Here is a 57,467-nt window from a genome sequence, read left to right as displayed (position 1 = left end):
ATGCGGGGCGTAAGTGGCGGACCGGTCATGCATGAAATGCGCTCGGCACGCATTCATTCTCGAAATCTTCACGGGGCCGGTTGCACGCTTTCTTCTGCGCTGGCTTCTTACATGGCCTTGGGCTTACCGTTGCTGCAGGCCGTAGAGCACGCCAGAGACTATGTTCAGCAGGCTTTGGTGGCAGGTGCAGACGTACGTACAGGGAACGGCGTTGGTCCGTTGAATCACGGTTTTGCGCCATCCCCTTTGAAGAAACTGGAGACCTGAAACTTGTTAAAGCTGCAGGTCTCTCAGGGTTGCTGCAGTTTTATTTCTGACCAAATTTGAGTTTGGCGTCTGCAACGCACTTGTCTTTAGCAGCCCCAGACATAGCATCACAACGTTCGGCTGCAGCCTTGTAGTTGGCTTCATTCTTCTCCAGGGCGGCGTCCTTGCGGGTCTCAGCCACATTGGCCGCTTGTGTAGTTGGGTTATTGGCAGGCGTTGCTACAGCCTTGGCAACTTTGGCGTTTTCTTTGGCTGTCACGTGTGCTGCGTTAGCGTCTTTCTTGCACACATCTTTGGCATTGCCGCTCAGATCGTCACACTTTTCTTTGGCAACTTCATAGTCAGCATCGGCCTTGGCTACGCGTGCCTTGTTCTGGTTACGTTCAGTTGGATTCTGACGCGCTTCCAGCTCAGCTTTGGAAACCTTTTCAGCGCCTTCAGCTTGCTTTTTGCAGACGTCTTTAGCGTTGCCGCTCATGGTGTCACACTGAGCTTTTGCAGACTTATAAGTCGCAGCAATCTGATCTTTCTCAGCTTTGTATTCTTCTTTGGTCAGAGCGAAGCTGCTACCTGCGAAAAGGCTTGAAGCGACCAGAGCGATGAGGGCAGGTGAAAATTTCATGTGAACTCCTATTTCTACGTATATCGGCCAAAAACGTGCCGTGAGAAGAACTGTATTTGTGGAATAGTTCCGAGGCGGTAAGCGCTGGCGACAAGGTCACGTCGGTCAAGGACTACGGTCGGTTGTAGGTCAATTGCCTGCTCGGCGCCCGAAACTTGAGTACTATGGAATTCTCGAGAGGTGATTGCATGGATCAAATAGATTCAGTGGTTGTTGGCGCTGGTGTGGTCGGGCTTGCAGCCGCGCGTGCACTTGCACTTCAGGGGCAAGAGGTTCTTGTGCTGGAGTCTGCAGGCGCCATCGGTACAGGAACGAGTTCGCGTAATAGCGAGGTCATTCACGCCGGCATCTATTACGCTTCTGGGTCACTTAAGGCAGCACTGTGTGTGCAAGGCAAGGCACTCTTGTATGCGTACTGCGACCAGCGTGGCCTTCCTTATCGCCGTTGCGGAAAGCTGATCGTCGCCACCAGCTCTGCCGAGCTCTCGGCCTTACAAACCATCCGCGATCGAGCCGTCGCCAACGGCGTGCAAGACTTGGTGCTGCTCACGCGTGATGAGGCGTGCGCTTTAGAGCCCGCGCTCGAATGTGTGGCAGCGCTGCATTCTCCATCTACGGGCATTGTGGACAGTCACGCGCTGATGTTGTCATTGCTCGGCGACATAGAGCAAGCCGCTGGCTTGCTTGCTCTCAATTCGGAGCTATTGGAAGTGAGGCTAAACGCAGAACCTGGACCTTACCCCCACGTGCTTACCATGGCGGATGGCACCCAGTTGGCAGTACGCCAGCTTATCAATGCGGCAGGATTGAGCGCTCCAGCATTGGCAAGCCGCTTTGGTGGTCTTGATGGCCGCTACGTGCCTGCCTCATGGTTCGCGAAGGGCAACTACTTCATTTTGGGAGGCAGGGCGCCGTTTTCGCATTTGATCTATCCGGTGCCAGAGGCAGGAGGGTTGGGCGTGCATCTGACGCTGGACCTTGGCGGGCAAGCCAAGTTTGGCCCGGATGTGCAGTGGGTGGAGTCTGCTGGAGACCTGCAGGTAAATTCAGAACGCGGCCAGGGCTTTTATGCTGAAGTCCGCAAGTATTGGCCGGGCCTGCCTGACGGCGCGCTGCAAGCAGGATACGCCGGCATTCGTCCCAAGATCAGCGGCCCGCATGAGCCGGCGGCAGATTTTTGCATTCAGGGGCCGCGCGAACACGGAGTGCCTGGTCTGGTCAATCTTTTCGGTATTGAGTCGCCGGGCCTCACGAGCTGTCTGGCGATTGGTGAGTACGTTGCACGCCTGTTGACGGCAAACGTTCCTAATCGTTGATTTCTGGCTCCACGAGCTTGGCCAGCTTGCGCAAGGATTCCTGCCAACCCAGGTAACAGGCCTCTGCAGGAATCACATCAGGCACGCCACTCTGAGCTATGGTCACTTCAGTCCCGACCAGCACGGCCTTCAAATCTACCGTAACTGACATTTCGCCGGGGAGATTCGGATCGTCGAACTTGTCCGTGTACACCAGGCGTTTTCCGGGCACTAGCTCCACATAGGTTCCGCCAAAAGAATGGCTATGACCTGTGGTGAAGTTCTTGAACGACATCCGGTGTTTTCCACCAACCCTCGCGTCAAGTTCGTGCACCGTGCAGGTAAACCCAAACGGCGGTAGCCAACTGGCGATGGCGTCAGCCTCCACGAAGGCTCTGTAAAGCTTCTCAGGTTTGGCTGCGAAGACGCGGTGCAAGCGGATGGTGCTAGGCATGGAATTGCTCCTGGAGTTTCGTATTCACCGTTTCCGAGATCGTAGGCCGGCAGAGGATCATCGTCAAATGATCCTCTGCGAGGGTGATCGGCACTGCAGCGCACTCGCTGGAAGTGAGTTTGATCCGTTTGCAGGTTCCTACACAGCACCAGAAGTCAGCTAAGCCAGCGGATACGTACCTGGACGGAAGATGGTCTTGTCCACCGTTTCAAGGCGCGTATGGCCGCTGAAGGCCATTGTCACATCCAGTTCCTTGTGAATGATCTGCAGCGCTCTGGTCACGCCTGCTTCGCCGGCGGCCCCCAGGCCGTAGAGGAAGGCTCGGCCAATATAGGTTCCCCTTGCACCTAGTGCCCAGGCTTTGAGCACATCTTGCCCACTGCGAATACCTGAATCCAAATGGACTTCGATTTGCGAGCCCACGGCATCCACGATAGCGGGCAGGGCAGTGATGGTGGAGGGCGCTCCGTCCAATTGGCGGCCACCATGGTTGCTCACAACGAGTGCATCGGCTCCACTGTCCACTGCAAGTCGCGCGTCCTCCGGCTCCATGATGCCCTTGATGATGATCTTGCCTCCCCAACGTTTCTTGATCCATTCCACGTCGGACCAGCTCAGCCGAGGGTCAAACTGATCCGCCGTCCACGCACCGAGGTTACTCATGTCGGTAACGCCTTTGACATGGCCATGGATGTTGCCGAACTTGCGACGCGACGTACCCAGCATGCCCAGGCACCATCTCGGCTTCGTCGCCAGATTGATCAGGTTGGACAGCGTTGGCTTAGGGGGCGTCGAGAGTCCATTTTTAATGTCCTTGTGTCGCTGGCCCATGATTTGCAAGTCCAGCGTGATCACCAGCGCGCCGCAGCCAGCGGCCTTGGCTCGTTCGATCAGGCGTTCGATGAAATCTCGGTCTCGCATCACATAGAGCTGAAACCAGAAGCCCGGGCCCGCGTGCTGGGCTACGTCTTCGATCGAGCAGATGCTCATGGTCGAAAGTGTGAAAGGCACGCCGAACTTCCTGGCTGCCCGTGCGGCTGCGATTTCGCCATCCGCATGCTGCATGCCAGTGAGCCCTGTAGGAGCGAGGGCGACCGGCATGGTGACCGCTTGCCCAATCATGGTGGTCGCAGTGGAGCGACCCTCCATGTTGACCGCTACACGCTGTCGCAACAGCATTTTCTGAAAATCCGATTCATTAGCTCGGTAGGTACTTTCCGTCCAACTGCCAGAATCGGCATAGTCGTAGAACATGCGCGGCACTCTGCGCCGCGCCATCTGGCGCAAATCCTCAATACAGGTGATTTTGCTTAAATCGGTCATGGTTTGGATCTTCCTCTGGAGGCGAATCGTAAGCCTATTTCATGGTGTTCAGAACTTCGCGGCTAAACGCTGATTCGCCCCTAATATCCAGGGACTGTGTTCAAAACCCTGCCGCCGCGCGATTTCGTTCACAGAGCGCATCGCTATCATCAACCCGCGCTTCTCGCCAGAGTCTTGAACCCAGTTCCTATCCATGAATTTACTTGAACTCATTGCGAGCTATGGTTATGCGGCTGTTGCCGTAGGGTGTTTGCTGGAAGGCGAGGCGGTCTTGCTGTTGGCAGGGTTTGCAGCGCACCGCGGTTATCTGGATTTTGCTGCGGTGATTGCGGTGGCCAGCGTGGCCGGTTTTGCAGGCGATCTGTTCTTTTTCTGGCTTGGAAGGCGGCACGGCCCGAGCCTGATTGCCAGGTGGCCTGCGCTGCTCCGCCACCGGGAAAAGGTAGACGGCTGGATTGCGCGCTATCGGGCAGCGGTGATCATCGCCGTGCGCTTCACCTATGGCTTTCGTATTGCAGGGCCTGTGATGATCGGCATGTCAAGTACGCCGCTGTCTGCTTTTGTCTTATTCAACGCGATCGGGGCACTTCTGTGGGCCACACTTTTTACTGGTTTGGGTTGGTTTTTTGGGGAAGCGGCGCAGCGAGTACTTGGCCACATGCACCATCTTGAAAAGTGGCTGGCCTTGGGCATATTCAGCGCTGGCTTGATCTTTGCAGCTTTTCGCTGGTGGCGGGCGCGCCGATAATAGGCCTCTGAGCAAATCTACAAGGCGTTTGCGATCGGCATATAGATCGCGAAGCCTCTTGCTCGCTCGTCCCACGTATCGCTCTATCAGGCTAAGGCCATGTCCACTACATTTGCTCCAGCCCCGGATGCCCTCGCGCAGGGCCCGGCGCTGCACGCGTTTTGCCACGCCTTGCCCAAGGTTGAACTGCATTGCCATCTACTGGGTGCTATCCGTCAAGACACATTTCATGAGCTTGCCAGACGTTCCGGTGGCATCAGCGCGGAACAAATCGACGGCCTGTTCGCACACGGCGAGAAACGCCAAGGTGCTATTCCAGGCTTGAGAGCGCTCGAAAATCACGTGCTGCGCGAGCCGGGCGACCTGTATCGCCTCACGCGTGAATACCTGGAAGACGCCCGTGCGCACAACGTGCTCTACACGGAGTTTTTCTGGAACCCCACGGGGGTGGTTCAGCACTCGGGATTGTCATATGCGGTGCTTCAGGACGCTATTGTCCAAGCCATCCTTGATGCCGAGCGGGATCTGGGTATTGTCGGGCGGCTAGTGCCTGCCATAGATAGAGAAGCTCCACCTCAAGCCGCGGTGGAAATGGTGGAATGGATGGCCGCCGCACGCCGCGAAGAAGTGCCAGGCATTGGCATTGACTACCGCGAAGCACTGGGCCCTCCTGAATTATTCGTTCAGGCCTATGCTGATGCACGCCAGGCTGGGCTGAAGACCACTGCGCACGCGGGCGAATTCGGATTGCCCTGGACTCATGTGGAGACGGCGTTCGACAAACTGAAAGTAGACCGCATCGATCATGGTTATACGGTGGTTGACAACCCCGAACTCACCGCGCGCATGCAAGAGCGTGGGATCGTGTTCACGGTCGTTCCTGCCAATTCCTACTATTTGCGGACATTGCCCCCCGACCGATGGGCACTCGAGCATCCGATTCGCCGCATGCTTGCCCTGGGCTTCAAAATCCACCCCAACAGTGACGACCCAACGCTGCACAACATTACACCCACGCAAGCCTGGGCCATGATGGTGGAGCAGTTCGGTTGCGCGCCTGCGGAGCTGCGTGCGCTCATGCATAACGGCTTGGACGGTGCCTGGATAGGCGCCGAGCGCAGACAAACGTGGCGGGACGAATGGGATGCCCGGTTCGACCAACTGCTGCAAAAGCATGTCCCTGCGCCGCCGGCTCTCTGATCATTTTCAATCTCGCTTTTTCCCGGAGTTCCTCATGACCGACATTTTTCGCCGCACACTTCTGGCCGCAGCGCTTGTGGCAAGCGCTACCGGCGTTCATGCACAAGCTGCATGGCCGACAGCGAAACCCATCACCTTGATCGTGCCGTTTACCGCGGGTGGCGCCACGGACGGGATTGCACGGCTTTTTGCACAGAAACTGGGTGAGCAGATTGGCCAATCGGTCGTGGTGGATAACGTGGGGGGCGGGGGTGGGGCCATCGGCACGCAAAAAGCCGCTAAAGCCACGCCTGACGGCTACACCATCCTCATGGCGGTCGACAGCCCAGCAGCCATTGCGCAGTTTGTGAACCCAGATGCGGTGAAGTACGACACCCAACGCGACTTTGCGCCCGTAGGCATGCTGGCCATTCAGCCTCTGGTCATCATGGGCCGGCCTGGTTTGGTGGCCAATTCATTCAAAGATGTGATCACGCAGGCCAAGGCAGAGCCTGGTAAGTTGACGTACGCCACTTCCGGAATTGGCACCATTCTTCATCTGGCCATGGAGCGTTACCAGCAGCAGGCAGGCATCAAGCTGCTGCATGTGCCCTACCGCGGAGGGGCACAGGCGATCACCGATTTGATCGGAAACCAGGTAGACATGGCCATCCTGCCGTCTGGCTCTGCTATTCCACAGATCACAAGCAAGAAAGCCAAGGGCCTGGTGGTGACCGACGGTCGTCGACTTGCATCCCTGCCGGATGTGCCTTCGATCACCGAACTGCCTGGGTTCAAGGATCTTTCAATCAATTCCTGGATTGGTGTGTTTGCTCCGGCCAAGACTGCACCCGCCGTAGTTGAAAAGCTCAATCAGGAGATGAACAAAGTCATGCAGCTGCCTGAGGTGCGCGCCAAGTTCGCTGAACTTGCCATCGTGCCGGGCAGCGGAACAGCCGCCCAATTCGGCACTTTTGTTAAAAACGAGCAAGCTCGATACGAACGTATCGTGCGTGACGCGAACATCCGCGAGTAGATTGAGACTGAAGAGGCAGAGTGGGTGGTGGGGTTGCCTCGTCACCACCACGGCAGAGGTTTAGAGGCAATGCTGTTCAGTTAAACCCAGTCCGTTCGCGCTGAGCCTGTCGAAGCGTCGCACCCGGCTTCGACAAGCTCAGCCCGAACGGGTATTTGTGTGCTTAAGTGAACAGCATTGGGTTTAGAGGGCAAACACGTTTCCAGAACGTGTTTGCAGCTTAAGTCCGCGAGACTTCGCGCATCGTCACGAACTCTTCAGCGCTCGTGGGGTGAATGCCAATGGTGGCGTCGAACTGCGCCTTGGTCGCGCCGCATTTAAGCGCCACTGCGAAACCCTGTACGATTTCGCCCGCGTCGGCTCCCACCATGTGCAGACCCACCACGCGGTCGCTGGCTGCATCAACCACCAGCTTCACCAACGTGCGCTCGCTTCTGCCTGAGAGGGTGTGTTTGAGTGACTTGAAATCGCTACGGAACACCCGGATGGACTCGAACTCCTCGCGAGCTTTCTCTTCAGACAGGCCTACGGTGCCAATAGGCGGGTGCGTGAACACTGCTGTTGGAATCAAATCGTAATCCACAGTGCGGGCAGGTTTGCCAGGAGCTGGGCCGAACAGATGGTCGACCAGTGCCATGGCCTCGGCCAATGCGACTGGCGTCAACTCCAGACGGCCGACTACGTCACCCAGCGCATAAATACTTGGCACGTTGGTGGCAAAGTGCTTGTCCACCCGAATGCTGCCACTTTTTTCCTGTTTAACGTCCAGCTCCGTCAAACCCAGACCCTCAACCCTTGGCTTGCGTCCAGTCGCATAGAGAACCACATCCGCGTCGAGCACCTGACCATCTTCAAGATGGACCTTGCGTGCATTAGCCGAACCTTCTATGCGGGAGACTTCGCTGTGAAGACGCACATCAACACCGGCCTTGCGCATTTCGCTCTGGGTGAAGGCGCGTACTTCGTCGTCGAAACCACGGAGGATCTGGTCGCCCCGATAGAGGAGGGTGACTTCAGCGCCCAGGCCGTGAAAGATGCTGGCCATTTCGCACGCGATGTAGCCTCCGCCCACCACTACAAGGCGCTTGGGAAACTCGGGCAGGTCAAACATGTCGTCGGAAGTGACGGCCAGATCACGCCCGGGAATTTCAGGCACGAAGGGCTCACCGCCGGTGGCAATCAAGATGTTCTTGCTGGTGTGCCGGGTGATCTGGCTGTCAGGATGCGAGACTTCCACGGTGTGGGCGTCGACCAAGCGTGCCCAGCCTTGAAGGCGCTCCACACCACCATTGACCATCAGGCCATCGTAGATGCCGTTCAAACGGGTGATTTCCCTGGCGCGGTTGGTTTTGAGAATTTCCCAGTCCAGTACGGGTGCGCTGGAGATTTTCCAGCCATAGCCTCGAGACTCCTCGAAAGCCTCATGGTAGTGCGCGCCATAGCTGTAGAGCTTCTTCGGAATACAGCCCACATTGACGCAAGTACCGCCCATGGGCCCGCTTTCAGCCATGCCTATTCGCGCACCTCGCTGAGCCGCCATGCGCGCTGCGCGCACGCCCCCGGATCCGCCACCGATGACAAAGAGATCGAAGTCAAACTCCGCCATAGCGGCACCCTCCTGGAAATGAATACCAGGCAAGTGTAGGCAATAGGCCAAATACAAGTGCAGGCATGGTCTTTCTCCTAATGCCTTGCAACGACCTTGCACCGATCTCGCCCATGCCGGGTTTGCTCGCGGAGCAAGGAATGTGAGGAGTTTGGCGTTGTGACGCGGCTCACCCATGCAGAGCAAGTCGATGGGGGCTGTCGCGCAAATTCAGTACATTCCCAGGAATGCACCGGACTGCAACAATCGAAAAATGAAAATATCCAAACCAATTCTTCTAGCCGGCATAGTCATGTTGCCCGTCTGCGGAACGGTGGCGGCTGCGCCCATATATCTATCTTGTGAGTTCAATCATCCCTCGGGCAAGCCCCAGATCTTCAATTTTGCGCTCGATGAGTCTGCGAGCACGTTCGGAGTCTTTGCGCCGAGCACCGGGAGCCAACGAACATCGAAAGGGGTATTTGAAGGCAGCAAAGTGACCTTGAATGAGGGTACCGTCGCATGGGAAGTCGATTTGCCCACACGTGTTGTTATCCGCGACATGAGGATGATCGAAAAAAAGGACAGTGGTAAGTGCAAAGACGTATCTGAAGAGCAGAGCGGCTTTGAGCGGTAAAAGCGGCGCCCGGGAGTACCTTCCGAGGAGACCGCAGTATTCTCAGCAGCCTGCCCGCCGCCTGGAAGGACTGCTGTTGAGAGAGGCGTCTTGATGCAACACCTCCATCCTCGCGTGCGCGTGATCCACGCCTTTCGCGCCCTTGGAACGCAGCCGGTAGCCTATTCAGATACGGCGTCGCTGGCCCAGCCCTCCAGCACGACCTTGCCGCGCGCCTTGCCGGATTCGATCAACGCATGCGCGCTTTTCAGGTTCTCTGCGTTGATGGTGCCGAAGCGTTCAGCCAAGGTGGTGCGAACCAGGCCAGCATCGACCAGCGCTGCCACCTCGTTGAGCAAGCGGTGCTGACCAATCATGTCATCGGTGCCGAACAGCGAGCGAGTGAACATCAGTTCCCAGTGAATAGACACTGCTTTGCGCTTGAATTTGGTCGCGTCCAACACGGCAGGATCATCAATCAGCCCGAACTTGCCTTGTGGGGCAATGGCTTCCACGATTTGCGCGAGGTGGGCCTCGGTCTGCGTGAGGCTGACGATGTAGTCCACGGTGGGAAAACCAATGTGTTTGAGCTCTTGGGCTATCGGTTGGCTGTGGTCGATGACATGGTGGGCGCCAAGCTCTTGAACCCAAGCCTTGGTCTCTGGCCGCGACGCCGTCCCAATGACGGTAAGGCTGGTCAGGCGGCTAGCCAGCTGCGTCATGATGGAGCCGACGCCGCCGGAGGCACCGATGATCAGCAAGGTCTTGTGGCTGGGCTGTTTGCCTGGCGCAATGCCAAGCCGGTCGAACAGCATTTCCCAGGCGGTGATCGCGGTCAGGGGGAGGGCCGCGGCCTGTGCAAAGTCCAGCGATTCAGGCGCGTGACCAACGATGCGTTCGTCCACCAGGTGTAATTCGCTGTTAGTGCCTGGCCGCGCGATCGAACCTGCGTACCACACGCGGTCGCCCGGTTTGAACAGCGTGACCTCCGGTCCCACCGCTTTGACGATGCCGCTGGCATCCCAGCCCAGCACTTTGTAGGCTTGCCCCTCGGCTGGCGCGCTGCTGGCCCGCACCTTGGTGTCGACCGGATTGACCGATACCGCCTTGACCTCGACCAGCAGGTCGCGGCCGCTGGCTATCGGATCGGGCAGAGTGATGTTTATTAGGGCATCGGCCTGGTTGATGGCTTGGGGCTGGGTGTATCCAACGGCTTTCATGGTTGTCCTTAGAGGAATGGAATGAGGTCAGGCAGAAGCTTGAGTGGAATCGCTGGCGTAGTCGCGATAGTCGATATAGCCACGCGCATCTCCCCCGAACAGGGACTTGTGATCAAGCGTAGCAAGCGGCAAATTTTTGGCGAAGCGCGCTGGCAAGTCTGGGTTGGCGACGAAGGGCCGGCCAAAGGCCACGAGGTCGGCCAGGCCCTGGTTCAGAATGTGTTCGGCTCGGTTGATGTTGTACTTTCCGGCCACAATCACGCGGCCCTGGTAAGCGCGGTGCAGCTCGTGGCGAAACGCTTCTGGAATTTGGGGAGCATCATCCCAATCGGCTTCTGCTAGATGAAAATAGGCTAGGCCCATTCCATCCAGTTTTTGCGCCAGGTGCAAGATGGTAGGAATGATTTCCGGGCAGTTCATGTTGCGCTGCGTGATGAACGGCGCCAGCCGGATTCCGGTGCGTTCCACCCCAACTTCACCCGCGACGGCGGCCACCACTTCCTCAACGAACCGGATTCGTCGGTCCACGCTGCCGCCGTATTCGTCGCTGCGGTGGTTGGAGGTGGTGCGCAGGAATTGGTCGAGAAGGTAGCCATTGCCGCCGTGAATCTCGACACCATCGAAGCCTGCGCGCATCGCGTTGGCTGCAGCATGGCGGAAGTCTTCTATAACGGCCCGAATGTCGCCAAGCGTCATTTCCCGCGGCATAGGGCAGTCAACCATGCGACCGATTCCGTCGTCACCCACCACCCACACCTGCGCGTTCGGCGACAGCGCAGAAGGCGCCACCGGCTTACCGTCAGCTTGAAAGCTTGCGTGCGACATGCGACCCACGTGCCAGAGCTGCAGCACCATGCGGCCACCGGCTGCGTGAACGGCGTCAGTCACCTGCCGCCAGCCAGCCACCTGCGCCTCGCTGTAAATGCCAGGAGTGAAGCTGTAGCCCTGACCTTGGCGCGAGATCTGGGTGGCTTCACTGACGATCAGGCCGGCACTTGCGCGCTGAGCGTAATAACGGGCCATCAACTCATTGGGCACATCCCCAGGTTGGCTGCTGCGGCTGCGTGTCATGGGCGCCATCACAATGCGGTTGGGCAGTTGCAGCGGGCCAAGTTGCAAGGGGCGAAACAAGGGCGATGTGGACATGAGGGCTTTCTTTGAAGGTGTTTGAGTGGCTGAACGGGTGCTAGAAATCCTGGCCAGAGGCCGAGGCAAGATCGGCGCTGTAGACATGGTCCTTCAGCAGGCCGGCGTGGTGGTCATAAATGCTCCCGAAACGATGGGTGAATGTTCTCCTGAATGACTACATGAATAAACCACTGCCGGGTTGAAGCCACCTTCAATTGAAATTTGAAAATCTTTTGTTGATTGAGCTTTTTCGCACCGTTCGGCTGATGATCCTTATAGGGAGATCGAAGCGAAACGGTCCGGATTACCAGAGCAACCGCAGACGGGCTCCATTAAAAATGACAACGACCCGCGTGTTTATTCAAAATTATTTTTAGAATAAGTCGCTAACACCCTCGCAGCCACCTATGAAAGCCTTGCAGGATCTCGACATCTTTGTCCGCACAGTGGACACGGGCAGTCTGTCCGCCACCGCACGTGCGCTCGGTCTGACGCCTGCCGCTGCCAGCGCGGCACTCAAGCGGATGGAAGCCGAACTAGGCGTGCCGCTTTTTGTGCGATCTACGCGCAGCCTGCGGCTGACTGAGCAGGGCGAGCGATTTCTGGAACAATGCCGCCCGGCACTGCAAGCGCTGCAACAGGCGAGCCTGGAACTGGCCACCGGAGAGCATGCGCTACGGGGCGTTCTGAAGCTGGCCGCCCCGTCGGATTTTGGTCGCAATGTGCTCTTGCCATGGTTGCACGAATTTCAGCAATTGCACGCTGAGGTAGACATCCGGCTGCAACTGTCGGACCGCATGGCCAATGTCTTCAGTGAGCCGGTCGATGCAGCGTTGCGTTACGGCAAGCCACCGGACTCCAGCCTGGTGGCGCTGCCGATCGCGCCGTCGAATCGGCGAGTCCTCTGTGCCTCTCCTGCCTACTTGGCTCAGCATGGTGAGCCAGCGACACCTGTAGAACTGGCGGAACGCGATTGCCTGTGCTTCATGCTAGGCGAGGATGTGCATGACCGCTGGCGTTTTTCGCGAGCAGACGAAGCTGAGATTGCTGTGCGCGTCAGGAGTGCCAATGTGTCCAATGACGGTGATGTGGTCAGGCGCTGGGCGCTGCTGGGCAAGGGCATTGCCTACAAGGCCGGGTTCGACGTGGCCGAGGATCTGGTTGAAGGAAGGCTTCGAGCCCTGTGTACAGACTGGAGCACCGAGGCAGCGCCGCTTTACCTCGTATTGCCGAGCAGGCGCCAACTCACGCCGTTGCTTCGCTGTCTGCGCGACTTTATTGCGCTTCGAACGGCGAGGGTAGAGCTGCCGGCCAAGCAGGGGTGAGGAACTCATGAAGGCTCCGTCTCGCACGTTGCAAGTTCGCTTACCCGCACATTGCGCGCAGCACGTCTGCTAGCTTCCGGACCGCGATTTCCAGTTCATGAGGTGCATGCGGAGCGAATCCCATCAGGAAACCCGTTTCATGGTGATCCGACGCATGCAGTGGCGTCAACCCCAGCAAGTCAATTCCCGCCTGGCGCGCTGATTCCACGGCCTCGCGCTCGGGGATGTCGCGAACAAAAATGCAGGGCATTTGCATGCCACCGGCTGGAACTCGTGGCTCCACGAAGTCAGCCAGATGATCTCGCACCAGTCGCGCCAGCACGTCACGGCGTTGCGCATACAAGGCACGCATACTGCGCACATGGGCGCCGAAGTGGCCGCCTTCGATAAAACGCGCGAGCGTGAGTTGCGCAATAGGTGCGCTGTGACCGTCAAGTAATGTGCGGGCGACGGTCATGGGCTCCACCAGCTGGGGCGGCAGCAGCATATAACCAATTCGCAGGCCAGGGAAAAGCGACTTGGTGAAGGTGCCGATGTAGATCGTCCGCTCGTGTGGATCCAGGCCCTGCACGCAGGCTGTGGGTTTGCCTGCGTAGTGAAACTCGCTGTCGTAGTCATCTTCGATGATCCAGCCCTGGTGCTCCCTTGCCCATTCGATGATGGCCAGTCTTCGGTCCAATGCCAGAGTGACACCCGTTGGAAACTGATGTGATGGCGTCAGAAACACCGCCCTGGCCGCCTCAGTCGGGACCTTGGATGCCTTGAGCAGCCGGTCTACACGAAGCCCATCGTGGTCCAGTGGCACTGGCACGCATTCCAGTCCAGCGGCATCGAACGCTTTACGGGCACCGTGGTACACGGGGTCTTCTATGAAGATCCGCTCGGCAGCGTCGAGCAGTACTGTGGCGCACAGCGTCAGCGCCTGCTGGGAGCTGGTCAGTACAAGAATTCGATCTGGTGAGGCGCGCGCCCCGCGTTCGAGATTGAGGTAATCAGCGATCGCCCTGCGCAGTGTCTCCATGCCCTGAGGCGGGCTGTGCAGCAGCGCCAGGCTTGCGTACTCCTTCAGGACCTGCCGTTGCAACCGCTCCCAGGTCTGGAGCGGAAAGCTGCGCGTTTCAGGCACGCCAGGCGCGAAAGGGCGGGGAGTCAGAAAGTCGCGCACGCCTCCGCTCTGGAGAATGGCCTTGCCACGCTCGCTGAGGCGCAGGACAGTCTTGCGACCCGTGTCCGCACGCCGCCGCAGGCCGCGCCCCTGTAGGCGCTGAGCTCGCTCTGAGACAAAGCTGCCGCTACCCACCCTGCGTTCAATAAACCCTTCTGCATGCAACTGGCTGTAGGCCGACTCGACGGTGTCCCGGGAAACCTCGAGTGACTTCGCCAAGACTCGCGACGCAGGCAAGGCTTTGCCTACATCGAGTGCTCCGTTGAGAATCAGCTCTCGAAGGGCCCGTTGCAGACGAACATACGTAGGCAAGGCACCGTGGGCCGGATCGGCGATCCAGGCTTTGACTGACTCAAGCTGGGCATGCTTAAACAAATGGTTGGTACCTCATCCATGAATTGGTAGGGGGAATCATGCCATTTTAAATTTATAAACAAGACTCCTTAAGCCTGTTCCACGATTTGTGAGAGGTCAACGCCCAGCCATGTCATTCTTCCCCTCGCTTTCGACCTCTCGCAGGGGCGATCTTGCCCATCCCGTGCTGGCCGGGCTCATTTCTGTCATCGTGAACTACGGAGGCACCTTCATCCTGGTCTTCCAGGCTGCCAAAGTGGCTGGCCTAAGTCCCGAGCTGACTGCCTCCTGGGTCTGGTCCATTTCTATTGGGGTGGGCGTGACGGGAATCATCTTGAGCTGGATGTCCCGCGAGCCGATCATCACAGCGTGGTCTACGCCGGCAGCGGCTTTCCTTGTCACCGCATTGGCTACCACTACTCATGCCGAAGCCATAGGCGCGTTCATGATTTCAGCCGCGGCTTTTGTGGTGTTGGGACTTTCGGGTTGGTTCGAACGCGTCATTCGTCTCATTCCCCCGGGTGTCGCAGCCGGGCTGCTGGCCGGAATCCTGCTCCAGTTCGGCATAGGGGCCTTCGGTGGCATGAGCCTCGACCCGTTGCTGGCCGGTCTGTTGATCCTCGCCTACTTGGTGCTCAAGCGGTTCTCGGCTCGCTATGCGATCGTGGGCATTCTGGGGGTGGGATTGGCCTTCTTGCTTACCCAGGATCGCGTCAACCTCTCGGGGTTAAGGCTGACGTTGGCCGCGCCGATTTTTACGATGCCTGTGTTTTCGCTCAACGCCCTGCTGAGCGTAGCACTGCCCTTGTTCCTCATCACCTTGACGGGCCAATATATGCCCGGCATGTTGGTGCTGCGCAATGACGGCTTCAAGATGAGCGCCAACCCCATCGTGACCATCACTGGCCTTGGTTCGTTGCTGATGGCGCCTTTCGGCTCCCACGCGTTCAACATCGCCGCGATCACAGCTGCCATCTGTACGGGCCGAGAAGCCCATGAAGACCCGTCCAAGCGATGGATCGCCGGAATCGCCGCAGGCGTGTTCTACATCCTGGTGGGCGTTTTTGGGGTCACGCTGGCCGCTGTCTTCATGTCTTTTCCGTCCACGTTCATCACCACTTTGGCGGGCCTCGCTCTGCTGGGCACCATCGGTGGCAGTCTCGCAAATGCAATGGCCGACGCCAGGACTCGCGAAGCTGCGTTGATCACCTTCCTGGCCGCTGCTGCCAATATCAAGCTGCTGGGTATCGGCGGCGCATTTTGGGGGTTGGTCTTTGGACTGTTGGCTTATGCACTCCTTAACGGCCATCTACCGCGCAAAGCAGTCGCGTTGGCGGCAACGCCGTTCAGCAAAAAGGTGAGCTGATGCCAGAGTCGTCAAGCACGCAGACCTTTCACAAAGCGCATGGCTTATATCCTGAACCCAGCTCGGTGGACGATTTTCGGCGCAACCTTGCAGCCGTGCAGACGCGCATCGCAGCTGCATGCCATCGTGCAGGGCGTGACCCACAAACGGTGCGGCTATTGCCAGTCAGTAAAACCAAGCCCGAATCCAGCCTGCGCCTGGCCTACGCAGCGGGGTGCCGGATGCTAGGGGAGAACAAGGTGCAGGAAGCCCACGGCAAGTGGGAGAAGATGCAAGATCTTCCCGATCTGCAGTGGGCGGTGATTGGCCATCTGCAAACCAACAAGGCCAAGCTGGTAGCCCGCTTCGCTTCTGAATTTCAGGCTCTGGACAGCCTTCGCGTAGCCGAGGCGCTGGATCGTCGCTTGCAAGCCGAAGGGCGCTCGCTGGATGTATTCGTTCAAGTCAATACCTCTGGTGAGGCCAGCAAATACGGTTTGGTTCCTGAGGAAGTGCCTGGCTTCATTCAATATCTTCCCGCTTTCACAGCGCTGCGCGTGCGCGGCCTGATGACCTTGGCACTTTTTTCCAAGGATGCTGGGCGAGTGCGGAAGTGCTTCGTGCTTCTGCGCGGTCTGCGCGACCGTTTGCGGCAGAGCGCACCTGCAGGCGTGAATTTGGACGAATTGTCGATGGGCATGTCTGGCGATTTCGAGATCGCCATCGAGGAAGGCGCGTCTGTGGTCAGGGTAGGTCAGGCCCTATTTGGTGCGCGGCCTATGCCAGACAGCCACTATTGGCCTGGCGAGCCCGGCCCGGAAAATTCTCGACGATGAAAATCACTCGGAGTGTTGACCAGTAAGAGTGTGACGTGCGGAGAAGTCGGTTGAACCCATGAATTCGTCAGCGAGCTGGCGCAGAGCTAATAATCGCCTCGATGGCCTTATAGCTGTAACCGCGCTCGCGTGCGTGTTGCAAAGGCGTCACGCCCGCGCCATCTGCCAGATTCACGTTAGCTCCTGCATTGACCAGCAAGCGGACAATCTGCTGGTGCCTCTCACCTCCGTCGCTCAGGACGATCGCTTCCAAAAGCGCCGTCCACCCCAGTCTGTTCACGTGATCGAGGTCGACACCGGCTTCGATAAGTGTTCGCACGGTTTCGACGTGACCTCGTTCGGCGGCCGGGATCAGGGCAGTGCCGCCATAACGGTTGGTGCTCTTCAAATCGGCCCCGTGCGCAAGTGTCATCTTGAGAATTTCAAGGTGTCCACGGGCACCAGCGTATAGGTAGGGACTGTCGCTGATCTGATCCTTGGCATTGACGTCCGCGCCAGCATCGATCAGCGCCTTGGCGGCTTCGATCTGATTGGCGTGCGTAGCCACGAGCAGCGCCGTAGCGCCGGTGCTGTCACGTGCCTCGAGACTGGCTCCCTCAGACAGCAGTTTGCGCACTGCCGCTACGTCGCCTTGTTTGGCTGCAGTATGCAGGGCAGGGGTTGGAGTATTTCCTTGAGCTGTTGCCGCTAGCGGGATGATTGGGAGCATCGTCAGCGATAGATGCCTCAGTAGAGATCGACGTTGCATACCTTTCCTCCAAAGCAGTTGGCATGCATTGTAAGAACCTGTTTGCGATCTATGGCTAATCTGTGGTCACAGTAGTAACGAAACGCGCACATGACATGAACACCATCGCAGCCAAACGTTGCGGCAGCAGGCGTAGTTCACTCACCGAAGAAAATGGCGACAGCTCGTGTCCACCCGGCTGAGGCGGCGCGAATCTTGTGCGGAAAGCAGGAGATATGAAAACCGGTTGCTGGCAGAGATTCCAGGTTGTGAAGCTTCTCAAGATGGCAATAGCCGATGTCCCGGCCAGCTTTGTGACCCTCCCAGATCACGCTGGCGTCTTTTGACGCAGCGTATTTTTCCGCAGTGTAGACAAAGGGCGCGTCCCAGCTCCAGCCATCTGTGCCTGTCACGCGAATGCCACGTTCCAGCAAGTACATGGTCGCCTCATAGCCCATTCCGCACCCGGATGTCACGTAATCCGATGAACCATAACGCGTCCCCGCTCTGGTGTTGATCACCACGATCTCCATGGGGCTGAGGGTGTGGCCGATGCGCTGCAGCTCGGCTTCCACATCCGCTGCCTGCACCACATACCCGTCCGCGAAATGGCGGAAATCCAGCTTGACGCCCGGTTGAAAGCACCACTCCAGCGGCACCTCGTGAATGGTCATTGACGGCTGGCTGTCGCCAAGCTTGCCGTCCATCGTGGAATGAAAGTGGTAGGGCGCATCAAGGTGCGTGCCGTTGTGTGTCGTCAGCGAAATTTTTTCCAAGGCCCAGCCCTCGCCGTCAGGCAGGTCGCCGGGCTGCAGGCCAGGAAAAAATGCAGTGGCCTCGTCCAGGGTGTCTTTGTGGGTCAGGTAGTTGATCTTCGGCGCGTAGGCGGGCGGGTCCGACACTACATCGTTTTCGAGAAAGATCGAGAGGTCCACAAAACGTGGTTTCATCAATCGGGGATCCATGTGGGGCTTCCTATAGCGCTCGATAAAGGCAAGTCCGGTCAACCGCCATTGCGAGGTTTAACCGGACGGGGAGGGCGCAATGCGCTTATTCGGCCTTGATGTCGTAATCCTTGACGACCTTGGCCCAAGCTTTCGCATCCTCTGCCATAAAAGCCTGGAATTCACGGATGGAGCCACCCGCGGGGACCAAGCCCAAGTCGGTCAGGCGCTTGCGAAACTCTTCGGAATCGATGATCTGCTGCGAGATGCCTGCAATTTTGTTGATGACCGCTGCGGGGGTGCCTTTGGCGGCCAAAATGCCATGCCAGGAATCACCAACAAAGCCGGGGTACACGTCTGCAATCGGCGGTACGCCCGGCAGGGCTGCCACGCTTTTCAGCGAAGACACGCCTAGGGCGCGCAGCTTGCCGGCCTTGAGCTGGCCCATCGCAGTGGTGCTCGGTTCAAACGACACATCCACATTACCGTTCATCACATCAATCAGGCCGCCATCTTTGTAGGGCACGTGGGTCATGCTGATTCCGGCGGAACTCAGAAAACGCGCCATCGCCACATGGGTGGAGATGCCTATGCCATAGCTAGCGTAATTCATCTTGCCTGGCTTTTCCTTGCCGGCTTGCACCAGCTGCTGAACAGACTTAATGGGCGAATTGGCAGATACCACCAGCACCAGAGGCACAGACAAGATGCGGCTCACGGGCATCAAATCTTCAGCCTTATAGGGCAAGTTTTTGTAGATATAGGGGTTGATTGATGTGGTGTTGGACACCGTATACAGCAGGGTGTAGCCATCAGCAGGCGCTGCCAGCACAGCCTGTGTGCCGATGATGGTGGCGGCGCCCGGTTTGTTGTCAATGATGACCGGCTGGCCAACGGCCTTCGAAAGCTGTTCTCCCCACAAGCGGGAGATCACGTCAGGCGAGCTGCCGGCGCCAAAGGGCACGACAACACGGATCGGCTTGTCCGGGAAGGCACCTTGCGCCCAACTTGCGCCCGCAACGGCCAAGCCTGCGATCACCGCAAGGGCTGAACGCCGGGTTGAGGTCAGTGCTGCGAAATTTGAACTCTTGACTGTTTTCATGCTTGTCTCCTGTTGTATGTCTATGGGTCAGAAAGGGGAACGCAAGGAATGGGACTCATGCGGATGCAACTTCACCAGCTCCGCCAAAAGCGGACCAGCCTCCATCGACCGGCAGTACGACGCCGGTGATATAGCTGGCGGCATCTGATAGCAGAAAGCTGGCAGCGGATGTGACTTCATGAACCTTGCCGAAACGGGCCAAAGGCGTGCGGCCTTCCAGCCGTGCAACGTCAATTTTTTTGTCCGCCTTGAGTTGCGCGACCATGGGGGTGTCAATGTAGGCCGGCGCGATCGCGTTCACACGTACCGATGAGCCACCCCACTCGCATGCAAGGGTGCGCGTCAGGTGGGCGACGGCGGCCTTCGCCGGGCCGTAAGCATGGCGGCGCGGTGCGGCACCTAAGCCTTGGATCGATGACACATTGACAATGGCGCCTGAACGCTGGGCGAGCAAAATGCGCCCCACGGCACGGCAAGCCAGGAAGGTACCGCGAAGATTGATGTCCACGATTTTTTGCCAGGTGTCAATGTCGATGTCTACTGCTCTGGCGACTTGGTCGGCTACCCCTGCGCAATGAAACATGCCGTCAATACCATCCATGGCGCGCTCAGCGCATGCGGCCAGCGCTTCGCAGTCGGCTTCTATAGTCACATCGCAGGCGGCAACGCCTGCAGCGTCAACGTCTTTGCCAGCTTTATGAAGGGCTGGCCCCTGCAAGTCTGCCAAAAACACCAGGGCGCCCGCCCTACGGAACGCTTGAGCAGCGCCATAACCGATGCCGCTGGAGGCTCCGGTGACGATGAGCTTTTTGCCGTTGAGGTTCATATTTTTCGCGTCTTTGCGTGCTCGTTTATTTCCAATGAACCATCGGCAGGCCCGCCACGGGCGACCGGAAGCTGGGGATGCGTGAGCCACGCAAGTGACCAAGGTACGCGGTCTTGAGATCTGGTCCGCCGAAAGTCACGCTCGCTAGCCAGGGCGCCACCTTTCCGCCGGCTTTTTCCAGCGTTGAAAACGGCATCGGTTTTCCGGTTGCGAAATCGGACTCGAACTGGGCGGTTGCGGACGGGTCGCCGTCTTCAAACAGCGTGAGTGCATCGCCTTCCGGCGTGATGGCAACCAGCCGGTCTGCAAAAATCATGGTGCACCAGAGGTTACCGAAACTGTCAAAGGTGATTCCGTCGATCAGCCCGGTGCCCAGGCTGCTGGGTCCATACACTTCTCTGTTGGTGAGTGAACCATCGGGGTGTACACGCAGGCGGCTGACACGTTTGGCGGTGGTCTCTGCGACGTAGAGGAATTCTTCCTTCGCGTCCAGACGTATCTCGTTGGTAAACGAGAAACCATCGGCCACAATTCGCAGCCCCTTCTCGTCCAACAGGCAGATGTAGCCGTCTTGCAAGCTTGAGCGCAGCGCGTCGCTCCATGGGTTGATACGTGTAGACACTGTGATCCAGACTCGGTTGCGCGAATCACGCAGCACGAAATTGACCTTGCCCATGGGTTTGCCGTCCAGGCTGTTGAAGAGCAGCTTGTATTCGCCCTTGCGTGTCATCAGCTCCAGGGCGTCGGTGCCAAAATTCGATATCAGGATGTCGCCGTTTTCAGCAAACGCCAGTCCGTTCGGCAGGGTTCCCTGCAGCAGGCTGGTTTTGGCATCGGTTTTCAGGTCAAAGTGCTTGTCGGCTTTTGGGGCGACGAGTGTTTGTGTGCCATCCGGGTCTATGCGCATCACGCCGCCCCGCGCGTCAGCCGCCCACAGCGTGCCATTACGTTCGGCCAGAATGCACTCGGGGCGCTGCAGATCATGGCCGATCCACGTGATGGCCTCACGGTCTAGCTGCCAACCGCGCAGGGGATTAGGGGGTTTCATGTTGCTGCTCCGTTCTTGTTGCTGTCTACCGGCGTGACCAGACCTGTGCATTCGCCAAATCCCACTCGGTAGCCTTGTCCTTGCGCCCAAGCCGTCAATGCCACTTCGTCACCGTCCTCGAGATACAGCCGGGTGCCTCCGTGTTCAAGGGCGATTGCTTGCTGCCCATCACGCGTTGCTTCATATAGGCAACCCTGCGCGTTCGGGCCGCTGGCACTGACCGTTCCGGTGGCTAGGAGGTCACCCGGCATCAGATTGCAGCCGGTGCTGGTATGGTGCGCCACCTGCTGCGCAAAGCTCCAGTAGAGAGCCTGGAGGTTGCTTCGGCAAACCACGGACGGTTTGGCGTGGTCCTTGGGCTTGATCGATGCTTGCATGTGCACGTTGAAGTTGCGCTGGCCTTTCTGGTTGAGATAGGCAAGTGGCGGCGGCGTCTGTTCAGGTCCGTCCGTGCGGAATGGCTCCAGCGCATCGAAGGTGACGATCCACGGCGATATGCTGGTGCGATGACTTTTGGACACGAACACGCCCAAGGGCTGCGCCTCCCAGGCCTGGACATCACGCGTACTCCAGTCGTTGAGCAGCACCACGCCAAACATGTGCGCATCTGCATGGGCTATGCCGACCGTGCTGCCTAGTTCATTGCCGCGCCCGACCACGATGGCGGCTTCGAGCTCGAAGTCGAGCTTGGCTGTTGGCTGGTAGACAGGTGCCGCCTGGCCTTCGTTAAGCACCTGCCCGCGTGGTCGTTTGACGGGCGTTCCGCTCAGCACAACAGAGCTCGCGCGGCCGTTGTAGGCCATGGGCAAGTAAGTCCAATTGCGCCAGAGCTGCCCGGCGGCAGCGCCACCCACGATGTCCACGCAGTTGAGCGAATGCTCGCGTGACAGCATGAAGTCGCTGAAACCGCCGACGGCAATCGGCATGTGCAGCTTAACCGAGGTCATGGCATGCAACACCTTCGCACGCAGCGCCACATCGTCCCGAAGGATGGGGTTGTCATGGCGCAGCAGTTGGCTGACACGCGTGCGAACTTCGGTGGTCGCTTCGCGGCCCAATGCAATGAAGTCGTTAAGGACAGGGCGTGCGAACAGGCTGGCGCCTGCGTTGGACGCTGAAGTTTTAAGCAGTCCCGACGACTCAAGCGCTTGCAGGTCCACCACCATTTCTCCGATCGCTACACCCGCACGAGGGCTGTCGCCGTCGGTGCTGAAGATGCCAAAGGGAAGGTTCTGGATTGGGAAGTGGGACTCGGGGGCCACTTCGAGAAAGGACCGCAATGTCGGATCGTTGGGATGCATTCCTGCCACCTGGTTTGGGTTAACACTCATCAGGCGTTTGGATACGACCGAGAAGCGAACAAATCTGGATCGCAATCTTATTTATTTATACGTATGTCTAAATAGGTGCTTACCCTTGCGCTATTCAACCTAGAAACGGCAGTTGACCGCTTTTGATCGTCGTGAAACCTGCATGAGGACTAGTTTTTTTACTCCGATGACGTTCAGCTGTTGGGTGAGAGCGCTACGCACCCGATCAGGCCGCCCTCGGGCACGCGGGCGGCGTTGCTCGTTCTTGCAGGCACTAGCCTGCGGCGTCCTCTCGCCTTGCCTGCGCGCCCGATGACAACCTGTTCAGGCGCGTCCAACTGCCGTTTCTAGGTTGACGCTACAGTCCTCTTATGACCGTATCCGTTAAAACAGTAAAAACGCCTTCGGTAGCCGCAGTGGCACCTGCAGTGCCACCGAAACGCCGCGGGCCTCGACCAAAAGGTGAGTCCGAGCGGCTGAGGGAAAAAATTCTTGACTGCGCCGAAAAACTCTTTGCCGAGCATGGGTTTCACGGCACATCCATTCGAGACATTGCGGCCTTATCCGAAGTGCAGCTCGCGTTGGTCGGCTACCATTTCGGATCCAAAGAGGATTTGCTGGACAGCGTGCTTGGCCGTCGTGCAACTGTTTGCTACGGCGAGCGCATGACGTTTCTTGAAGAGGCCCGCAAGCGCTACGGTAAGCGCCCGATTCCCGTCGGAGAGTTGTTCGATGGCTTTGCCGCTTGCTTTCTTGCACGCCCATCGCGCAACGACGCTGGATGGCGAAACTACGCCACATTGGTCGCCAATCTCGCCAACGCAGCGCAATGGGGCAGCCTGATCAGCAAGCACTACGATGACGGCGCCAGGGCTTACGTCAAAGAACTTCAACGCTCCTACCCGAACGCCGATTCCGAAAAAATCCACCAAGCCTTCTTTTTCATGATCGCTGTGATGTTGGCCGTTTGTGCACGACCTGGCCGAATTGAACGGCTTTCCGAAATGCAATTCAAGTCGTCCGAAGTCACACACCTGGCGCGCAGCGTCTCCCTTTTCGTGGAGGGCGGTTTTCACAACCTGGTCGCGAGTTCGGTGCGCGCCAGGCCTTAGGCGGCCAGCTTTGTGACCTTCTGGATGAAATGCGTTTATTCGGCCTTGATGTCGTAATCCTTGACGACCTTGGCCCAAGCTTTCGCGTCTTCCGCAAGATAAGCCTGGAATTCACGGATGGAGCCACCCGCAGGGCAGGTCTCAGGATTGCATATAATCAAATGAGAATGATTCCTGTTTGTGTTTTTGAAAGCAGGATCCGTCCAGCTTTCGCCTACACCTATGCCCGCTGCACCCAGTCCTGCGCTCGCTGAGATATCTGCCCTATACGTCGATCATCACGGATGGCTACAAACCTGGCTTCGACGCCGTTTGGGCTCTGCCGCGGAAGCAGCTGATCTGGCCCAGGACACTTTCGTTCGATTGCTCTCGGGTCATACTGGCCGTGTGTTTGCCAGTGCCCTTGAAGCCAGAGCTTACCTGAGGACCACCGCAAAAAATCTGTGCATCAACCTTTGGCGCAGGCAAGAGATAGAACGTGTCTGGCTGGAGATTCTGGCCGCGGCGCCGGAGGTCGCCTATCCCTCTGCGGAAAGGCAAGCCATCGTTTTGCAGGCGCTGGAGGAGGTTGGTCTCATGCTTCAATCCCTTTCACCAAAGGCTTGTCAGGCCTTTACATTGGCGGTGGTGTGTGACATGACGGACGATGAGGTCGGAGCTGAACTCGGCATTTCGGGCCGCATGGTGCGCAAGTATGTGGCCCAAGCCATGCTGGGTTGCCTGAAGCTCGGTGCCTACCAGACCACTCTCGAATTGCGCCAGGAATCCCCCTAGCAAGGGACCCGTATGGCTTCAAGCATGGCAACTCCCTCTCTGTCCGAAGCTCCGTCGCACGACGATCTGGAGCAAGCAGCATATTGGTATGCCTGCCTGCGTGATGGCAAGGCCGGCGCCTCAGATCGTGCTGCTTGGCGAGCCTGGCTAGACGCGGCGGATGCGCATGCCACTGCATGGAGATACGTCGAAGACATCAGCCGGGCATTTGAGCCTGTACGAACGCTTCCCAACCCTCGCGGTGCGGCCAGGCAGCTGGTCGCTGCCAACGACAGGGTCCGCACACGAAGGCGTGTTCTAACAAGTTTGGGCCTGACAGTCGGGAGTGGTTTGATGGGGTGGTTGAGCTGGCAGCACTCGTGGCTGCCGGCAGAGGTGATGGCACTTGGAGCAGATCATCGAACCGTGACAGGAGAGCAGCGCCAGCTCAAACTTTCAGATGGCACCCAGCTCTGGCTCAATACCGCTAGCGCTGCAGACATACTTTTTAACCCGAGCGAGCGCCGGATCTCTCTGGTGGCGGGTGAGATTTTTGTGGAAACCGCGCAGGATCCCAGGCCTTTTCTGGTGCAAACGCCTCAAGGTCAATTGCGCGCCCTGGGAACCCGATTCAACGTGCGTCTATCCGAGCTGGCCACGCAATCTGCCACGCAATTGGCCGTGTATGAGGGAGCGGTGGAGATCAGCTTGGCGGGACGTGGCGAGGCCGTGATCGTGTCTTCAGGCCAGCGGACAAGCTTTACCAGCGGCAAGCTGGACTTGATCCGCCCGGCTGACGCTGCTCGGGAAGCCTGGACACAGGGCACGGTGGTGGCAGACAACTTGCCGCTGCGTGAATTGGTCAAGGAACTGGGACGCTACAGAAAGGGCCACCTGGGTGTTTCCGACTCTGTGGCCAACCTCGTGGTGTACGGCAACTTCCCCTCTCAGGATTCCAATCGCGCTTTGAATATGCTGGTTTCGGCCTTGCCTATCCGAATAGAACAACGCTTTCCTTGGTGGACCACGCTGGAAGCCTTGTAGTAGTTTTCTTGAAAATATTTGCAGATTGAGGTTCCGGGTTTTGGTGTCTCATTGGTTCTATCCCTTGAGAAGACGATTTCGCCGTTGATCCAGCAACCCAGGGACGATGCATACCGAGGCACATGGCTGTGCCTGCCGAGGCAGTCAGATGGATGGTGATTCGTGGTCTTCGCTTTGTTGATCACCTATTTTTTGAACAAATCCATCCATGTCGCGACGTCCATCAAAATGCAGCTCCAAACCGAGTTACAAGGTTCTTAAACGCGGACTGACCGTTCCACTTTTTCTACTGGGAACGATGGGAAGTCTGTCATTGGCTCCCCATGTTCGCGCTCAAAGCATTACCGCCCAAGCTACAAAAAGCTACGACATTCCCGCGGGGCCTTTGAGCCAGGCCTTGACTCGGTTTTCCAGGGAAGCAGGCATCTATCTGGTAGGAAACGGTCAGATGGTCGAAGGTAAAACCAGTGCCGGCCTCAAAGGTTCCTTTAGTGTGCACGCGGGACTGTTTGAGCTGCTGGCCAATACCGGGCTGGTGGCAGTTGTGCAGGCCGATGGGAGCTATGGCTTGCGTTCGGCGCAGACGGTTTCACAGGTCAATTCGGAAGGAGCCGCCACGCTCAATACCGTGACAGTGAAAGCGCCGTCTCAGCGACCTGAGACGACAGAAATGACTGGAAGCTATGCGGTGGGCGGACCCTCCACTACGGCCACCCGTTTGCCCATGACTCTGCGGGAGACTCCACAAACCATCAGTGTGATGACCCGCCAGCGCATGGACGATGAAGGCATGGACAGCATAGAAACCGTGTTGGACAGGACTCCCGGGATTTCAGTGCAGAACATCGGGGCCAGCAGGTTTTCGATACTCTCGCGCGGCTACGACATCGACAACTATCAGTTCGACGGTATTTTGACGGCGACGGACATCGTCTCGCAAAACGTTCCGCAGTCGCAAGCTGACCTGGCCATCTACGATCGCGTAGAGGTTCTGCGTGGCGCGGCCGGATTGCTGGCCGGAGCGGGAAACCCGTCTGGCACCATCAATCTGGTTCGCAAGAAGCCCACGCGCAGCTTCCAGGGCTATGCGAGCCTGACTGGGGGCAGTTGGGGGCGAGGCCGAGCGGAGGTGGATCTATCGGGCTCTCTCAATTCCTCCGGCAGCCTTCGCGGACGACTGGTGGCCGCTCATGAGCAAGGGGGGACGCACATTGACTGGTACAAGCAGAAGAAGAGTGTGCTGTATGGGGTAATGGAGGCCGATCTGACGCCGCAGACATTGCTCACGGTGGGGATGGATTATCAGAGTAACGACCCTCGCGGCCAATCTTCTACCGGCCTGCCTTTGTTCTACAGCAACGGAGAGCAGACCAACTTCAATCCGGCTACCAATGCTGCGGCACGGTGGAAGAAAAACGAAATGGACGTCTACAACACGTTCATGAAGCTGGAGCACTACTTTCCCAATGAGTGGAAGTTGGGTCTTTCCGCCAACTACATGCAAGGCCGCCGCGATTTTTCGGGCGCTGATGCGAGCTGGGGCTTTCCCGATAAATTGACTGGCGAAGGCGTGCGCTTGTATGGCGGGCTTGGATCCGCGCGGCAGCGTCAAGGCGGGGTGGATGCACAGCTTCAAGGTCCGTTTGAGTTGCTTGGCCGCCAACATGAAGGTGTGTTTGGCTTCAATTGGTCTGATTTCAAGAATTTCCACGAACCTCAGCGTGGTGCGGCGATTGAAGGCCGTTACGTCAATATCTACGAATGGGACAACGAGACCGCCGGTCCGACCATCACGGGCCAAAAGCTTTATGACTACGACGGTTGGCAAAAGCAAGGTGGTGCCTATGGTGCCGTCCGCTTCAAGCCTCGTGACGATCTGACTTTCATTGCGGGTGCTCGAGTGAGCAACTACCGCTACAGGCTTTCGCTGGCCTATACCGCGGCGGCTTCTGCGGCCAACAACCGTGTCACCAACATGCACGAAACCGGCGTAGTGACGCCTTATGCCGGTGTGGTCTACAACGTCAATGAGACTCACTCGGTGTATGCGAGCTACACCAGCATCTTCAAACCGCAAAGCAGCCGCGACAGAAACGGTGACGTCCTGGCCCCGCGCGAAGGCAACAACTTCGAAGTCGGCTTGAAGAGCGATTGGCTGGGCGGCAAATTAACCAGCACGGTTGCCTTGTATGAGATTCGCCAGAACAATCTCGCCGAAGTCGACAGCGGCCAGACGGTTCCAGGAACTTCACCAGCGGAGGCTGCCTACCGTGCGGTCCAGGGTGCCCGGACGCGTGGAATAGATGTCGAGCTCAATGGCGAGCTGGCGCGCGGATGGCAACTTAGCGCCAGCTACAGCTATGGCACCACGGAAGATGCTAACGGCCAACGCATTCGCACCATATTTCCCCGCCAGATGGCCAAGTTGTGGACCAGCTACCGATTTCCAGGAACATGGAGCAAGTTGACTCTGGGTGGTGGTGTCAACTGGCAGAGCCGTATCTATTACTCTGCGACATCGTCAGGGCTCGCGTTGTATGGGCAGCAGAAAGCCTATGCGGTGACTGGCCTCATGGCGCGCTATGACTTCAGTCCGCAGCTGTCACTTACCCTGAACGTGAACAACGTGTTCAACCAGAAATACCTCCAGGGCCTGGACACCACCTTCTACACCGGCATTTACGGACCTACGCGCAATGCCCAACTGACTGCACGCTACACCTTCTGAACTTGACGCTGGAGCTCATTAGTGAAAGCACATTTGCGCCAATCGATGGCCTGGCTCCATACCTGGGTGGGGCTGGCGGCTGGCTGGGTCCTCTTCTTTGTGTTTGCGACGGGCACGCCAGGCTATTTTCAGCAAGAGATTACGCGTTGGATGCAACCTGAGCGTGCGATGGAGCAAGGCCACAATGCACAGCAGGTCCCCCACTCGCAAATGCTTTCTTTGGCGATGGACAGGTTGGAAAAGGTTGCTCCGGCTGCAGCGTACTGGCGCATCACGTTGCCGCACGAATCATTGGTGCCTCGTGGGTGGCAGGAGTTGGCTGTACGGTGGGAGGACATGCCCGGACCAGGACGTGAGAGAGGCACAACCGGGAACGAGGTGCTCGATCCTCGCACAGGCGCTGTACAGTCCTTTGGCATCGAGCCGCGCAGCACTCATGGTGGGCTGGGGCTCTACCGGATGCACTATGAACTTCGGTACATGCCGTTTGACTGGGCGGTACGCATCGTCGGGATTTGTACCATGTTGATGCTGTTGGCCATTGTCAGTGGGGTGATCACACACAAGAAGATTTTCACGGACTTCTTCACTTTCCGCCCGAACAAAGGACAACGCAGTTGGCTGGATGCGCATAACGCCATCAGCGTGGCGGCGCTGCCGTTCTTTCTGATGATCACGTATAGCGGACTGGTCTTTTTTCTTTTCCTCTACATGCCCGCAGGCAGAGACCTTCTGTATGGCAGCGGCCCGATGGCCAACAAGGTCTACTACGACGAACTCCTGGACCGGGTTCACACGCGCTTGCCTTTAAAACGCCCCCAAGCTGACGTGTCCGAGCTGGTGAAACAGGCAGAAGCGCAATGGGGGAGGGGAACCGTCGCCACGGTGGTGCTGGAGCATCGAGAGGGCGAACCCCCGGTGATCACTATCTCGCGCATCAACCATGGCAGCCTTGACTTCTTCAATCCACCAAAGTTGCGCTTTGATGCGAACACTGCATCGCTATGGACGCCCGAGGTCACTCCCGGGGGGAGCGCCCGACTGGTTCAAGTCGTCACTTTGAATTTGCATGAAGGTCTGTTCGTGGATATCTGGGGACGCTGGCTGTTTTTCCTGGCAGGGCTGATGGGCTGCGCGATGATTGGCACCGGAATGGTTCTGTGGACAGTTAAACGCAGACGGCATCATCTAAGTTTGGCTGAAGAGCGGCAGGAACATCTTGGGCTACGCCTGGTCGAGACGCTGAATGTCGCGACTATTGCGGGGCTGCCTTTGGCGATAGCCGCCTATTTCTGGGCCAACCGTCTGCTTCCTGTCAGTCTTGTGAGCAGGGCGGATTGGGAAATTCATGTGGTTTTCGCTGTATGGCTGGCTACCTTGTTCTACGCGCTCGCGAGGCCCGTGTCACGCGCCTGGGGGGAGCTGTTTTGGCTGGGTTGTCTGGCCTATGCCGCGATACCCATTCTCAATGCCATCACGACGGAGAGGCACCTTCTGCGAAGCTTCCAAACGGGGGATTGGGTTTTTGTGGGATTTGAGCTCACTGTGACAGTGCTGGCGGCCGTATTGGCACTGATGGCCATCAGGGTCAAACGCAGGCTTTCGGCTGCTCATCAAGCTCGTCCCTGGGTCCCTCCACTCTCTGGCCAGGAGTCTTGATGAACAACCAAGGTCACACGGGTCGATCTTTGGGCGAGGCTGCGAGCTACCGGCTCGCTGTGGCATCGCGTGTGCTTGCGGCGGTTATCGGCGGATACGCGCTGACCTCCGTGATGGTGATGCTGCTTTCGGTTATCTGGCCGGCACCTCGTGCGCAAGCGGTGATGTGGGCAAGTATGCTCAGTTTTGCTCTCTATGCGGCTGTCACAGTCTGGGTCTTTGCCACCAGCAGCGCCACGCGCGCCTGGGTGGGGCTGTTGACTGCTACAGCCGTCGTGGCCTTGCTCCTCTGGCTTTTCAGGGCAGGAGCGGCGGCATGAGCATCTTGGCCATCAGCGTTACTCACCTTGGCTTGCTCGTCGTGGGTTTGCTGGGATTTATTGCTCTGGCGGTAGCCACGGACAGGCACGGGGCCCAGATTTTGGGACGAGAGCCTGGCTCCACGCTTCGCCGGTTGGCTCGGGGCGCGGGCTGGGTATTGCTGGCAATTTCCTTGGGGTGGGGCGTCTTTGTACTGGGGCCCGGTATTGGCATCACACTCTGGTTGGGTTGGCTGAGCGTGGCTGCGTTGGCGTTGGTCTTTGGGATCCCGCGTTGGTCGCGCCAAACTTCTGCCTATGAACACCCCGTAAAACTTACCCCCGCACGCGCTCGGCTTGAGCTGCCCATTCAAAGGCTGGGAGCGCACCGATTCCTGGCAATGACGTTGCTTGTGGCTGGCGTCCTGGGGTTCAGTGTTCTATTGGTTCGCGAAGGCTCCAGGCCGACACAACGTGAAAGTGCAATTTACGGCAAGGCCGGTCCCTGGAGCTTTACGTTGGAAGAGTTTGATCGCGAGGCGCCTGAAATCATGGCCATGGGCGTGGCAATGAAGACATTTCGTCTGCGCTTTTGCGAAGAATGCGATAAGCATATCCGGCAAGCGACCCTCAAGGTCAACCGCCCACATGGCCCGCGCGCGACAGGCATGGCCTTCATAGGGCAGCGTTGGGACCGCAAGGCGGAGATACCGCTTCCAGATACATTGCGTGCCGAAAGCGAACTTTGGCTCACCGTCGTCGGAAAAGACGGAAGTATTTACCAGAATGCCTGGAGAATGGACCGGGTCTCTCCATCTACGGTAGCTTGGTTCGAGCAGCAAAGGAATTCATCGAATGAAACTCCGTGAATTGTTTTTCAACGGCCCGCGCTGGGCTTGCGCGGCGTTTGCTCTGCTGGCTCCCTATGGTCCCGGCGTATTTGCACATGAGCCTGTCGCTCGTTGCTGGCTTCTTGATGAAGACCTGGTGCGTTGCCGTGGTCTGACCAACGATGGTGATGCCTTGCCAGGTGCTCAAATGGACGTCATGACACATAGCGGGCTTACGGTGGTGCAAGGCAAGCTGGACCGTGATTCAACGCTCACCTTCCGCAAGCCGCAAGAGCCTTTTTATGTGTTGTTTGAGATTGGCCCCGGGCTGCAGGCCATTGTGGAGCAAGAAGAAATACGCTCACCTTCGGCGAGGGAGCGCAAGGAGACGTGGCTACGGCGCTGAGGGCGAATTCAGCAGCCTAACAATTCTTACAAAGGCTTTTCGATTGCATCATTCGACAGACCTCAGAATACGCGCAAAAGGATGTCCCATGAAAAACATACTCTCACTGGCTGCTGCCATATTGCTTCTGAGCGGTTGTGCCGTGTACCACGATGGTCGCTACGACGATGGATACAAGAAAAAGCCCCATCCTCACGGCTGCCCGCCGGGCCAGGCCAAGAAGGGCAATTGCTGAAAAATCGCAACTGCCATGGCCTGATGGGGTGATTGTGAAACCTTAAGCAATCGAGACGATTTCCAGCCGGTAGCCCGGTAAAGGGCTGCTGGCTAAATGCGTAAGCCTATAAGTTTCAATCGGCCTTGATGCCTTCTTTCTGAATCACATCTTTCAGATAGTTCGCGTCTTGCTGCACGCGCTTGCCGAAATCCGCTGGCCCTTCGAAATCAGGGTACATGGCAGAAAGCAGCAGCTGTTCACGCACGCCTGGAGAAGCCAGAACCTTGCGTGTTTCCTCAGCCATACGCGCCACAATGGCTGGTGGGGTGCCCTTGGGTGCGAACAATCCAAACCAGCTTGGAACGTTGACGTCGAAGCCTTGCTCCTTCAGGGTAGGTACATCGGGCAGCTGTGGATTGCGTTCATCACTCGCGGTGGCCAAACCCTTGAGTTCTCCTGCTTTAACGCGGGGTGCAGGTACGGGGTCATACATCACGTCGATGCGGCCGCCAATCATGTCGCTCATGGACTCAACCGCGCCTTTATACGGAATATGCGTGACTTGAATTCCGGTTTGCTTGTGCAGTAACACGCCCGTCAGGTGAACAATGGAGCCCACGCCATTAGAGGCAAAGTTGTACTTGTTGGGATTGGCCTTCGCGGCTGCAACGAATTCCTTGTAGTTGGAAAACGGAGCATCCTTTCGGGCGGAAACCAGACCGTAGGATGAGCTGAGCTTGGCCACAGGGGCGAAGCTTTCCCATGTGTAGCTGGTCTTGCGCAAATAAGGCGCAACGGCTACGGTGGCCGTGGGGCCAACGAAGAAGTTGTAGCCATCAGGCGCGGCCTTGGAGGCGTATTCTGTTCCCAGAATGGCTCCCGCACCCGGCTTGTTCTCAACGATGATCGGTTGACCCAGCGCTTTGGAAAGACGATCACCGATAAAGCGCGTGATGATGTCGGAAGAACCACCCGGAGGGTAGGGTGTCACGAAGTGAATGGGCTTGTTGGGCCAGTTGGCTGGTGCCGACTGGGCCATGGCTGTGGTGAAGGTGGCAGGCAGACTGGCCAATACCAACATGCTGATGAGGCGTCTCTTATGAATCATATGTCTCCTAGCGAATATCTTGAGGTAGTTTGGTAGATCAGCTACCTGTGAACTTGGGAGCGCGTTTTTCCTTGAACGAGGCGACGCCCTCCTTCACATCGTTGCTGGAGGCAATGCGGTCCAGCATGGCGCGCTGCGGGTAGTGCTGCGCAGAGGGCGACACGGGCAATGTCCCTGCAGCGATTGATTTCATCGCCTGAACGACCAATGGCGCGTTTCGGGCGATCTTGCCGGCCAGTTCCAGAGCGGAGGTCATGCCCTGGCCCTTGGGCACAACGCGGTTGACCAAGCCGATTTCATAGGCACGCTGGGCGGTCATGGGGTCACCGGTCATCAGCCATTCGAGGCCGGCTTTGTATTGCATACGGGGTGGAAACCCGGCCATGATCCCTGCGAAAGCGCCAATCTTGGCCTCAGGGTAGATGAACTGCGACTGTTCTTCGGCCACGGCCATATCGGCCAGCATGACCATCGTGGCGCCTGCTCCTACCGCGAAACCGTTCACGGCGCAGATGATGGGCTTGTCGCAAGGCACCGAGAGATTGGGCATGCAGGTCCAGACATCGCGCGGCATGTCCTTGAGGTCTGCTCCAGCGGAAAACGCCTGGTCGCCAGCGGCGCCCAGCACAGCGACCCGGTCATCGCTCTCTGCGAAACGGCGCCATGCGGCGTGCAGGCCTTGGACCACAGCATTGTTGATGGAGTTGCGAGCTTCGGGGCGGTTGATGGTGATGCGTGCAACGCCGTCAACGCTTTCGTATGTGATTTCTGACATGACTGGTCTCCTATATGTAAATGAATGGATGCTTGTGAAAACTGAAAGCCAGGCACGGCAGATTGGATGTGCCTGGTTCTCGCTTAGGCCAAGGTGGCCCTTGCATCCGCCGCGACGATGCGGTCGCCTGCGACGAAAAGCGGATTGATGTCGAGTTCGCGCAAGCGGCCATTAGAGATGGCTGCCAGTGAACCCAGTCGAACCAGCACGTCAGCGATGGCATTCAGGTTGGCGGGCGGGCGGCCACGGAAGCCGGTCAACAGGGCGCGGCTGCGCAACCTGCCCAGCATGGCCAGGGCCATGTCGTGAGACAGCGGCGCTGGCCAGAGCTGGACGTCTTTCATGAGTTCGACCAGCACACCGCCGGCGCCCACCATGACCAACGGGCCAAACTCGGGATCATTCTGAATGCCCAGGATCAACTCGGAATCGGCACGCCACATCTCGGTAACGAGATAGCCGTCGAGTTTGTTCACGCCTGCTGCTCGCGCTGCGTCTGAAATAGCCTTGCAGGCTTCGCGCACGGCCTCATCGCCTTGCACGCCCAGACGAACGCCGCCAATGTCGCTCTTGTGCACAATCTTCGCACTGACCGCCTTGATGGCGACAGCGCTGCCAATTTCCTTGGCAGCACTGACAGCGGCTTCGGCATCAGCGGCAAAAGACCAACGCGTGGTGGGAATGCCGTTGGCTTCGAGCAGGCGCCGCGCGTCAGGCTCCGTCAGGAAGCCGCTGGGCAAGTCCGCAGGGATGCCGCTGTCTGATAGCGGAGCAACAGCCGGTTGCGGTTCAGTGCGGTGCGCCAGTACGGCGAGAACTTTCAAGGCGTCATGCAGGCTGTCGAAGTAGCCCAGCCCTGCTTCACGCATCATTTTGCGGGCGATCTCACCATGGTTGCCTGCACCTTGAACGAAGGCCAGCGGCTTCTTGGAGCGGTTGGCGGCTGAGATGGCTGCTTTCACCACCATCTCCTGACCTGGTTGCGTAGTCAGGAGCAAAAGGCCGGCACCCACATTGGGGTCGGACATGGCGCGATCAAGGGCGATGCCGATGGAGCCGCCAGCGACCTCAGGGTCTGGCGTCGCTTGATGGTTGAGCATGCCGAAGTCGAACGGCAGCTGACGATGGGTAGCAGGCAAGACGGATGAAACGGCTTGCACGGTGGCATCGGACAGCTGCGGCAATTCAAGGCCGTGCGCTTCCAATCCGTCAACCAGCAAGGCGCCGCCGCCCCCGGAGCCCGAGAACACAGCGACATTGTTCGAGGTGCTGCGCTTGCCGAGCTGCAGCATCTGCGCGCCTTGCAGCAAATCGTAGATGGACTCGAAAAGGTAGACACCCCAGCGCCGGCAAGTGGCCTCAAACGATGGCCATGCACCAGCCAGGCTGGCAGTATGCGAAGCAGCAGCGCGTGCGCCGGCTTCGCTGCGGCCTGACTTGGCCACACACACGGGCTTGCCGACTGTGGCGGCGCGCTCCAGCAAAGCGGTAAAGCGCTGAGGATCCTTGATGCCTTCGATGTACAGCGTGATAACTTCAGTCTTTGGGTCATCAATCAGGTACTCAAAGAAATCATTCAGATCCAGATCGGCCTGGTTGCCCACGGATATGGTGGAAGAGAAGCCTGCACCGATATCCACCCCCCGCGAGATCATGGCGCCCATCAGAGCGCCGCTCTGGCTGGCCATGCCGATGCCGCCTACAGGCAGCTTGTCGACCGTGCCCATCACTACGCCGGTAGTGCCGCACAGATTGTGATGAGCGTTCATCAGGCCCATGCAATTGGGACCAATCAGGCGCACACCTCCCGCACGGGCGATAGCGACCAATTCTTCTTCATCTGCACGGCCTTCGGGACCGGTTTCAGCAAAGCCAGAGGTGATGCACAGTGCGCACCCCACCTTCTTGGCCACACAGTCCTCAAGAGCTGCCTTGATGTGCTCACGTGGCAACAGAAGGATGGCAAGGTCAACGGGGCCGGGGCAATCCTTGACAGATTGATAGGCCGGCAGGCCCAGCAGTTCGGTGGCTCGGGCATTGATCGGATAAATAGGGCCGTTGTGCTGGTGCTTCATCATATAGCGCAGCAGGCGACCGCCCCATTTGGTCTCGTCCCCGGAAGCGCCAACAATGGCGACTCCGGTGGGGTGCAGGATCTGGCGAACGGTTTGATTGGGAGTCACAGGGAAAATTTTCTGAACGGAATCGGGTGTGGTCATGGGCAGGAAGGGTTCAATCAATTGCCGCGAATGCCGATGGCAGGCAGCAGCTGTGCAAGCATTTTCTGGTCGGACAGTATGGCCTTCTTGAATTCTTCCGGAGGCGTCCAGGCTGCGATGGTGTTGGCTCGGACCATGGCGTCCTGCAATTCCTTGGTTTCCAATGCTTTTTGCAGCGCATTCGCCAGCTTGTCCATGATGGGCTTGGGCGTACCCTTTGGAGCCATCAGCCCCCATCCTGCTCCTCGTGTGAGGTTGATGTTGTAGCCCGTCTCGGAAAGAGTTGGCACGTTGGGAAGATCTGGATGGCGCTTTTTGTAGAACACAGAAAGCGGCTGAATACGGTCGGATTTCACCATGGGGGTTGCGGCGCCGTCGATGATGAAATCGATCTCTCCCGCCACCAGATCATTGACCGCAGCGACTGAACCCTTGTAAGGAACATGCAGTACCTTGATTCCCGTGTCGTGTGCGAGCGTCAGGCCGAACACGTGACCAGCAGATGCTTCGCCCGCGGAGCCGAAGGAGAGCTTGCCCGGGTTGGCTTTGGCATAGTCGATGAATTCCTTCATGGTCTTGATGGGCAGTGTCTTGCGAACGGCCATCACGGCAATATAGTCAGCCACTCCGCCTGCGGTCTCAAAGCTGTCAAAGCTGTAGTTGAGCTTGCGCAGGTTGGGCAATTGTGTGTAGCTGCTGGACGCTGCCATCAGCAGTGTGTTGCCATCGGGCGCGGCGTTCGCAACAAACTCAGTGCCCACTTGCGTGGTGCCACCTGGCTTGTTGTCGATGAAGATGTTGGCGCCCAGTATCTTGCCCATGTGATCTGCCACCAGACGAGTCAAGATGTCTGAAGAACCTCCGGGTGGAAAGGGCACTACCATGCGAATGGGCGTTGAAGGCCAGGCAGCTGCTTGCGCAGAAGCTTTTGCACCCGTCAGCAAAGATGGAAACATGACGGCCAGAGGGGCCAGCAGGCGTAGGCGTTGTGGTTTGCTCATGATCTTTCCTTCAATAAAAAAAGGTTGTCTCCGGGATCGGTAGTTACTTACGAGGTTTGCTGCTGTTTTTGTATTTTTCAAGCCGGTCTGCCAAGCCAGGCAGTGCGGCGGATCTCACCAGCGCGGTGAGATCAGTGGGACTCTGGTCCGGCCGGGTGGCGGCCTTGAGTTGCGCATAGGTGGATCGATCCACGGCCAGCGCGGGAAGTTCCTCGCGCCAGCGGTCAGATTCGCCCAGAAGCGCAGTGGCCAATCCGGCAGACACAGCGTTTTCTGCGTCGATGCGGCGACCGTGCGCCACCCAGTCCATGGCGCGTGGCTGCCCCACCAGGGTGGCAAGTCTGCGCGTACCCAGAACCAGCCCAAAACCAGCGCCTGGAAAGCGCCATTCGGTTTGGGGGTTTGCATAGCGCAAGTCACATGCTGCGAAAAGGTCTGCACCCGCTCCCCAGGTGCGGCCCTGCGCTACCGCCACCGTGCGCAATGGTGCATTCCATAGCAGGGACAGCAGGTGCTCAATTCGGGCAAAGCGCCAGAGGAGGGGGCCGTCAGTTGCTGCGCGGCTGACGATACCTTCCTCGCCAGCTTCCGGAGGCTGTGCGCCCAGATCAAACCCGGTGCAGAAATGCGAGCCGGTGGAAGTCAGTACCAGCGTGTGGACGGATTGATCGGCCACGCACTCCGTGATCCAGGCGATCAGGTTTTCCACCATGGATTCTGAAAGCGCGTTGCCTCTTGCCGGGTTGGCAAGGGTCGCGACCGCTACCTGATCTACGTTCGAAAACTCGATCACGCCCCCTCCTTTTGAATGCGCTCACGGACGATGTGCGACACATCCCAGATATTGGGCATTTGCGGCGACGAATAGCCCGAAACGAAGGGTTTGATCGCCCCGCTTTGAAGATCGAACACGTGCCGAGAGACAGCGCCAATATTGCCGCCATAGACGTGGATACTGATCGAGACGCGATCGTCGTAGACATTGGATACCTGATGAATATCACCCGTACTCGGTGACACCAACTCGATATCACCAGGAGACAGGGTGGCAGCGTCACCATGAGGTACGAGTTCACCAACGCCATTTTTTGTGAAGCTCTGACCAATTTCCCCACCGCGAAGCATTCCAATCAGGCCCCACACCATGTGGTCGTGCACAGGCGTACGCTGGCCGGGCCCCCACACAAAGCTGACGACGCTAAAGCGCTCCAGTGGATCGCAGTGAAGCAGATATTGCTGGTAGTGCTCGGGGTGAGGCTGCGCCGCCGATTCCGGCAGCCAGGTGTCGTTGGCAATCAATGTAGCCAGGGCAGCGCGAACCGCCTCAACACGTTCAGGCTCGGGTTGATCCTGTTCCACGATACGGGTGGTCGTGGCAATGAATTCGCGCAGGGGCGCGAGCGACTTGGCTTGGACGAGTGGATCGATCCGGGGCTCAGCAGCAGTGTTCATTCTTCAGCTTTCTACAGTGGTGGGCGTGCTCTCATAGAGGGTTCTAAGCACTTTGCCATGTTCATTGAGCGCTGGAGGCCGTGTGTTGACTTCAATCACATCGCCGTCAAAGCGCACAGGACATCCTACTGTGCGGGTCTCTGTTCCGCCTGGCAAGCTCATGGGGTGAACCAGTTGCAGGTGTTCGGCCTGAGGGTCTGCCAGTGCTTCGGCGAACCCGTTGATTGGCGCGGAAGGCACACCAGCGTCAGCAAATCGGCTTACCCAGTCCTTGATGCTGGCGTTGGCAAACTTGACTTCCAGCAGGTCTTTCAGTGCGTCCTGGTTGGCTGCACGCAGACCTGGGGTTCCGAAGCGCTCGTCTTCCAGCAGCTCGGGCGTATTGGCCACTTCGCAAACCGAACGCCACAGCTTGTTGTTGCCTGCGGCGATAGCGAACCAGCCATCTGAGCATTTGAATGCACGGTAGGGGGCATTGCGAGGGTGGGCAGAGCCCAGGCGACGCGGGTTGCGGTCGGTTCCGAAGTACTCGCTGGTCTGAAGCGCGCCCACGGCCAGGGTCGTGGCGAACATGGGGACATCAATATGGCAGCCTTGGGCGTTTTCACCACCACCGCGCAGTCGGGCCAGGGCCGAGCTGATCGAGAAAGCGGCGTATAAGCCAGCCGTGAAATCGGCAATGGGGACTCCGCATTTAACTGGGGCGCCGTCAGCCTCGCCGGTCACGCTCATCACGCCAGCGGCTGCCTGCATGGTCAAGTCAAAGCCACCTTCACCGGAGCGTGGGCCATCCTGACCGTAAGCTGAGATCGAGCAGTAGATAAGCGATGGCTTTTGCTCTTTGAACCAGGACCAGCCCAGACCCAGGCGCTCCATGGCTCCAGCCCGATTGTTCTCGACCAGAACGTCTGCCTCAAGTACCAGGCGGCGTGCCAATTCCAGATCGGCCGGGTTCTTCAGGTCCAGTGCAATGGAGCGTTTGGAGCGGTTCAGAGAAGCAAAATTTTCTGAATCACCGTTTTTGATCGGCGGCCATTGGCGCAGGGTGTCACCTTCCAGTGGCTCGATCTTGACGACATCGGCACCGTAATCAGCGAGCAGCATGCCGCAGAAAGGGCCTGCAGCCACTTGGCAGAACTCGACGACCTTGACCCCGGCCAATGGGTGGCCTGAACTTGTCATATTGGAGGTGGATTGGTTATTCATGTAGATGTTTGAGTGGATGCTACTCTGTTCTATATCGCAAAGAAATCTTTCTATATATGTGAACGAGCTGGTTGCCCCAGCTTGCGCATCAGATGCTCAGAGCGGTCCACCAACTAAGCGGCAGATGGCGGCTCGGCGTGGTGCGATCCCCTGACCCTGGCAGAGGAAGTTGTTCTGAATGCCTCCAATTTTTCCACAATATAGAATTTGTATTCCATATAAATGAAAATCTTATCGGGAATCAGAGTGGAGTGTCAACCCTATTAACGCAAAGAGACCTGTTCCTTGAAGGCAGATCGATGCCATCTGTTGGTCTCGTGGTCGGTGGGGGTATGCGTATCGCAGTTCTGACACCCGGACCGTGGTCGCCAGGAGTCATGGTGGCGAAAAGAGCGCGAGTGAGAAATTCGAGGAAAAAGTGAACTCGTCGGAGAAGCCGCAACGGCTCGATGAGGGCCGTTGAGTCACGCACTGTAGCCGCCGCTCCCTTTGTCTCCCGCGGTCCTTGGGAGCAATCGCCGTCCGAGACTGGAAGCTTTCTCCGACGTGCTGCTATGGAGGTTGCTCTGAACCCTGGATTTCCTGGCTTCGGTTTTTTGTTCAGGAGTTGGCTGCAGCGCTCGCGGTCTGGACCTTCACCGCCCCTGGGAGGGGCGTTGCTTTGGCTCAAGCCGACCTTTGAATGAAATGAGTGCGGTATTAACCGCGTGCCAGTCTGGTGGAGATGGCTTGTGCCGCTGCCTGTACCTCTACGGCCAGCCGCTTGATGATGGGCTGTTTGATACGCACTGAGGGGCCTGAAACGCCCACTGCTGCAAGTACAGTCCCTTCGCTGCTCAGAATGGGCGAAGCGACTCCCCACACGGTTTCGCGCCATTCACCCCGGTTGACGGCGAATCCGTTTGCGCGGATGCGTTCGAGTTCGCTCAGGAACTCCGCAGGCTTGGTGATGGTTTTGTCTGTGTGCTGAACTAAGCGCTGCGAGAGATCATGAAGATAGGACTCTTTTTGCCACGCGAGAATAGCTTTGCCTGTGGCCACGCAGTGAGCGGGTGCTCTGCCTCCTATTTCAGAGTACGCTCGTACGGGTTCAGGACTGTCGAGTTTGTGGATGTAGACCACTTCGTTGCCATCGAGTACCGAAAGGTGCACCGTCTCACGCGTGTTCTGCAGCAGCAGCTCCATCGCTTCCCGCGCGGCGCTTTTGATTGTCAGACGCGCTTCCAATGCCGTGCCCAGCTCCCAGAGCTTAAGGGTGGCTTGGTAGGTCCCACGAATCTCATTCTTCTGTATGTAGCCTAATTCGACGAGTGCTTGCAGTAAACGATGGACATTGCTCTTCCCCAGATCCAGCGCCACGGCGAGTTCCGTGACGCCGAGAGCCGTTTCGCTGCGGGCGAGATGCTCCAACAGCTGCAGTCCCTTGATAAGTGTGTTGTTCATTCTTGCTTTCCACCTCATCGGTGAGGATTTTTGGATGATAGCAATGCACCTGCGGGCGGTTCGGTCTTGCAGCTTCTCGGTTGGGCGGCAGTGTTTGAAGAGGCGCTCCTACGCAGGTGCAAATGCGGGCAGTTCGAAAGCCTGCATGGGGGGCACCTCACCTTCAAATTTCTCGATCTGCACCAGGCATGTCTGGGCCGTACAACCTTGCGATAGGCGAGAGGCGCCAACGTCACGCGTCAGTGTGTTGGGGTTGCCGTGGCGGTCTGGCTGCGCAGAGTCACCCAGGCGCTGAGGGTCCCACCAGGCGCCGGTGGAGAGCTTGACCACGCCGGGCATGATGGCGTCAGTGACCACCGCGCCGGCCAGGCAGGCGCCCCGGTCGTTGAACACACGCACGATGTCTCCGTCCGCAATGCCGCGCGTCTGCGCATCCTGGGAAGACAGCACAATCGGCTCACGTCCTTTGATCTTCTTGGAAAGGCTGTAGGCGGAAAAATCGAGTTGGCTGTGCAGCTTGGTGAGCGGCTGATCCGACAACATGTGAAGGGGGTACTCGCGTGCCTTCTCCGAGCCTAGCCATTCGGCAGGTGGATACCAACGCGCATAGCCTGGGCAGTCGTCATAGCCAAACTCAGCCACCTTGTCGTTGAAAATCTCGATGCGGCCGCTCGGAGTTTTCAACGCGTGGGCATCCGGATCTTCCCTGAAGTCCTGCAGCATGACGGGTGGGCGCTTAGGCAGCGGAAGGCGCAGTGCACCAGCTCGCCAGAAGTCGTCGTAATCGACAAGTTCATGGCCGCGCCCGCGCATGACCACGGCCCATGAGTCATACATCTGCCGCAGCCACTGAGCGGAACTCAGGCCTTCAGTAAACGTTTGCTCGGTGCCCAGACGGCGGGAGATGTCGGCGAAGATGTCGTAGTCGTCGCGAGCTTCGCCCGGAGGCGCTTCGACTCGACGCATGGCCACCAACAGGGGCTCCCGCGACGAAAACCCGAGATCGTCGCGCTCCAGCGAGCTTGTGGCTGGCAGAACGATGTCTGCCATCTTGGAGTGATAGTTCCAGACCTGTTCATGCACGATGATGGTCTCTGGCTTTTCCCAGGCGCGGACCAGACGATGCAGATCCTGGTGGTGGTGGAACGGGTTACCGCCCGCCCAGTAGACCATGCGGATATCGGCGTAGGTGTGACTGGCGCCGTTGTAATCAAATTTCTCTCCAGGGTGCAACAGCAGATCAGCAATGCGTGCGCAGGGAATGAAGTCGCTGATGGGGTTTTTACCTTGAGAGAAGGTAGGTCCGGGCAGTTTGTCAAAAGGGCTGCCCATGACATTGGCAGGCCCGTAGCCTATCCCGAAGCCACCACCGGGCAGACCGATCTGGCCCAACAGGGACGCCAGGGCGATGCCGGCCCAAAAGGGCTGTTCACCGTGGTCTGCACGCTGAAGCGACCACGCCAGATTGATCAGGCTTCTTTCAGCCGCCAACTCACGTGCTAGCCGGGCGATGCGCTCGGCAGGCATGCCAGAAATCGCAGAAGCCCATTCGGCTGTCTTGGGCGTTCCATCAGTCTCGCCCAGCACATAGGGTTTCCATTTCTCAAAGCCGTGGGTGTATGTGTGCAGGAAGGCTTCGTCGTGAAGCCCATTGATGATGACTTCATGAGCGAGCGCGAGCAAGACTGCAGTGTCTGTATTCGGACGGATGGGAATCCATTCCACAGAAGCATCAGGCAAGGGCAGGTCGGCCCTTACCGGGCCTATATGGACAAAGCGGCATCCGTTGGCGGCCAGGGCTGCAAGTCCGCCCGGCGCGTGGTGAGTCATGGCGCCGCCTGCGTTGACCTGCGCATTCTTGGTCACGACGCCGCCGAAGGTGAGGAAAACTCGCGTGTGCTGAGCCAGCACATCCCAACTAGTGTGCGAATCCTTGAGGTAGTCCATTTCGGCTACGATGTGCGGAGTTACGACGCGCCCCGCGCCCAGGCTGTAGGAATCTGTATGCCTGACATAGCCACCTGCGGCATTGAGGAACCGGTGGACCTGGCTCTGCGCGTGGTGAAACCGGCCTGCGCTGGACCAACCGTAGGAGCCGCCAAAAATGGCGCTGTTGCCGTGAGCGCCGATGACGCGTTGCATTTCCTCTGCGACTAGGTCGAGTGCGGTTTCCCAGCTCACTTCGACGAAGCGGTCAGAACCGCGGCCGCTGCGGCTGCGGTCCTTTAGCCAACCCTCGCGAACTGCAGGGCGCTTGACGCGCAGTTTGGACCTGTAGGCGTCCAGCATGGACAGCCCGATTTCGGAAGGGTGAGGGTCTTCGCGCCAGGCGTTGAGAGCCGACTTGTCCTTCTGGCGCGTAATTTCATAGGCTCCCCAATGGGAAATTGCGAGATCGCAGTCCAGGGTAGGGATCAAAGTCTGAGATTGATTCATGAATGTTCTGTATATTGGAAATCAATTTCCGTATTTCAACATGGTACTTCTAGGTCTATAAATGGTCAATCAGGGCTTGTCAGCGCTTATGGGCGATGCGGAGCTTGCTGCGGCCCAGAAGATGCCAAGCTGGAGCTTGGCGCTCCCAGGTCAACAGCCCGCTTCGCGAAATCCATCATGAATGTAGCGGGGTGCTTGATGTGACCGCGAAGGTTGATGGAGGCTGACCCCCTGGGAGCGCCAAGCTCCAGCTTGGCAGTTGGGGCGTTTGTTGCGGTCAGAAATTGCCACGCTGGAGCTTGGCGATCCCAGGGGACAGCCCGGAGGGCCTTGGCGCATTAGCTGAAGATGCTTTGGCTTCCGAGGCTTCAACCCAAGAGAGGACGGTATTCGCTGGGACCGCCGAGCTCCTGCTCGGCATGCGGCGTTCGCTAAAGGCCAGAAGATGCCGAGCAGGAGCTCGGCGGTCCCAGGGGGGAACAGCCGGGAGGGCCTTGGTGCATTTGCTGAGGATGCTCAAGCTTTCGAGGTTTCGATACAGGAGAGGAGGGTATTTCCTGGGAGCGCCAAGCTCCAGCTTGGCAATTCGGCCTTTGCAGACAACCGAAAATGCCAAAGTGGAGCTAGGTACCGTCATTACCTCAAAGTCCTTTGGGCAGTGGGGCGAATGGCCGGAGGCCAAGCGCCAAGTCCAGCAGATGCCTCAGCGCCTGCAGGTGTCTTCTTCCTTGCTCACCTTCTGGCGGCCGTTGCCTTGACTCCAGCGCCACGCACTTCGATGCTCAATTCGTCCTGCACTTCTCCACGACCATCACGAAGCTGTACCTTGTGTCGACCTGGCCAAGGCAACCACTGCGCGCGCGCGCCCCGGCCTACCTCGCGCGCACCTATGAACCAGCGCAGTGACGCAGACGAGGCGGTGCCTGCGTCGGCCTGTAAGGTAAGTCGCTGGCGGGTAGGGGGAATATCAGGGTCCAAAGCCAGGATGGTGCCATTTGCCGGACTCAGGATGCGGGAGGGCACGGCAAGGCGTTCATCGCCGTTCGCGCGCTGCATTGCACGTGCATTCGTGTTGGCAGCCATGGGAGAGGCGTTTTCATTGACAGCGAAAAGCGCTTGCTCTGTCCCCGATAGAAACCACTCTGATCGGGCTGCTTCCAGCTGCTCGCCAAAACTGACAGCAGTCTGCACAACCCCAGCAGGCGCACGCGGTGCGATGGACGGCGTGCGCGCATGGAGCTCGCGCATCAGCGCCGCCCACACGGGCGCAGCGCCGCTGGTTCCGCTGACGTCCCACATCGCCTTTCCACTCGCGTTGCCTATCCAGACCCCCACGGTATAGCGCTGGCTGTAACCGACAGCCCAGTTGTCCCGCATATCTTTGCTGGTTCCGGTTTTCACGGCTGTCCAGAAGCGTGTAGCCAGGATGGAGTCCGTACCGAACGTGCGCGCGCGCGCATTGCCATCACTCAAGATGTCCGAAATGACGAAAGTGGCCGCCGGGTCCAAGGCTGCGGTGTACGCAAGGGGTTTGGCCGAAGCTTGGCGAGGTTGGTAAGCCACGGGGCTGAAGCGCCCCCCGTTGGCCAGCGTACGGTAAGCGTTCGTCAGTTGCAGCAATGACACCTCAGCGCTTCCTAGAGCCAGGCTGTAGCCGTAGTAGTCTCCAGGCTGTCGCAGGTCCATGCCCAGCGATCGAAGTTGCCTGGCAAATGCGGCTGGCGACACCATGACCAAAGTGCGAACTGCGGGCACGTTGAGTGAGGAAGCCAGCGCTGTACGTGCTGAAACCCAGCCCTTGAACTGCCTGTCATAGTTCTGGGGAATGTAGAGGCCACTGGCGGTCGGCAAGTAGGCAGGAGAGTCATCGAGCAGGGAAGCAGCCGTCAACCTTCGCTCTGCAATGGCTTGTGCGTACAGAAAAGGCTTGAGTGTGCTGCCAGGCTGCCGCTGCGCCAGCACGCCGTCGACTTCGGACGCGGCACTCAGGCTACCCGTAGACCCTACCCACGCCAGGACATCACCAGAGGCGTTATCAAGCACCACCACGGCACCGTCTTCCACATTGCGTCCGCGCAGTTCCTTCACGTGCTGCTGCAGGCCTTCCATGGCAATCCGTTGCAGGCGGGCATCCAGCGTGCTGCGGATTGGGGCTGAGGGTGCCTTGTCTGAAGCAGCGACGGCCTTGCCGTTGATCTCTTCCTGCTTTGCGTTGGTCAACAAACGTCTGGAAAGATGAGGTGCAATGCCTTCGCTGGCTGCATAGGCACGGCGAGCCAGCGAAATCTCGGTTTGCATTTCAAGCGTCAGGCAATCCGTTTTTTCGCGCGGACCGCGCATGGCCTTGAGCACGCCGCACGCCCGCTGAGCTACCGCGGCGGGACGCGCATTGGGTGATCGCACCAGTGCGGCTGCCAGCGCAGCTTCATTGTCATTCAGGCCATGCGGTGCCTTGTCAAAGAGAGTTCGGGACAGGGCATCTATGCCGACCAGTTCCCCCCTGAAAGGCACGAGGTTCAAATAAGCTTCGAGCACTTGGTCCTTGCGCCAGCGGGACTCCAGGCGCGTGGCCATCACCGCCTGGCCTATTTTTTGGCGCAGGTTGCGGCTACCTCCCAAGCGCAGGTCATCATCAAGCAGGCCCGCCAATTGCATGGTGAGCGTAGAGGCTCCACGAGTGCGCGTATTCCAGAGATTGGCCCAGGCGGCTGCGGAAACTGCCCGCCAATCCACCCCGGAGTGCTCATAAAAGCGTTTGTCCTCAGATAGAACCAGGGCCGTGCGCAAGGACGGCGACACGTCTCCCAATGCAATCCATGGGCCGCGCCGCACGGTAAGGTCCGTTCGAACACGCTGAAGCAGTTCTCCTCGGCGGTCCAGGATCAAGGTTTCAGATGGCTGGTGCGAACTGCGAACTTCGTCAAAGGTGAGTGCTTGGGCGACGGGCGCGCTTAAGACTGCCATAGCAACGAGCGCCAGCCCTATGACGCGCGCACCCCATGGGCGCCCGGACCTTGATAGACGAAGCGACGAAATCATAGGGGTTAATTCTGCCTTGTCCTACAGCCACCAACGTGCGATGAGCCTACTCTTTTACACACCGCAATTGACGGCAATAAGGAGATCAAGATGTCAGCACAATCACCTAACAAGCCCGGCGCTCCGTTTGATCCGGAAGTTCATCACGCATACTGGCGTGAAAAGTACCAAGGTGAAGCGTACTATGTCGAAGGTTATACGTACGACGACTATGAGCCCGCCTACAGAGCAGGTCTGGAGTTTGTAACCAAGAACCCAGACGGCAACTACGATGAACACGAAAGCACTCTAGCCCACGATTGGTCGATTTACCGCGGTGACTCGCGTCTGGATTGGAAAGAAGCGAGCCAAGCTGCGCGTGCAGCGTGGGAGAGAGCAAAAATCCATCGGATGGAAAGTTAGGCTTCACTGTGGAGGCTCACTCCAAGCCTGCTTTGATTTTAGACGGGCACGGACTTTTCCGAGGCCTAACGGCTAAAGCTGTATTTAAACGGTCTCTTGCCCACTGATGTTTTTATTCGTTCTCGCATGGAACGCGTGCATCTTTGAAGCGACGAAGTCAAATCCTTGACGAATGAGTTGAGCTGACTTTCGATTTCTGCTTCTGAAACAGTGAATCCTGCCTCGGGCTTCGTCTGAATGGCGGCAACTTCAAAGAGGTCGTCGTCGCGCGCAAAAATCTGGCGTACAGCCATCGACTGAAAACTGTCATTCAAAGTCGAATAGGTGTTAATGATCAGTGGAAATGGACCGCCTTCAGGATGAGCCTCAATATTTTTATGCATTAATCTGATAGTAGAGCCAAAGTCGGTTTGATTCAGAGATAGGTGGTGCTGGTCAGGTTGCACTATGGAATGGCTTGCGAATGCTTTTGAGTTGAGTTCAAATTGAGCCGCAATGTGTTCTTCCGAAGTTATGCTTTTGGGGAATTTTGAAAATGCAACCGCGACCATCAGGTTGTTTGGGTAATAAACGGTGCCTAGATATATTCTGTTGTTCGAATACATCCGGGCTGTATGCTTGGTCGCCAGTTCTGGCATAGGTGCGGTTGCGCAATATACGCCAGTAAATAGAATGTCACCATTCCACCGCATCTCTGCACTCGTTACTATGTCGGGCGCTGCGGTTGAAATTTCGTAGGTCTTTCGCCCGATTTGATTGCTGCAGGCAGAACAAAATATAGCTAAACAAATAATTATTACGAAGTTTCTCATGCTGTTATCGGCTGGTTTGAGCCAGAATGATTTCTAGATGTTTTTCTCGAGGCGCATCAACAGTGTGGGTACCGCGCATTGGGAGCGCACTCATGACAAGTGCGCGCGGTGCTCAAGACAACGCGCGCAAAAAGCGCATGCTCGGATTGACGTTCCCTAGCGAGGCTACTTTCAGCTCTGCAGACTGAATAAGTAACTAAAAAGTTCAATAAGTTCCATTTTGCGGGATTGCTAAGCGTTGGTTGCTTGTGCCGAGCTGCCGCTGGTTCCACTGGGCTATCGGGAGCAGGTTTCGTTCGTGGGCGCATCCTGACCTTGCGCGTGGTCGATGCGGAGAACGTGCGGCGCTAGTCTGATAAAAAGTCCTGAATAGCTCGCAGGAAGGGCGTAAGCACTACGCCGTCTATGAGGAAGGGGCCCAAGGCGAAACCCCGAAACCCACTAGGTAAAGGTGGCGTCGGGAGTGCGGGGCTGCGTCGTCTGTGCCGACTATCCGCTGCTCATTGAGCGCGATTAAGTCGGCGCGGCCAACTTGGCCAGAGAACCGTCGCGACGCGCACTAGCCTTCGCAGTCGCCTAGATTCCCGCTGCAGGCTGCGATTTCCAAGTCCGACGGGTTCCTAGGGCGCCTGGACGGTGACCCGCGCGTTCGGGAACTCACCAAACATTTCTGGCGCGTACAGTGCCTCTACCCGACTCGGGGGCAAGCTGAACGCTCCAGCATTGTTAAGGCGCACCGTGTACTCCATCTTGATGGTGCCCTTGGGCAGGTACTCGTAATAGCTGCGGAATGCTTCGAAGCTGCGTTCTTCAAAGGCTGGCCATCCAGGCCCGCTGCGTTTCTCGCCTTGTGTGGCGATTTGTGAGTCACGCCCCAGGCCACTGCCCAAAATGGTGGCGCCAGCGGGCACGGGGTCAGTGACCGCCACCCATGTCATATCGCCGCTGCCGGTGACCTCCAGGGTGACACGAAGAATGTCGCCGCGAGTGAACTGACCAGCAGGCAATGATTTATTGGCTTGCTCCACAGGAGTCACTGTTTTCTTGATCTGGTAGCCAGCCGCAAACGGCGCCTTGAGTTCCACCGCAGCCAGGGATTGCAAAGTAATCCAGGGCTTGCCAGTACCCGCCTGAGTGATGACAAGTGGTTGCTTGACGCCAGGCTTGGTGTCTATCCACGGAAGCAGAGCTGAGTTGTTGGTCAGTTGGCCGGGCGAGGAGGGCGCGCCAAATGCACTGTTCTGGTGAGCAGATCCTTGCACATCACTGCTTTTGAGGCGTGTGACCTTGGTCCAATCGATCTCGGCAGTAGATGTTCCCAGGGTGGCAGTGGTCTTGCCCGATACGGGGGTTGATTCGTGCTGCTTGGAGAACTGTTCCAAGGCCAAGCCTCCCCAGAGGTTGGCTGTGGTGGTGTTCCAGGCACCGCCTTGCTGGCGAGCAATGAAGCCGCTGACCAAGCGTCCCAGATCATCTTTCCAGGCTGGGTCGTCCATGACCAGAAGCAACATGCGTGCGCTGTTGACATCGCCGCCGGCCATCAGCCACCACCAATAGTCATCCTGCTCGGTGCTGAATGCCATTCTGGTGCCCTGGGTCGAGAGGCGGGCGCGCAGAATCTGCTCGGCTTGCACCAGCTGTGCTGCCTTGTTGGGCACAGCAGGTAAGCGCTTGAGAATGCTGATCCAGTCGATCACAGCGCTGGTGGGCCATTGGTTGGGCGCAATGGTGATACTGCTCAGCATCGAGGGCTTGGCCGCGTCATGCCGAGACAGCGCTTCGATGGCAGCGAGTTTGCGCACGTCCAGGTCATTGCGTGGCGACCAGAACTTGCGCTCGATCTTGCCTTCAACAAAGAGCGTCAGGCCCGCAATCATTTTCGCGCGAGACTCATCCGGCAGGGTGAATGCCGGGTTAAGTTGACCTGCTGCGTGTGTGGCAGCCAGCAGCCAGGCGGTCAGGGTATCGCTTCCGCGGTCTACGTCGCCGTTGGTTGGCGGGAAGTAGCTAGCCAGGCCATCTTTATCAAGATAGGCCGGCAATTGCGCTGCAGTCTGCTGCCAGAGCTTTTCGTCGCGCAGGCCAATGGACTTGCTTGTCTTTTGTTCCAGGCAGGCATAAGGGTAGCGGGCGAACCAGTCGCGAACGCCGGGCAAGCCTTCAGCCAGTCGGGGCTGCATGGATATACGAACACCACCACGCTTGTCGTTTCCTGGTGGAAGGGCATCGGCTGGGGGTGCCACGTCAAGTGTGAAGGTCCCGTTGAGCTGCTCCAGAGTCGCCTGTTGCACGGTCAAGGGCACGGCAGGAATGATGCGCTGGCTGACTTTCAACGCATCACGCGCTTGACCAGCACTGTCCTTGGCCTCGATTTCCCACATCAGCGCCTCCGCGCGAGTCGCCGCCAGTTGCTCAGGAGCCGTTACATCCCATTGAACTTCGCGCGCCTCACCTGCGGGGATATCAACGGTTTGCGGTTTGAGGTCCAGCAAGGTGGCGCGTGGAGCCACTTCGACCTTCATCGCCTTGGGCGTCGTGTTGCGCAGAGTCAGCATCGCTTTGAACTGATCTCCTTCACGTACCAAAGGTGGAAGGCCGCTGATGATCTGCAGATCCTGCGTGGCTTTGATGGCGGTCTGCCCGGTGCCAAACAGCCCCGTGCCGGCGTCAGCCACAGCCACGATCTGGAAAGTGGTCAGCGCGTCATTGAGTGGCACTTCCACTTCGGCCTGGCCCTTTGCATCAAGCTGCACACGTGGATTCCACAGCAGCAGCGTGTCAAGCAACTCCCGTGTCGGGTTCCTGCCACCACCGTCTCCACCCGTGGGTACGGCTTTGCGGCCATAGTGCCGGCGACCAATGATTTCCATTTGCGCTGTGGACGTTTCCACGCCCCAGGCGCGGCGTTGCAGCATGGCTTCCAGCAAGTTCCAGCTGCCGTTGGGCATTAGTTCCAGCAGGGCCTGGTCCACCGCGGCAAGCGCCACTTCGGCATCTGCAGCAGGCTGGCCGTTGGGCAGCTTGGCAGTGATGGTGACCTTGGCCTTGCCGCGGACCGCGTAGGTTTCTTTGTCCGCTTTGACGGACACATCAATCCGGTGCGCACCTGTGCCCACGCGAATTTCAGTCATGCCCAGGCGGAATGCGGGCTTGCTCAGGTCCACCATGGCGGTGGGGGCCACATAGTCCTTGCTGTCGTGCCAAAAGGCCTGCCACCATTCCCGTGGCGTTTTGTAGCCCCAGGTGAAGAAGCTGTACCACGGAACGTCGATCAGGCGTCCGCGCAAAGCGAGGACGCTGACATAGGCGTTCGGGCCCCAACCTTCTTCAATCTTCAGGCTCACCGTGGGATCATCGCCGCGCAGTTGCACCAGTTGCGTGTGCATGATGCCTTCGCGCTCCACGGCCACGAGGGCTGTCGCATAGCGGAAAGGCATGCGCACCTGGAAGCGCGCGGTCTCGCCGGGCTGGTAGAGCTTTTTCTCAGGCACCAGGTCCATGCGGTCGTGGTTTTCGCCGCCAAACCAGAGCTCTCCTTGCTTGGTGACCCAGACGGAACTGGCTGCGTTCGTGGTGCGGCCTTTGTCGTCGCGCGCGGTGACCACCAGCTCAATCTCGCCAGGCTGGTTCATCTTCACGCTGCAGCTCAGCAAGCCGCGCGCGTCGCTGGAGCCTGTACAGACGGTTCCAAGATCCTTGGTTTCCGTCCGGTTGTCATAGGTGTAGAAGCCTCCCACCATGCGCTTGCGGCTGGTGGTGGTGATGCGCGCAATGGCTTTCACATCCAGCGTCACACCTGACTTGGGTTTTCCTGTCAGGTCAAGCGCCAGGGCCTGCATCTGTACCGACTGGCTGGCAGAAACCCAGCTTTCGGTTTTGATGCCCGCTACGACGCCCGCTGGCCAGAGTGTGCCGTTGCCGCGCAGCGTCTGGATCTCCCCGTTGGGGTCGGCATAAGTGGCTTCTATCAGCAGGTCTTGTGCGCGGGTAGGAACCGCCAACTTTTCGAGCGTGACCGTGCCTGCCCCATTGCGGTCCAAAGTGACGGCCAGTTTGTCTGCCACCACTCGCTGGTCTTCACGCGAGGCCGCTTCTTCCTCGCCTTCGCTACCCGTTGTTTGTTCAGTGGACGAACGCGGTGGATCAAATCGAAAATCGTCGTAGTCTGAAAATTGCAGGTCCTTGGCACGAGTGAGGGCAGAAACACGCACCGGCAGATTGCCTGCTGCGCCGCCGGCCACATAGTTGACCTGAACGCTGACGGGCACGGTGGTCGCCGCAATCAGCGCTTCCTTGCTGGCTGTGGTGACACGGCCTTGCAAGACGGGCAGGCGGAACTCTTCCACCCGAAACTGGCCAGTCTGGAAACTGCGACTGCCTTCACCCGAGTTTTTCTCCCTGGCGTTTTGCCGGAGTTCGACCTGGTAAACCCCCAGCTTCGCAGCCTGGGGTATGGCAAAGCTGGTTTCAGCACTGCGGCCACCGGTCTTGGTGTTGCGCCAAGCAATAGGTTGCGTGTATTCCTGGCCGCTGCCGACATGGGTGACGACGAGAGTGTCTGGGCTGTCCTTGGGCAAGCCAAATCCTGCGCTTGTTTCTGTGCGCAGGATATGTTTCATGGAAACAGTCTCTCCCGCCCTGAGCAAGGTGCGGTCAAACACCGTGTGTGCACGTTCGTCGGGGCGAGCATCGGTATTGGTTGGCACGTTGAAGCGCCAAGGTTCAATGCCTTTTTGCCAGGTGGACCATGTAAAGGCCAGATCATCCACGTTGTCACGCGTGGTGCGGGCGCTGACGAAGTACCCCCGCGAATAGTCGCTGTAATCTTCGTCGTCTGTCTTGCACACGGGCGCTTCCGGCGATAAGCCCTTGAAGCGTGCGATCCCTTGCGCATCCGTCGTGGCCTTGGCCAGTTCCCGGCCGCCGCAGTCAGAAACCCGCACTGTGGCACCGGCCACAGGCAGCCCTTTATCGAGCGATGTCACCCAGGCCAGGGCATTGTCACGACCTAACTTGAAGTGCACGCCGAGGTTGGTCACCAACGCCGAGCTGCGGACGTACATGGTCCGATTGGCACCGTACTTCTCGTCCAGCAAGGACTCTCCCAGGCGCTGTGAGGCAATCTCCAGCACATGGAAGCCCGGAACAAGGGGTATACCCACCACTTCGAAAGGTCGGGTGGCTTCACCGTCGTTCGAAGGGGGAACTTGCAGCGTTTGCACGCCGTTAACGCCCGTGAGCAGAGACACCATGCGCGTCTGCACCATGGTCTTGCTTTCGGTATCAATAGGCGGGGGCAGGGGACGGCGCAGATCCTTGGCTGCGATCTTGCGGGAAACACTGAAGCTGTCGTAGCGCTGGATACGCCGGAACCAGGCAATGATGTCTGGGTCGCTTTGTGGCCTCAGGCCGCTGACCTGGATGCCGCTGGCCTGGAGGTTGGATTCGACCCGCCTCAGTGTGACGGGGAATAGGGCTGGGGATTGCGGCCCTTCGGCAAAGCGCTCCACGATGCCGAAAGGCTGGGCCGCGAACTTGGCCAGCGGCGGCATGGGCGCAGTGGCGAACTCCAGCGGAAAGGTGCTGGCATTGCTCAATGGGCGACCGCTGGCGTCTTTCAGATCCGGCGGTAGTGTCAGAGTGAGGGTCGTCCGTTCAGGCAGCGGTCCGCTGAATTCAATCCGATCGATGAGCGCGTCGGCATCGCCTTCGTCGAGCGTGGGTTTGTATTCGCTCTTGGGCGAGCGCAGACGCACGGTTTCCAGAATGCTCCTCGGCACTGGCGCACTGAAGGCCAGGCTGATGGGGCGGATAGGCATGCAGGCGGCCTGTGCGTTTTCCCGCTCGCAGCTCATACTGGCCGTAAAGGGCTCCCGTACCTGAAAAGCAAAGCGCCGCTCCTGGGCATTTTCTATACCGCTAGGCGTGGAGACGCCTTTGTCATACACCACCTGAACACGGGTCGCGGGCGTTAACCGTCGGTTACAAGAAAACGCATGGAAGCGCTGCGGCTCTTTCGACGCTTCTTCTTCGTTGCCAATCGCCTTGAGCAAATTGGCACGCGCATCACCCTCTACCATTCGCACGGGAACACGCTCTCCCACGCCGTCTATGGCGCACCAGACATGGTTGCGCACGCTGTCGACCGTGGCGTTGCCATTCAGGCGCAAGACGAAAACCTGGTCCTCTTCAATGCGTGTGGAAGTGTGGGGGCTGATCTGCTGCACGAACGGGCCACCAGTTGTGAACTGGAACTGCGTAGTGCCCGCGAGCGCCGCTCCGGAGCCTGATTTAAAGCCCGCGACAGCCTCCGCACGGCAGCGAACGCCGGGCGGCAGGTCACGTTCGAATTCGTAGACCCATTCGCGCGCGCTGTTCCACCGCCCTTGTCCCTTTGAGGCCTCAGCGTTGTCGCAACTGACCTTTAAAGGCGCAGGGGCCTTGGGGTCACCAAAATTGACAGCGTTTTCATTGAACTTGGCCACTACCTGCCTGACGCGGGTCACCTCTCCTTGGGGGGAAAGGCTGGTAATGGTGAGCGCCTGTGCGCTCAGTGCCCAAAACGCCGCGGACAGCGTAAGTGCCCGTCCGGCATGGCGAAAACAAGAAGAAAACTGCATGTGGAGCTCCAAAAGGGCGTTCAGCGCGCCCATAGGGTAGCAAATGCCAATGATTCGGATGTGGCGCTCATTCTGGATTTGTAGACTGAGCGCCTTCAGAGCGTACGTTCAGCTCGCTACGCCCAACCTCGCCTTATGGCGCGTAATCTGCGCGCGCACCTGCGCAGGTGCCGTGCCGCCTAGCGTATTTCGGGCGTTCAAGCTTCCACGAAGTGAGAGCACCTCGTAGACGTCTTTCTCGATGTCAGGATGAAAGCCTTGCAGAACGGCAAGCGGCAATTCCGACAGGTCGCAGTTGTGGGACTGAGCTGCCTTGACGGCATGGGCCACCGTCTCGTGCGCATCGCGGAAAGGCAGGCCTTTCTTGACCAGGTAATCGGCCAGGTCGGTCGCGGTGGCGTAGCCTTTAAGGGCGGCTTGTTCCATCGCTGGCGCGTTCACTGTGATACCACCCTGGCGGGAGCCGGTCTGCGCGTCTAGCTGGCCGGCGATCATTTCCACAAAGATGCGCAGCGTGTCTCGCACCGTGTCCACGATGTCGAACAAAGGTTCCTTGTCTTCCTGATTGTCCTTGTTGTAGGCTAGTGGTTGGCCCTTCATAAGGGTAATCAGGCCCATCAGGTGGCCGACCACACGGCCCGTCTTGCCACGCGCAAGCTCCGGCACGTCCGGGTTCTTCTTCTGCGGCATGATGGACGATCCGGTGGTGAATCGGTCAGCGATCTTGATGAAACCAAAGTTCTGGCTCATCCACAGAATCAGCTCTTCTGAGAGCCGGCTGATGTGCACCATGACAAGTGAGGAGGCAGCGGAGAATTCGATGGCGAAATCGCGGTCGCTCACGGCGTCCAGGCTGTTCTGGCAAACGCCTTCCATGCCCAGGGTCCGCGCTACCAGTTCCCGATCAAGGGGGTAGGTCGTACCAGCCAGGGCTGCAGACCCCAGCGGCAACTGGTTGACGCGCTTGCGTACATCGGCCATGCGGGCTTCGTCGCGCGAGAACATCTCTACATACGCCAGAAGATGGTGTGCAAAGCTTACCGGCTGCGCCACCTGAAGGTGAGTGAAGCCGGGCAAAATGACTTCGACGTTCTTTTCTGCAACCTCGATGAGCGCGCCTTGCAGTTCGCGTAGCAGGCCTGCGATAAGGTCGATTTCGTCACGCAGCCACAGCCGAATATCGGTGGCTACCTGATCGTTGCGGCTGCGGCCGGTGTGCAGGCGCTTGCCGGCGTCACCAATCAGCTGTGTAAGGCGCGCTTCGATATTCAGATGAACGTCTTCCAGAGCGAGCTTCCATTCGAAGTCGCCCCCCTCGATTTCTTTGGAAATCTGGCTCATGCCGCGTTCGATCTCCGAGCGGTCCTGCTCGGAGATCACGCCTTGGGTGGCCAGCATGCTGGCATGAGCCAGGCTTCCGGCGATGTCAGCGCGCCACAGGCGCTGGTCGAAATCCACGCTGGCTGTATAGCGCTGGACCAGCTCGCTCATGGGCTCTGAAAACAGCGCGGACCAGGCCTGGGATTTCTTGTCGAATTGATTGGTAGACATATGAAGGAACGTGAGCCGCAGGAAAAAAGCAGCCAAAGCACCTCTACACTGTAGAGATAGCTTGATGAAAGACCCGCAAATTCTATCGACCTTCGAAAACAGCAAACCGACTGCCGAGGCAGGTGCGGTGGCTCGGCTCTTGGTTTTCGATGCCTGCCGGGTCAGTTTGGTGTTGCGGGCGGTGCTTTATGTAGAGGCCGTGTTGGCGGTCGCTTTGATGTATGTCGCCTCCGACTTCACCGATTGGGTAGCTCAAGTAGCCATGGTGACGGGGGGCGCGTTGCCTGCCACGTTGCTTTGGCTGATCGTCGGATGTGCGGCCAAGCGCCAGATTGCGCGGCTGCCATGGGCTGGTCAATATGCCGTGGGCATGGCTTTGGGCGCAATGGCGGGGATCTATGCCTGCGGCATGCTCAGCCTCCTGGGAATTTTTGAGCCGGCACGCTGGCTGGCAAGCGCCTTTACGGGCGCAGCGCTGGCGGCAGGCTTGGTGGCAGCCCTGGCCTGGCGGGTACGCGGCCGCTTGCCAGCGACCACCAAGGCCCGTCTGGAGCAGCTTCAGTCCAGCATACGGCCGCATTTTCTGTTCAATACGCTGAACACGGCCATTGCCCTGGTCAGGCAGGAGCCTGCCAAGGCAGAAATGGTGCTTGAGGATCTGGCTGAGCTTTTTCATCACGCGCTCGTGGAGCCTGAGGGCAATTTCACACTGGAGCAGGAGCTCACGTTGGCGCGGCGCTATCTGGAAATAGAGCAGGTGCGTTTTGGCGATCGCCTGCGCATCGAATGGGCCCTGGATGAGCGCGCGCACGGTGCGCGTCTACCACCGCTGATCTTGCAGCCCCTGGTTGAAAACGCTGTCAAGCATGGGGTGGAGCCCAGTGCGACGGGGGCACAGTTGCGTGTTTCCACTGAATTGCGAGGCCAAGTGGCGATCATCGAGATTTCCAACACCATGCCCGCCGGAGAAGGACGGCGCGGTCATACCATAGCGCTTGCCAATGTCCGTGACCGGCTCAGGCTGCTGCACGACATCGAAGGCAGCTTCCAGGCTGGCTTGGTGGGTGACCGGTACCAGGCGCGCATTGAAGTGCCCATGCCCGGGTGGGGTGCTTGATGACTGCCCTCAAGGTATTGATTGTTGACGATGAGGCACTTGCACGTGCTCGCCTGCGCACTTTGTTGGGAGATTGCCGCCAACCCGATGCACTGGTGACTGCAGAAGCGGCCAATGCCTCGCAGGCGCTTTCCTGGGTGCAGCGCCAGCCATTTGATGTGGCCCTGCTCGACATCCACATGCCGGGGGCAGATGGACTCCAGCTGGCCCAGGCACTAAGGCTGCTCCCTCAACCGCCCTTGGTCATTTTTGTATCGGCACACGCCGGATACGCCGTGAATGCGTTCGATCTGGAAGCGGTGGACTACCTGACCAAGCCCGTCAGGCTGGAGCGGTTACAGGCTGCGCTGCAAAAGGTGCAGCGTATGGGGCATCCGCTTCAGGCGCCTCTGGTGGAAGCCAGCCCTGAATGGCTGCTGATTGCGGAACGAGGGCGGACTGTGCGTATCCCTCTGGCTGATGTGCTCTATCTCAAGGCCGAGCTGAAATATGTCACTGTACGAACCTTACAGGCCAGCCACTTGTTCGACGGCAGCTTGAATCAGATCGAGGAGCGCCATCCTGGCCGCTTTTTGCGCATTCACCGAAATAGCCTGGTCGCTCGCAGCGCTATCCGCGAACTCATACGCCATCAAGCCGAGGAGGGGGATGAGGCAGAAGGCTGGGCAGTGCGGCTGTTTGGCGCCGACGAGCAGCTCATGGTTTCGCGCCGGCAGGTGGCTGCCGTACGAGAGGCCCTGGGGGACTAGGAGCCTGTCGGACTTGGACCGCTGCGGCGCATTT

General features: G+C 58.4%; 48 protein-coding genes (1 of these 48 cut by a window edge). 21 read left to right on the top strand and 27 right to left on the bottom strand.

Annotated elements, in window-relative coordinates; translation table 11 throughout:
• Window positions 1–267: the 3' portion of a bifunctional hydroxymethylpyrimidine kinase/phosphomethylpyrimidine kinase gene (gene thiD / locus ABIE13_RS07450; RefSeq protein WP_354442503.1), read on the top strand. Its footprint begins 588 nt before the window's first position; the window shows 267 of its 855 coding nt (coding positions 589–855); its start codon lies beyond the left edge, outside the window; the stop codon is at window positions 265–267.
• Window positions 268–307: 40 nt separating this feature from the next.
• Here thiD and ABIE13_RS07445 read toward each other — a convergent pair whose 3' ends face one another.
• Window positions 308–889 carry a hypothetical protein gene (locus tag ABIE13_RS07445; protein ID WP_354442502.1) on the bottom strand — a complete coding sequence of 194 codons (582 nt, stop codon included), beginning with the start codon at window positions 887–889 and terminating at the stop codon, window positions 308–310.
• Window positions 890–1,077: 188 nt separating this feature from the next.
• Between ABIE13_RS07445 and ABIE13_RS07440 the strand changes: the two genes are divergently transcribed.
• Window positions 1,078–2,205, top strand: a complete 1,128-nt coding sequence (locus ABIE13_RS07440; RefSeq protein ID WP_354442501.1) for an NAD(P)/FAD-dependent oxidoreductase — start codon at window positions 1,078–1,080, stop codon at window positions 2,203–2,205.
• On the opposite strand, the gene ABIE13_RS07435 is transcribed toward ABIE13_RS07440, so the two are convergent.
• A complete protein-coding gene (locus tag ABIE13_RS07435; protein ID WP_354442500.1) occupies window positions 2,195–2,638 on the bottom strand; it encodes an SRPBCC family protein in 444 nt (147 codons plus the stop codon). The two genes, ABIE13_RS07440 and ABIE13_RS07435, sit on opposite strands and share 11 nt — an antisense overlap.
• A 159-nt stretch (window positions 2,639–2,797) precedes the next feature.
• The gene (locus tag ABIE13_RS07430; RefSeq protein ID WP_354442499.1) at window positions 2,798–3,961 is read right to left on the bottom strand and encodes an alpha-hydroxy acid oxidase; all 1,164 of its coding nucleotides are present in this window, start codon (window positions 3,959–3,961) and stop codon (window positions 2,798–2,800) included.
• A gap of 193 nt (window positions 3,962–4,154) precedes the next feature.
• On the opposite strand from ABIE13_RS07430, the gene ABIE13_RS07425 reads away from it, so the two are divergent.
• The 3 genes from ABIE13_RS07425 to ABIE13_RS07415 all read left to right on the top strand — a co-directional run bounded on the left by ABIE13_RS07425 (window position 4,155) and on the right by ABIE13_RS07415 (window position 6,924).
• Complete coding sequence (locus tag ABIE13_RS07425) at window positions 4,155–4,709, top strand: DedA family protein (protein WP_354442498.1); 555 nt, start codon at window positions 4,155–4,157, stop codon at window positions 4,707–4,709.
• A gap of 99 nt (window positions 4,710–4,808) precedes the next feature.
• Window positions 4,809–5,909, top strand: a complete 1,101-nt coding sequence (locus ABIE13_RS07420) for an adenosine deaminase family protein (RefSeq protein ID WP_354442497.1) — start codon at window positions 4,809–4,811, stop codon at window positions 5,907–5,909.
• Between the two features lie 34 nt (window positions 5,910–5,943).
• Complete coding sequence (locus tag ABIE13_RS07415) at window positions 5,944–6,924, top strand: Bug family tripartite tricarboxylate transporter substrate binding protein (protein ID WP_354442496.1); 981 nt, start codon at window positions 5,944–5,946, stop codon at window positions 6,922–6,924.
• Window positions 6,925–7,144: 220 nt separating this feature from the next.
• Here the strand turns inward: ABIE13_RS07415 and gorA are convergent, their stop codons facing one another.
• Entirely contained in the window at window positions 7,145–8,530 is a 1,386-nt protein-coding gene (gorA, locus tag ABIE13_RS07410; protein ID WP_354442495.1) for a glutathione-disulfide reductase, read from the bottom strand.
• A gap of 253 nt (window positions 8,531–8,783) precedes the next feature.
• Here gorA and ABIE13_RS07405 point away from each other — a divergent pair, with 253 nt between their 5' ends.
• Window positions 8,784–9,146 carry a hypothetical protein gene (locus tag ABIE13_RS07405; protein WP_354442494.1) on the top strand — a complete coding sequence of 121 codons (363 nt, stop codon included), beginning with the start codon at window positions 8,784–8,786 and terminating at the stop codon, window positions 9,144–9,146.
• A 161-nt stretch (window positions 9,147–9,307) separates the two neighbouring features.
• On the opposite strand, the gene ABIE13_RS07400 is transcribed toward ABIE13_RS07405, so the two are convergent.
• Window positions 9,308–10,345: a zinc-binding alcohol dehydrogenase family protein gene (locus tag ABIE13_RS07400; protein ID WP_354442493.1), complete on the bottom strand. Its 1,038-nt coding sequence runs from the start codon at window positions 10,343–10,345 to the stop codon at window positions 9,308–9,310.
• 27 nt (window positions 10,346–10,372) lie between these two features.
• Complete coding sequence (locus ABIE13_RS07395) at window positions 10,373–11,491, bottom strand: alkene reductase (protein ID WP_354442492.1); 1,119 nt, start codon at window positions 11,489–11,491, stop codon at window positions 10,373–10,375.
• 389 nt (window positions 11,492–11,880) lie between these two features.
• On the opposite strand from ABIE13_RS07395, the gene ABIE13_RS07390 reads away from it, so the two are divergent.
• Window positions 11,881–12,798, top strand: coding sequence for a LysR family transcriptional regulator (locus ABIE13_RS07390; protein WP_354442491.1), 918 nt, complete (start codon window positions 11,881–11,883; stop codon window positions 12,796–12,798).
• A gap of 40 nt (window positions 12,799–12,838) precedes the next feature.
• Here ABIE13_RS07390 and ABIE13_RS07385 read toward each other — a convergent pair whose 3' ends face one another.
• Window positions 12,839–14,338: a PLP-dependent aminotransferase family protein gene (locus ABIE13_RS07385; RefSeq protein WP_354442490.1), complete on the bottom strand. Its 1,500-nt coding sequence runs from the start codon at window positions 14,336–14,338 to the stop codon at window positions 12,839–12,841.
• 109 nt (window positions 14,339–14,447) lie between these two features.
• Between ABIE13_RS07385 and ABIE13_RS07380 the strand changes: the two genes are divergently transcribed.
• Window positions 14,448–15,683 (top strand): benzoate/H(+) symporter BenE family transporter, encoded by a 1,236-nt coding sequence (locus tag ABIE13_RS07380; RefSeq protein ID WP_354442489.1) that lies wholly within the window; start codon window positions 14,448–14,450, stop codon window positions 15,681–15,683.
• Window positions 15,683–16,498, top strand: a complete 816-nt coding sequence (locus ABIE13_RS07375; RefSeq protein WP_354442488.1) for a YggS family pyridoxal phosphate-dependent enzyme — start codon at window positions 15,683–15,685, stop codon at window positions 16,496–16,498. Before ABIE13_RS07380 ends, ABIE13_RS07375 begins: the two co-directional genes overlap by 1 nt.
• Before the next feature lie 67 nt (window positions 16,499–16,565).
• On the opposite strand, the gene ABIE13_RS07370 is transcribed toward ABIE13_RS07375, so the two are convergent.
• The 6 genes from ABIE13_RS07370 to fahA form a co-directional block, all read right to left on the bottom strand.
• A complete protein-coding gene (locus tag ABIE13_RS07370; RefSeq protein ID WP_436278382.1) occupies window positions 16,566–17,246 on the bottom strand; it encodes an ankyrin repeat domain-containing protein in 681 nt (226 codons plus the stop codon).
• 137 nt (window positions 17,247–17,383) lie between these two features.
• The gene (locus ABIE13_RS07365) at window positions 17,384–18,175 is read right to left on the bottom strand and encodes a cyclase family protein (protein WP_354442487.1); all 792 of its coding nucleotides are present in this window, start codon (window positions 18,173–18,175) and stop codon (window positions 17,384–17,386) included.
• 100 nt (window positions 18,176–18,275) lie between these two features.
• Window positions 18,276–19,271, bottom strand: a complete 996-nt coding sequence (locus tag ABIE13_RS07360) for a Bug family tripartite tricarboxylate transporter substrate binding protein (RefSeq protein WP_354442486.1) — start codon at window positions 19,269–19,271, stop codon at window positions 18,276–18,278.
• 55 nt (window positions 19,272–19,326) lie between these two features.
• Complete coding sequence (locus ABIE13_RS07355) at window positions 19,327–20,097, bottom strand: SDR family NAD(P)-dependent oxidoreductase (RefSeq protein WP_354442485.1); 771 nt, start codon at window positions 20,095–20,097, stop codon at window positions 19,327–19,329.
• A gap of 25 nt (window positions 20,098–20,122) precedes the next feature.
• Window positions 20,123–21,145 (bottom strand): SMP-30/gluconolactonase/LRE family protein, encoded by a 1,023-nt coding sequence (locus tag ABIE13_RS07350; RefSeq protein ID WP_354442484.1) that lies wholly within the window; start codon window positions 21,143–21,145, stop codon window positions 20,123–20,125.
• On the bottom strand, window positions 21,142–22,476 hold the full coding sequence (fahA, locus tag ABIE13_RS07345) for a fumarylacetoacetase (protein WP_354442483.1): 1,335 nt from the start codon (window positions 22,474–22,476) through the stop codon (window positions 21,142–21,144). Before fahA ends, ABIE13_RS07350 begins: the two co-directional genes overlap by 4 nt.
• Window positions 22,477–22,826: 350 nt before the next feature.
• Between fahA and ABIE13_RS07340 the strand changes: the two genes are divergently transcribed.
• Complete coding sequence (locus tag ABIE13_RS07340) at window positions 22,827–23,567, top strand: TetR/AcrR family transcriptional regulator (RefSeq protein ID WP_354442482.1); 741 nt, start codon at window positions 22,827–22,829, stop codon at window positions 23,565–23,567.
• Between the two features lie 35 nt (window positions 23,568–23,602).
• Here the strand turns inward: ABIE13_RS07340 and ABIE13_RS07335 are convergent, their stop codons facing one another.
• Window positions 23,603–23,728 (bottom strand): hypothetical protein, encoded by a 126-nt coding sequence (locus ABIE13_RS07335; RefSeq protein ID WP_354442481.1) that lies wholly within the window; start codon window positions 23,726–23,728, stop codon window positions 23,603–23,605.
• Window positions 23,729–23,789: 61 nt separating this feature from the next.
• On the opposite strand from ABIE13_RS07335, the gene ABIE13_RS07330 reads away from it, so the two are divergent.
• The 8 genes from ABIE13_RS07330 to ABIE13_RS07295 all read left to right on the top strand — a co-directional run bounded on the left by ABIE13_RS07330 (window position 23,790) and on the right by ABIE13_RS07295 (window position 31,521).
• A complete protein-coding gene (locus tag ABIE13_RS07330; protein WP_354442480.1) occupies window positions 23,790–24,341 on the top strand; it encodes a sigma-70 family RNA polymerase sigma factor in 552 nt (183 codons plus the stop codon).
• A gap of 24 nt (window positions 24,342–24,365) precedes the next feature.
• Window positions 24,366–25,364 (top strand): FecR domain-containing protein, encoded by a 999-nt coding sequence (locus ABIE13_RS07325; RefSeq protein WP_354442479.1) that lies wholly within the window; start codon window positions 24,366–24,368, stop codon window positions 25,362–25,364.
• Window positions 25,365–25,572: 208 nt separating this feature from the next.
• Window positions 25,573–28,092, top strand: coding sequence for a TonB-dependent siderophore receptor (locus ABIE13_RS07320; RefSeq protein ID WP_354442478.1), 2,520 nt, complete (start codon window positions 25,573–25,575; stop codon window positions 28,090–28,092).
• Between the two features lie 21 nt (window positions 28,093–28,113).
• On the top strand, window positions 28,114–29,751 hold the full coding sequence (locus ABIE13_RS07315; protein WP_354442477.1) for a PepSY-associated TM helix domain-containing protein: 1,638 nt from the start codon (window positions 28,114–28,116) through the stop codon (window positions 29,749–29,751).
• Entirely contained in the window at window positions 29,751–30,071 is a 321-nt protein-coding gene (locus tag ABIE13_RS07310; RefSeq protein WP_354442476.1) for a DUF3649 domain-containing protein, read from the top strand. The genes ABIE13_RS07315 and ABIE13_RS07310 overlap by 1 nt, the downstream gene beginning before the upstream one ends.
• Window positions 30,068–30,919 carry a DUF3325 domain-containing protein gene (locus ABIE13_RS07305; protein ID WP_354442475.1) on the top strand — a complete coding sequence of 284 codons (852 nt, stop codon included), beginning with the start codon at window positions 30,068–30,070 and terminating at the stop codon, window positions 30,917–30,919. Before ABIE13_RS07310 ends, ABIE13_RS07305 begins: the two co-directional genes overlap by 4 nt.
• Complete coding sequence (locus tag ABIE13_RS07300) at window positions 30,906–31,286, top strand: hypothetical protein (RefSeq protein ID WP_354442474.1); 381 nt, start codon at window positions 30,906–30,908, stop codon at window positions 31,284–31,286. The genes ABIE13_RS07305 and ABIE13_RS07300 overlap by 14 nt, the downstream gene beginning before the upstream one ends.
• Window positions 31,287–31,374: 88 nt before the next feature.
• Window positions 31,375–31,521, top strand: a complete 147-nt coding sequence (locus tag ABIE13_RS07295) for a hypothetical protein (protein WP_354442473.1) — start codon at window positions 31,375–31,377, stop codon at window positions 31,519–31,521.
• Between the two features lie 115 nt (window positions 31,522–31,636).
• Here the strand turns inward: ABIE13_RS07295 and ABIE13_RS07290 are convergent, their stop codons facing one another.
• The 10 genes from ABIE13_RS07290 to pbpC all read right to left on the bottom strand — a co-directional run bounded on the left by ABIE13_RS07290 (window position 31,637) and on the right by pbpC (window position 46,107).
• The gene (locus tag ABIE13_RS07290; protein WP_354442472.1) at window positions 31,637–32,611 is read right to left on the bottom strand and encodes a Bug family tripartite tricarboxylate transporter substrate binding protein; all 975 of its coding nucleotides are present in this window, start codon (window positions 32,609–32,611) and stop codon (window positions 31,637–31,639) included.
• 37 nt (window positions 32,612–32,648) lie between these two features.
• A complete protein-coding gene (locus ABIE13_RS07285) occupies window positions 32,649–33,386 on the bottom strand; it encodes an enoyl-CoA hydratase/isomerase family protein (RefSeq protein ID WP_354442471.1) in 738 nt (245 codons plus the stop codon).
• Window positions 33,387–33,469: 83 nt separating this feature from the next.
• On the bottom strand, window positions 33,470–35,605 hold the full coding sequence (locus ABIE13_RS07280; protein ID WP_354442470.1) for an acetate--CoA ligase family protein: 2,136 nt from the start codon (window positions 35,603–35,605) through the stop codon (window positions 33,470–33,472).
• A gap of 17 nt (window positions 35,606–35,622) precedes the next feature.
• Window positions 35,623–36,606: a Bug family tripartite tricarboxylate transporter substrate binding protein gene (locus tag ABIE13_RS07275; RefSeq protein WP_354442469.1), complete on the bottom strand. Its 984-nt coding sequence runs from the start codon at window positions 36,604–36,606 to the stop codon at window positions 35,623–35,625.
• Window positions 36,607–36,649: 43 nt separating this feature from the next.
• On the bottom strand, window positions 36,650–37,399 hold the full coding sequence (locus tag ABIE13_RS07270) for an enoyl-CoA hydratase/isomerase family protein (protein WP_354442468.1): 750 nt from the start codon (window positions 37,397–37,399) through the stop codon (window positions 36,650–36,652).
• Window positions 37,396–38,058, bottom strand: coding sequence for a cysteine dioxygenase (locus ABIE13_RS07265; protein WP_354442467.1), 663 nt, complete (start codon window positions 38,056–38,058; stop codon window positions 37,396–37,398). The genes ABIE13_RS07270 and ABIE13_RS07265 overlap by 4 nt, the downstream gene beginning before the upstream one ends.
• A gap of 3 nt (window positions 38,059–38,061) precedes the next feature.
• Complete coding sequence (locus ABIE13_RS07260) at window positions 38,062–39,264, bottom strand: CaiB/BaiF CoA transferase family protein (RefSeq protein WP_354442466.1); 1,203 nt, start codon at window positions 39,262–39,264, stop codon at window positions 38,062–38,064.
• A 699-nt stretch (window positions 39,265–39,963) separates the two neighbouring features.
• A complete protein-coding gene (locus ABIE13_RS07255) occupies window positions 39,964–40,707 on the bottom strand; it encodes an IclR family transcriptional regulator (protein WP_354442465.1) in 744 nt (247 codons plus the stop codon).
• 108 nt (window positions 40,708–40,815) lie between these two features.
• Window positions 40,816–43,143: a molybdopterin-dependent oxidoreductase gene (locus ABIE13_RS07250; RefSeq protein WP_354442464.1), complete on the bottom strand. Its 2,328-nt coding sequence runs from the start codon at window positions 43,141–43,143 to the stop codon at window positions 40,816–40,818.
• A 732-nt stretch (window positions 43,144–43,875) separates the two neighbouring features.
• A complete protein-coding gene (gene pbpC, locus ABIE13_RS07245; RefSeq protein WP_354442463.1) occupies window positions 43,876–46,107 on the bottom strand; it encodes a penicillin-binding protein 1C in 2,232 nt (743 codons plus the stop codon).
• A 165-nt stretch (window positions 46,108–46,272) separates the two neighbouring features.
• Between pbpC and ABIE13_RS07240 the strand changes: the two genes are divergently transcribed.
• Window positions 46,273–46,584 carry a hypothetical protein gene (locus ABIE13_RS07240; protein WP_354442462.1) on the top strand — a complete coding sequence of 104 codons (312 nt, stop codon included), beginning with the start codon at window positions 46,273–46,275 and terminating at the stop codon, window positions 46,582–46,584.
• Between the two features lie 65 nt (window positions 46,585–46,649).
• Here ABIE13_RS07240 and ABIE13_RS07235 read toward each other — a convergent pair whose 3' ends face one another.
• The 3 genes from ABIE13_RS07235 to argH all read right to left on the bottom strand — a co-directional run bounded on the left by ABIE13_RS07235 (window position 46,650) and on the right by argH (window position 55,567).
• Complete coding sequence (locus tag ABIE13_RS07235; RefSeq protein WP_354442461.1) at window positions 46,650–47,396, bottom strand: hypothetical protein; 747 nt, start codon at window positions 47,394–47,396, stop codon at window positions 46,650–46,652.
• Between the two features lie 620 nt (window positions 47,397–48,016).
• Window positions 48,017–54,016, bottom strand: coding sequence for an alpha-2-macroglobulin family protein (locus ABIE13_RS07230; protein ID WP_354442460.1), 6,000 nt, complete (start codon window positions 54,014–54,016; stop codon window positions 48,017–48,019).
• A gap of 108 nt (window positions 54,017–54,124) precedes the next feature.
• Window positions 54,125–55,567, bottom strand: coding sequence for an argininosuccinate lyase (argH, locus tag ABIE13_RS07225; RefSeq protein WP_354442459.1), 1,443 nt, complete (start codon window positions 55,565–55,567; stop codon window positions 54,125–54,127).
• Window positions 55,568–55,631: 64 nt separating this feature from the next.
• Between argH and ABIE13_RS07220 the strand changes: the two genes are divergently transcribed.
• Window positions 55,632–56,684 (top strand): sensor histidine kinase, encoded by a 1,053-nt coding sequence (locus tag ABIE13_RS07220; RefSeq protein ID WP_354442458.1) that lies wholly within the window; start codon window positions 55,632–55,634, stop codon window positions 56,682–56,684.
• Entirely contained in the window at window positions 56,684–57,433 is a 750-nt protein-coding gene (locus ABIE13_RS07215; protein ID WP_354442457.1) for a LytR/AlgR family response regulator transcription factor, read from the top strand. The genes ABIE13_RS07220 and ABIE13_RS07215 overlap by 1 nt, the downstream gene beginning before the upstream one ends.
• Window positions 57,434–57,467: the final 34 nt, after the last annotated feature.

The sequence above is a fragment of the Ottowia thiooxydans genome, from assembly GCF_040548795.1.
Taxonomy (GTDB): domain Bacteria; phylum Pseudomonadota; class Gammaproteobacteria; order Burkholderiales; family Burkholderiaceae_C; genus Ottowia; species Ottowia thiooxydans_A.
This window is presented reverse-complemented; position numbering and strand designations above follow the sequence as displayed.

What these genes read in the sequence shown, in the direction of transcription:
- ABIE13_RS07445 (WP_354442502.1), bottom strand. Translation starts at nt 889, where the DNA reads ATGAAATTTTCACCTGCCCTCATCGCTCTGGTCGCTTCAAGCCTTTTC.
- ABIE13_RS07440 (WP_354442501.1), top strand. Translation starts at nt 1,078, where the DNA reads ATGGATCAAATAGATTCAGTGGTTGTTGGCGCTGGTGTGGTCGGGCTT.
- ABIE13_RS07435 (WP_354442500.1), bottom strand. Translation starts at nt 2,638, where the DNA reads ATGCCTAGCACCATCCGCTTGCACCGCGTCTTCGCAGCCAAACCTGAG.
- ABIE13_RS07430 (WP_354442499.1), bottom strand. Translation starts at nt 3,961, where the DNA reads ATGACCGATTTAAGCAAAATCACCTGTATTGAGGATTTGCGCCAGATG.
- ABIE13_RS07425 (WP_354442498.1), top strand. Translation starts at nt 4,155, where the DNA reads ATGAATTTACTTGAACTCATTGCGAGCTATGGTTATGCGGCTGTTGCC.
- ABIE13_RS07420 (WP_354442497.1), top strand. Translation starts at nt 4,809, where the DNA reads ATGTCCACTACATTTGCTCCAGCCCCGGATGCCCTCGCGCAGGGCCCG.
- ABIE13_RS07415 (WP_354442496.1), top strand. Translation starts at nt 5,944, where the DNA reads ATGACCGACATTTTTCGCCGCACACTTCTGGCCGCAGCGCTTGTGGCA.
- gorA (WP_354442495.1), bottom strand. Translation starts at nt 8,530, where the DNA reads ATGGCGGAGTTTGACTTCGATCTCTTTGTCATCGGTGGCGGATCCGGG.
- ABIE13_RS07405 (WP_354442494.1), top strand. Translation starts at nt 8,784, where the DNA reads ATGAAAATATCCAAACCAATTCTTCTAGCCGGCATAGTCATGTTGCCC.
- ABIE13_RS07400 (WP_354442493.1), bottom strand. Translation starts at nt 10,345, where the DNA reads ATGAAAGCCGTTGGATACACCCAGCCCCAAGCCATCAACCAGGCCGAT.
- ABIE13_RS07395 (WP_354442492.1), bottom strand. Translation starts at nt 11,491, where the DNA reads ATGTCCACATCGCCCTTGTTTCGCCCCTTGCAACTTGGCCCGCTGCAA.
- ABIE13_RS07390 (WP_354442491.1), top strand. Translation starts at nt 11,881, where the DNA reads ATGAAAGCCTTGCAGGATCTCGACATCTTTGTCCGCACAGTGGACACG.
- ABIE13_RS07380 (WP_354442489.1), top strand. Translation starts at nt 14,448, where the DNA reads ATGTCATTCTTCCCCTCGCTTTCGACCTCTCGCAGGGGCGATCTTGCC.
- ABIE13_RS07375 (WP_354442488.1), top strand. Translation starts at nt 15,683, where the DNA reads ATGCCAGAGTCGTCAAGCACGCAGACCTTTCACAAAGCGCATGGCTTA.
- ABIE13_RS07370 (WP_436278382.1), bottom strand. Translation starts at nt 17,246, where the DNA reads ATGCAACGTCGATCTCTACTGAGGCATCTATCGCTGACGATGCTCCCA.
- ABIE13_RS07365 (WP_354442487.1), bottom strand. Translation starts at nt 18,175, where the DNA reads ATGAAACCACGTTTTGTGGACCTCTCGATCTTTCTCGAAAACGATGTA.
- ABIE13_RS07360 (WP_354442486.1), bottom strand. Translation starts at nt 19,271, where the DNA reads ATGAAAACAGTCAAGAGTTCAAATTTCGCAGCACTGACCTCAACCCGG.
- ABIE13_RS07355 (WP_354442485.1), bottom strand. Translation starts at nt 20,097, where the DNA reads ATGAACCTCAACGGCAAAAAGCTCATCGTCACCGGAGCCTCCAGCGGC.
- ABIE13_RS07350 (WP_354442484.1), bottom strand. Translation starts at nt 21,145, where the DNA reads ATGAAACCCCCTAATCCCCTGCGCGGTTGGCAGCTAGACCGTGAGGCC.
- fahA (WP_354442483.1), bottom strand. Translation starts at nt 22,476, where the DNA reads ATGAGTGTTAACCCAAACCAGGTGGCAGGAATGCATCCCAACGATCCG.
- ABIE13_RS07340 (WP_354442482.1), top strand. Translation starts at nt 22,827, where the DNA reads ATGACCGTATCCGTTAAAACAGTAAAAACGCCTTCGGTAGCCGCAGTG.
- ABIE13_RS07330 (WP_354442480.1), top strand. Translation starts at nt 23,790, where the DNA reads ATGCCCGCTGCACCCAGTCCTGCGCTCGCTGAGATATCTGCCCTATAC.
- ABIE13_RS07325 (WP_354442479.1), top strand. Translation starts at nt 24,366, where the DNA reads ATGGCAACTCCCTCTCTGTCCGAAGCTCCGTCGCACGACGATCTGGAG.
- ABIE13_RS07320 (WP_354442478.1), top strand. Translation starts at nt 25,573, where the DNA reads ATGTCGCGACGTCCATCAAAATGCAGCTCCAAACCGAGTTACAAGGTT.
- ABIE13_RS07310 (WP_354442476.1), top strand. Translation starts at nt 29,751, where the DNA reads ATGAACAACCAAGGTCACACGGGTCGATCTTTGGGCGAGGCTGCGAGC.
- ABIE13_RS07305 (WP_354442475.1), top strand. Translation starts at nt 30,068, where the DNA reads ATGAGCATCTTGGCCATCAGCGTTACTCACCTTGGCTTGCTCGTCGTG.
- ABIE13_RS07300 (WP_354442474.1), top strand. Translation starts at nt 30,906, where the DNA reads ATGAAACTCCGTGAATTGTTTTTCAACGGCCCGCGCTGGGCTTGCGCG.
- ABIE13_RS07295 (WP_354442473.1), top strand. Translation starts at nt 31,375, where the DNA reads ATGAAAAACATACTCTCACTGGCTGCTGCCATATTGCTTCTGAGCGGT.
- ABIE13_RS07290 (WP_354442472.1), bottom strand. Translation starts at nt 32,611, where the DNA reads ATGATTCATAAGAGACGCCTCATCAGCATGTTGGTATTGGCCAGTCTG.
- ABIE13_RS07285 (WP_354442471.1), bottom strand. Translation starts at nt 33,386, where the DNA reads ATGTCAGAAATCACATACGAAAGCGTTGACGGCGTTGCACGCATCACC.
- ABIE13_RS07280 (WP_354442470.1), bottom strand. Translation starts at nt 35,605, where the DNA reads ATGACCACACCCGATTCCGTTCAGAAAATTTTCCCTGTGACTCCCAAT.
- ABIE13_RS07275 (WP_354442469.1), bottom strand. Translation starts at nt 36,606, where the DNA reads ATGAGCAAACCACAACGCCTACGCCTGCTGGCCCCTCTGGCCGTCATG.
- ABIE13_RS07265 (WP_354442467.1), bottom strand. Translation starts at nt 38,058, where the DNA reads ATGAACACTGCTGCTGAGCCCCGGATCGATCCACTCGTCCAAGCCAAG.
- ABIE13_RS07260 (WP_354442466.1), bottom strand. Translation starts at nt 39,264, where the DNA reads ATGAATAACCAATCCACCTCCAATATGACAAGTTCAGGCCACCCATTG.
- ABIE13_RS07255 (WP_354442465.1), bottom strand. Translation starts at nt 40,707, where the DNA reads ATGAACAACACACTTATCAAGGGACTGCAGCTGTTGGAGCATCTCGCC.
- ABIE13_RS07250 (WP_354442464.1), bottom strand. Translation starts at nt 43,143, where the DNA reads ATGAATCAATCTCAGACTTTGATCCCTACCCTGGACTGCGATCTCGCA.
- pbpC (WP_354442463.1), bottom strand. Translation starts at nt 46,107, where the DNA reads ATGGCAGTCTTAAGCGCGCCCGTCGCCCAAGCACTCACCTTTGACGAA.
- ABIE13_RS07240 (WP_354442462.1), top strand. Translation starts at nt 46,273, where the DNA reads ATGTCAGCACAATCACCTAACAAGCCCGGCGCTCCGTTTGATCCGGAA.
- ABIE13_RS07235 (WP_354442461.1), bottom strand. Translation starts at nt 47,396, where the DNA reads ATGAGAAACTTCGTAATAATTATTTGTTTAGCTATATTTTGTTCTGCC.
- ABIE13_RS07230 (WP_354442460.1), bottom strand. Translation starts at nt 54,016, where the DNA reads ATGCAGTTTTCTTCTTGTTTTCGCCATGCCGGACGGGCACTTACGCTG.
- argH (WP_354442459.1), bottom strand. Translation starts at nt 55,567, where the DNA reads ATGTCTACCAATCAATTCGACAAGAAATCCCAGGCCTGGTCCGCGCTG.
- ABIE13_RS07220 (WP_354442458.1), top strand. Translation starts at nt 55,632, where the DNA reads ATGAAAGACCCGCAAATTCTATCGACCTTCGAAAACAGCAAACCGACT.
- ABIE13_RS07215 (WP_354442457.1), top strand. Translation starts at nt 56,684, where the DNA reads ATGACTGCCCTCAAGGTATTGATTGTTGACGATGAGGCACTTGCACGT.